General features: G+C 63.0%; 56 protein-coding genes, 4 tRNA genes and 1 pseudogene (1 of these 61 cut by a window edge). 38 read left to right on the forward strand and 23 right to left on the reverse strand.

Going from position 1 to position 54918, the window contains the following annotated elements:
• The 12 genes from SF06_RS17695 to SF06_RS03475 all read right to left on the reverse strand — a co-directional run.
• Positions 1-100, reverse strand: partial view of a lysis system i-spanin subunit Rz gene (locus tag SF06_RS17695; protein WP_052199693.1) — the beginning only. Its footprint begins 380 nt before the window's first position; the window shows 100 of its 480 coding nt (coding positions 1-100); its start codon is at positions 98-100; its stop codon lies off the left edge, out of view.
• Positions 97-564 carry a lysozyme gene (locus tag SF06_RS03425; protein WP_039559985.1) on the reverse strand — a complete coding sequence of 156 codons (468 nt, stop codon included), beginning with the start codon at positions 562-564 and terminating at the stop codon, positions 97-99. The genes SF06_RS17695 and SF06_RS03425 overlap by 4 nt, the downstream gene beginning before the upstream one ends.
• Positions 561-866, reverse strand: coding sequence for a hypothetical protein (locus SF06_RS03430; RefSeq protein WP_039559986.1), 306 nt, complete (start codon positions 864-866; stop codon positions 561-563). Before SF06_RS03430 ends, SF06_RS03425 begins: the two co-directional genes overlap by 4 nt.
• Positions 863-1078 carry a TraR/DksA C4-type zinc finger protein gene (locus SF06_RS03435; protein ID WP_039559987.1) on the reverse strand — a complete coding sequence of 72 codons (216 nt, stop codon included), beginning with the start codon at positions 1076-1078 and terminating at the stop codon, positions 863-865. Before SF06_RS03435 ends, SF06_RS03430 begins: the two co-directional genes overlap by 4 nt.
• Complete coding sequence (locus SF06_RS03440) at positions 1078-1527, reverse strand: phage protein (protein ID WP_039559988.1); 450 nt, start codon at positions 1525-1527, stop codon at positions 1078-1080. Before SF06_RS03440 ends, SF06_RS03435 begins: the two co-directional genes overlap by 1 nt.
• Before the next feature lie 3 nt (positions 1528-1530).
• Positions 1531-2640, reverse strand: coding sequence for a DUF2586 domain-containing protein (locus SF06_RS03445; protein ID WP_039559990.1), 1110 nt, complete (start codon positions 2638-2640; stop codon positions 1531-1533).
• Between the two features lie 11 nt (positions 2641-2651).
• Positions 2652-3332 carry a phage virion morphogenesis family protein gene (locus SF06_RS03450; RefSeq protein ID WP_039559991.1) on the reverse strand — a complete coding sequence of 227 codons (681 nt, stop codon included), beginning with the start codon at positions 3330-3332 and terminating at the stop codon, positions 2652-2654.
• Positions 3322-3768, reverse strand: a complete 447-nt coding sequence (locus SF06_RS03455; RefSeq protein ID WP_039559992.1) for a phage tail protein — start codon at positions 3766-3768, stop codon at positions 3322-3324. Before SF06_RS03455 ends, SF06_RS03450 begins: the two co-directional genes overlap by 11 nt.
• A complete protein-coding gene (locus tag SF06_RS03460) occupies positions 3765-4196 on the reverse strand; it encodes a head completion/stabilization protein (protein WP_039559994.1) in 432 nt (143 codons plus the stop codon). The genes SF06_RS03455 and SF06_RS03460 overlap by 4 nt, the downstream gene beginning before the upstream one ends.
• A 100-nt stretch (positions 4197-4296) precedes the next feature.
• Positions 4297-5013, reverse strand: a complete 717-nt coding sequence (gpM, locus tag SF06_RS03465) for a phage terminase small subunit (RefSeq protein WP_039559996.1) — start codon at positions 5011-5013, stop codon at positions 4297-4299.
• A complete protein-coding gene (locus SF06_RS03470) occupies positions 5013-6035 on the reverse strand; it encodes a phage major capsid protein, P2 family (protein WP_039559997.1) in 1023 nt (340 codons plus the stop codon). The genes gpM and SF06_RS03470 overlap by 1 nt, the downstream gene beginning before the upstream one ends.
• Entirely contained in the window at positions 6035-6973 is a 939-nt protein-coding gene (locus tag SF06_RS03475) for a GPO family capsid scaffolding protein (RefSeq protein WP_039559999.1), read from the reverse strand. Before SF06_RS03475 ends, SF06_RS03470 begins: the two co-directional genes overlap by 1 nt.
• Positions 6974-7134: 161 nt before the next feature.
• Here SF06_RS03475 and SF06_RS03480 point away from each other — a divergent pair, with 161 nt between their 5' ends.
• From SF06_RS03480 to SF06_RS03495, 4 genes are all read left to right on the forward strand, one after another.
• Complete coding sequence (locus SF06_RS03480) at positions 7135-9186, forward strand: terminase large subunit domain-containing protein (protein ID WP_039560000.1); 2052 nt, start codon at positions 7135-7137, stop codon at positions 9184-9186.
• Positions 9098-9961, forward strand: a complete 864-nt coding sequence (locus SF06_RS18645; protein WP_039560002.1) for a phage portal protein — start codon at positions 9098-9100, stop codon at positions 9959-9961. Before SF06_RS03480 ends, SF06_RS18645 begins: the two co-directional genes overlap by 89 nt.
• A gap of 66 nt (positions 9962-10027) precedes the next feature.
• Positions 10028-10279 carry an Ogr/Delta-like zinc finger protein gene (locus SF06_RS03490; RefSeq protein WP_039560003.1) on the forward strand — a complete coding sequence of 84 codons (252 nt, stop codon included), beginning with the start codon at positions 10028-10030 and terminating at the stop codon, positions 10277-10279.
• A gap of 143 nt (positions 10280-10422) precedes the next feature.
• Positions 10423-11226, forward strand: a complete 804-nt coding sequence (locus SF06_RS03495) for a DNA adenine methylase (RefSeq protein ID WP_039560004.1) — start codon at positions 10423-10425, stop codon at positions 11224-11226.
• A 254-nt stretch (positions 11227-11480) separates the two neighbouring features.
• Here SF06_RS03495 and SF06_RS03500 read toward each other — a convergent pair.
• From SF06_RS03500 to SF06_RS03510, 3 genes are all read right to left on the reverse strand, one after another.
• A tRNA-Met gene (locus SF06_RS03500) sits at positions 11481-11557 on the reverse strand.
• A gap of 124 nt (positions 11558-11681) precedes the next feature.
• Positions 11682-11758, reverse strand: a tRNA-Met gene (locus tag SF06_RS03505).
• A 122-nt stretch (positions 11759-11880) separates the two neighbouring features.
• Positions 11881-11957: transfer RNA gene (locus SF06_RS03510), tRNA-Met, on the reverse strand.
• A 141-nt stretch (positions 11958-12098) separates the two neighbouring features.
• Here SF06_RS03510 and dinB point away from each other — a divergent pair.
• Positions 12099-13148, forward strand: a complete 1050-nt coding sequence (gene dinB / locus SF06_RS03515) for a DNA polymerase IV (protein WP_039560006.1) — start codon at positions 12099-12101, stop codon at positions 13146-13148.
• Here dinB and SF06_RS03520 read toward each other — a convergent pair.
• The 3 genes from SF06_RS03520 to SF06_RS03530 all read right to left on the reverse strand — a co-directional run bounded on the left by SF06_RS03520 (position 13145) and on the right by SF06_RS03530 (position 17245).
• Positions 13145-14965, reverse strand: coding sequence for an acyl-CoA dehydrogenase C-terminal domain-containing protein (locus SF06_RS03520; RefSeq protein WP_039560007.1), 1821 nt, complete (start codon positions 14963-14965; stop codon positions 13145-13147). The genes dinB and SF06_RS03520 overlap by 4 nt on opposite strands.
• Before the next feature lie 194 nt (positions 14966-15159).
• Positions 15160-15894: an MlaA family lipoprotein gene (locus SF06_RS03525; protein WP_051587366.1), complete on the reverse strand. Its 735-nt coding sequence runs from the start codon at positions 15892-15894 to the stop codon at positions 15160-15162.
• A gap of 58 nt (positions 15895-15952) precedes the next feature.
• Positions 15953-17245 carry a serine/threonine protein kinase gene (locus tag SF06_RS03530; RefSeq protein ID WP_039560008.1) on the reverse strand — a complete coding sequence of 431 codons (1293 nt, stop codon included), beginning with the start codon at positions 17243-17245 and terminating at the stop codon, positions 15953-15955.
• Between the two features lie 139 nt (positions 17246-17384).
• Here SF06_RS03530 and SF06_RS03535 point away from each other — a divergent pair, with 139 nt between their 5' ends.
• Positions 17385-17798, forward strand: coding sequence for a hypothetical protein (locus tag SF06_RS03535; RefSeq protein WP_052199694.1), 414 nt, complete (start codon positions 17385-17387; stop codon positions 17796-17798).
• Here SF06_RS03535 and SF06_RS03540 read toward each other — a convergent pair.
• Positions 17773-19224 (reverse strand): TrkH family potassium uptake protein, encoded by a 1452-nt coding sequence (locus SF06_RS03540; RefSeq protein WP_039560010.1) that lies wholly within the window; start codon positions 19222-19224, stop codon positions 17773-17775. The two genes, SF06_RS03535 and SF06_RS03540, sit on opposite strands and share 26 nt — an antisense overlap.
• A gap of 172 nt (positions 19225-19396) precedes the next feature.
• Between SF06_RS03540 and SF06_RS03545 the strand changes: the two genes are divergently transcribed.
• From SF06_RS03545 to SF06_RS03555, 3 genes are all read left to right on the forward strand, one after another.
• Complete coding sequence (locus SF06_RS03545) at positions 19397-19768, forward strand: YkgJ family cysteine cluster protein (protein ID WP_039560011.1); 372 nt, start codon at positions 19397-19399, stop codon at positions 19766-19768.
• A gap of 80 nt (positions 19769-19848) precedes the next feature.
• Complete coding sequence (locus tag SF06_RS03550; RefSeq protein WP_027590880.1) at positions 19849-20403, forward strand: nitroreductase family protein; 555 nt, start codon at positions 19849-19851, stop codon at positions 20401-20403.
• 84 nt (positions 20404-20487) lie between these two features.
• A complete protein-coding gene (locus tag SF06_RS03555; protein WP_039560012.1) occupies positions 20488-20817 on the forward strand; it encodes a four-helix bundle copper-binding protein in 330 nt (109 codons plus the stop codon).
• Positions 20818-20963: 146 nt separating this feature from the next.
• On the opposite strand, the gene SF06_RS03560 is transcribed toward SF06_RS03555, so the two are convergent.
• Positions 20964-22232, reverse strand: a complete 1269-nt coding sequence (locus tag SF06_RS03560; protein WP_039560013.1) for an OmpP1/FadL family transporter — start codon at positions 22230-22232, stop codon at positions 20964-20966.
• 205 nt (positions 22233-22437) lie between these two features.
• The gene (locus SF06_RS03565; RefSeq protein ID WP_039560015.1) at positions 22438-23292 is read right to left on the reverse strand and encodes a sulfurtransferase; all 855 of its coding nucleotides are present in this window, start codon (positions 23290-23292) and stop codon (positions 22438-22440) included.
• Positions 23293-23393: 101 nt separating this feature from the next.
• Between SF06_RS03565 and SF06_RS03570 the strand changes: the two genes are divergently transcribed.
• The 23 genes and pseudogenes from SF06_RS03570 to SF06_RS18240 all read left to right on the forward strand — a co-directional run bounded on the left by SF06_RS03570 (position 23394) and on the right by SF06_RS18240 (position 42234).
• Positions 23394-24185 (forward strand): lysophospholipid acyltransferase family protein, encoded by a 792-nt coding sequence (locus tag SF06_RS03570; RefSeq protein ID WP_037009137.1) that lies wholly within the window; start codon positions 23394-23396, stop codon positions 24183-24185.
• A 153-nt stretch (positions 24186-24338) separates the two neighbouring features.
• A complete protein-coding gene (rnd, locus tag SF06_RS03575) occupies positions 24339-25472 on the forward strand; it encodes a ribonuclease D (RefSeq protein ID WP_027590876.1) in 1134 nt (377 codons plus the stop codon).
• Entirely contained in the window at positions 25469-25768 is a 300-nt protein-coding gene (locus SF06_RS03580; RefSeq protein WP_027590875.1) for a YcgL domain-containing protein, read from the forward strand. Before rnd ends, SF06_RS03580 begins: the two co-directional genes overlap by 4 nt.
• Positions 25769-26026: 258 nt before the next feature.
• Positions 26027-26359, forward strand: coding sequence for a flagellar hook-basal body complex protein FliE (fliE, locus tag SF06_RS03585; protein WP_027590874.1), 333 nt, complete (start codon positions 26027-26029; stop codon positions 26357-26359).
• Positions 26360-26372: 13 nt separating this feature from the next.
• Positions 26373-28160, forward strand: a pseudogene (gene fliF, locus SF06_RS03590) (flagellar basal-body MS-ring/collar protein FliF).
• Positions 28139-29161: a flagellar motor switch protein FliG gene (fliG, locus tag SF06_RS03595; RefSeq protein WP_039560017.1), complete on the forward strand. Its 1023-nt coding sequence runs from the start codon at positions 28139-28141 to the stop codon at positions 29159-29161. Before fliF ends, fliG begins: the two are co-directional and overlap by 22 nt.
• Before the next feature lie 51 nt (positions 29162-29212).
• Positions 29213-30007 (forward strand): flagellar assembly protein FliH, encoded by a 795-nt coding sequence (gene fliH, locus SF06_RS03600; protein WP_039560019.1) that lies wholly within the window; start codon positions 29213-29215, stop codon positions 30005-30007.
• Positions 29997-31343 (forward strand): flagellar protein export ATPase FliI, encoded by a 1347-nt coding sequence (gene fliI / locus SF06_RS03605; protein ID WP_027590870.1) that lies wholly within the window; start codon positions 29997-29999, stop codon positions 31341-31343. Before fliH ends, fliI begins: the two co-directional genes overlap by 11 nt.
• A gap of 26 nt (positions 31344-31369) precedes the next feature.
• Entirely contained in the window at positions 31370-31819 is a 450-nt protein-coding gene (gene fliJ / locus SF06_RS03610) for a flagellar export protein FliJ (RefSeq protein WP_027590869.1), read from the forward strand.
• 71 nt (positions 31820-31890) lie between these two features.
• Positions 31891-32244 carry an Hpt domain-containing protein gene (locus SF06_RS03615; protein WP_027590868.1) on the forward strand — a complete coding sequence of 118 codons (354 nt, stop codon included), beginning with the start codon at positions 31891-31893 and terminating at the stop codon, positions 32242-32244.
• A gap of 93 nt (positions 32245-32337) precedes the next feature.
• Positions 32338-33630 (forward strand): flagellar hook-length control protein FliK, encoded by a 1293-nt coding sequence (locus SF06_RS03620; protein WP_052199695.1) that lies wholly within the window; start codon positions 32338-32340, stop codon positions 33628-33630.
• 166 nt (positions 33631-33796) lie between these two features.
• A complete protein-coding gene (locus tag SF06_RS03625) occupies positions 33797-34285 on the forward strand; it encodes a flagellar basal body-associated FliL family protein (protein ID WP_027590867.1) in 489 nt (162 codons plus the stop codon).
• 9 nt (positions 34286-34294) lie between these two features.
• Positions 34295-35263: a flagellar motor switch protein FliM gene (gene fliM, locus SF06_RS03630; RefSeq protein ID WP_039560020.1), complete on the forward strand. Its 969-nt coding sequence runs from the start codon at positions 34295-34297 to the stop codon at positions 35261-35263.
• 72 nt (positions 35264-35335) lie between these two features.
• Entirely contained in the window at positions 35336-35770 is a 435-nt protein-coding gene (gene fliN, locus SF06_RS03635) for a flagellar motor switch protein FliN (RefSeq protein WP_027590865.1), read from the forward strand.
• Positions 35770-36192, forward strand: a complete 423-nt coding sequence (gene fliO / locus SF06_RS03640; RefSeq protein WP_027590864.1) for a flagellar biosynthetic protein FliO — start codon at positions 35770-35772, stop codon at positions 36190-36192. The genes fliN and fliO overlap by 1 nt, the downstream gene beginning before the upstream one ends.
• Before the next feature lie 31 nt (positions 36193-36223).
• A complete protein-coding gene (fliP, locus tag SF06_RS03645; protein ID WP_027590863.1) occupies positions 36224-36994 on the forward strand; it encodes a flagellar type III secretion system pore protein FliP in 771 nt (256 codons plus the stop codon).
• A gap of 2 nt (positions 36995-36996) precedes the next feature.
• The gene (gene fliQ / locus SF06_RS03650) at positions 36997-37266 is read left to right on the forward strand and encodes a flagellar biosynthesis protein FliQ (RefSeq protein ID WP_027590862.1); all 270 of its coding nucleotides are present in this window, start codon (positions 36997-36999) and stop codon (positions 37264-37266) included.
• A gap of 6 nt (positions 37267-37272) precedes the next feature.
• Positions 37273-38049 (forward strand): flagellar biosynthetic protein FliR, encoded by a 777-nt coding sequence (gene fliR / locus SF06_RS03655; RefSeq protein ID WP_027590861.1) that lies wholly within the window; start codon positions 37273-37275, stop codon positions 38047-38049.
• 3 nt (positions 38050-38052) lie between these two features.
• Entirely contained in the window at positions 38053-39189 is a 1137-nt protein-coding gene (gene flhB, locus SF06_RS03660; RefSeq protein ID WP_027590860.1) for a flagellar biosynthesis protein FlhB, read from the forward strand.
• Positions 39190-39254: 65 nt separating this feature from the next.
• Positions 39255-39329 (forward strand) — tRNA-Arg (locus tag SF06_RS03665).
• 165 nt (positions 39330-39494) lie between these two features.
• Positions 39495-40790: a tyrosine-type recombinase/integrase gene (locus SF06_RS03670; protein WP_039560021.1), complete on the forward strand. Its 1296-nt coding sequence runs from the start codon at positions 39495-39497 to the stop codon at positions 40788-40790.
• An 87-nt stretch (positions 40791-40877) separates the two neighbouring features.
• A complete protein-coding gene (locus SF06_RS18235) occupies positions 40878-41330 on the forward strand; it encodes a hypothetical protein (RefSeq protein ID WP_139326743.1) in 453 nt (150 codons plus the stop codon).
• 88 nt (positions 41331-41418) lie between these two features.
• Complete coding sequence (locus SF06_RS18240) at positions 41419-42234, forward strand: hypothetical protein (RefSeq protein ID WP_139326742.1); 816 nt, start codon at positions 41419-41421, stop codon at positions 42232-42234.
• A 491-nt stretch (positions 42235-42725) separates the two neighbouring features.
• Here the strand turns inward: SF06_RS18240 and SF06_RS18245 are convergent, their stop codons facing one another.
• The gene (locus SF06_RS18245; RefSeq protein WP_139326741.1) at positions 42726-46070 is read right to left on the reverse strand and encodes a VPA1262 family protein; all 3345 of its coding nucleotides are present in this window, start codon (positions 46068-46070) and stop codon (positions 42726-42728) included.
• Positions 46071-46925: 855 nt separating this feature from the next.
• Positions 46926-47924 (reverse strand): AAA family ATPase, encoded by a 999-nt coding sequence (locus SF06_RS03680; RefSeq protein ID WP_169745295.1) that lies wholly within the window; start codon positions 47922-47924, stop codon positions 46926-46928.
• Between the two features lie 830 nt (positions 47925-48754).
• Between SF06_RS03680 and SF06_RS03685 the strand changes: the two genes are divergently transcribed.
• The 6 genes from SF06_RS03685 to SF06_RS03710 all read left to right on the forward strand — a co-directional run bounded on the left by SF06_RS03685 (position 48755) and on the right by SF06_RS03710 (position 54851).
• Positions 48755-50071, forward strand: a complete 1317-nt coding sequence (locus SF06_RS03685) for a lipopolysaccharide biosynthesis protein (protein WP_037009134.1) — start codon at positions 48755-48757, stop codon at positions 50069-50071.
• Entirely contained in the window at positions 50071-51012 is a 942-nt protein-coding gene (locus SF06_RS03690) for an ATP-grasp fold amidoligase family protein (RefSeq protein ID WP_169745296.1), read from the forward strand. The genes SF06_RS03685 and SF06_RS03690 overlap by 1 nt, the downstream gene beginning before the upstream one ends.
• On the forward strand, positions 51009-51959 hold the full coding sequence (locus SF06_RS03695) for a glycosyltransferase family 2 protein (protein WP_052199698.1): 951 nt from the start codon (positions 51009-51011) through the stop codon (positions 51957-51959). The genes SF06_RS03690 and SF06_RS03695 overlap by 4 nt, the downstream gene beginning before the upstream one ends.
• A 259-nt stretch (positions 51960-52218) precedes the next feature.
• On the forward strand, positions 52219-52590 hold the full coding sequence (locus tag SF06_RS03700; protein WP_027590858.1) for a hypothetical protein: 372 nt from the start codon (positions 52219-52221) through the stop codon (positions 52588-52590).
• Positions 52591-52608: 18 nt separating this feature from the next.
• Positions 52609-53007: a GFA family protein gene (locus tag SF06_RS17915; RefSeq protein ID WP_076380917.1), complete on the forward strand. Its 399-nt coding sequence runs from the start codon at positions 52609-52611 to the stop codon at positions 53005-53007.
• Positions 53008-53240: 233 nt separating this feature from the next.
• Positions 53241-54851, forward strand: coding sequence for an ABC-F family ATP-binding cassette domain-containing protein (locus SF06_RS03710; protein ID WP_039560025.1), 1611 nt, complete (start codon positions 53241-53243; stop codon positions 54849-54851).
• Positions 54852-54918: the final 67 nt, after the last annotated feature.

The following is a 54918-nucleotide window of genomic DNA, read 5'->3' on the forward strand; positions in this document are numbered from 1 at the left end:
GGGCGGCGCCCAGCGCGGCGCTCTTCGAGCCGTAGGCGGCGTGCAAGCTGTACAGCGCCAGGGCCAGCGCAGCGCAGAGGATGGCCAGGACCCGGGTCACAACCCCACCTCGCACAGCTCCCGCTCAGCAGCTCGCCGGCGCACCAGGCCGGCCAGCTCGCGGCCACCGGCGAACACCCAGCGGCTCAGCTCGGCGCAGGCACCGGCCACGTCGCCCGCATTGAGCAGGCGCAGCAGGGTGGAGCGAGCAAACGCGCCGGCGCCGACGTTGTAGGTGAACGAGGCCAGGGCGGCCCGGCGGGTGTCCGGCTGCGGGTGCAGGGTGTGGCGGTCCACGGCGGCCAGCGCCGCACCCAGCTCACCAGCCAGCAGCGCATCGCATTCGGCGTCGGTGGCGGTCTGGCCCAGGCTCACGCCTGCGGTGATGCCGTCGCAGAGGGTGGGGATGCCCACCGGGTCCAGGTACGCAACCAGGCTGCGTCCCTCGAACCAGGTCACCAGCGCACCGGCCATGCCCATGGCACCGGCCAGGGCGCCGGCGGCGATCTTCGTGCGCAGGCTCATGGCACAAATACCCGCAGCAAAGTTGGGCCGACCATTTGCAGGATCGCCCACAGCGTACTGGCGATGGCCAGTGCCCAGGTGATCTTGCGGCCGATGCCGGTTACTACATCGGTTAACGCCTGCTGCCCTTCGTTGAGCTGAGCCAACTGGCCGGACATATGCTCGAACTGCTGCTCCAACTTTGTCACGCGCGTCGGCACTGACTCGTGACGGTGCTCGATCTGGTGCAGTCGATGCTGGACGACAGCGAGATCACGCTCGATGGACCCCAGGCGGGCTTCAGGTGCGGTTGCAGTGCTCATCGTTGAGCCTCGAACTTCTCGAAAAGGGTTTGGCACGGCACGCAGCGGATGACGCCGCCGAACGCCTGGCGCTCGGCGGGGATCGGTTCGTCGCAGGTCAGGCAGGTTTCCCGGCTCGGCAGGTCCGTGCGGGCGCGGCGCAGCGCCGCCTCCAGAGCCTGCGCGCGGTCCCGCTCCTCGTAAGCCTGGGCGCGATCGAACCAGTCGGCCATCAGCGCAGGCCCTCGATCTCGGTGGCATCCAGGTAGGGCACGCCGTTGATGCGGATGAAGTCCGGACTGGTGACGTCGAACGGCACCTTGTGCTTGGTCTTCTCGCCACCCTTGGAGTCGATGTTCAGCAAGCTGGAAACCTTCAACTTGCAGCCGAAGGCCTCGACGCGCATTTCCTCAGTGCCAGCCTTGGCGAAGAACACCACGTCGGCCGGGTCCAGCTTGCGGAAGCTGCCGGCGCGGCCGGCGGCCTCGATCAGCAGGGCAAAGTTGTTGCTGTCCAGCTCGAACTCGCCGCTGGCCGAGACGTCGCCGTCCACATGGCCATTGGGCACGCCACGGTCCTGGGCCACGGCGCTGTTGTCGGTGATGTCGAGCGTGCAGGTCTCCACATGGATCTGCAGGTCGCTCAGGGTGATGTCGAAGTTCTTACCGCCAATGCGCGACATGGCTTATTGCTCCTCGGTGGAAAGGTCCAGGGCGATGTTCGCCGTCAGGTCCTTCGGGCAGTTGTAGGGGCGCACCTTGATGTAGGCCTCGACCTTGGTCTTGCTCATCCACACCAGCTCGATGTCGCCATCCTTGGGCGGCTCGATGTCACCGGGGAACTGCAGGCCCATGAACAGCACGGAGCGGCCCATCTCGCGCAGCGGCTTCATCAGCGCGGACTTTGTGGCGGCCATGCTGTTGGGTGTGTTGTTGACGGCGCGGTTTGCCACGCGCTGGATCAGCAGCAGGCGCACGCGGCGGGCGGCCTTGTCGGCAATGCGCAGGTACTCAACCACCTGGAAGTCACTGCCCGGGGCATCCAGCATGTTGCCGTCGCCCCAGAACACGCCGGGGTAGTCCGGGTAGGTCTGCGGCACCGAAAAGCGCGCCTTGTCCAGCTCGGCCAGGGTTGCCGACGGCAGCGGTACGTCGTTGGCGTCGCTGGGTTCCGGGCCGAGGCCCATCACCGCGCCGGTGGCCACGCGCATCGGGCTGTCGGCGATGCTGACGGCGGCGTTGGCCAGGCGACCGGCCAGCACACCGAGGTTGTTGCCATGCAGTTGCGGCACCACCAGCACGCGCGGCGCGGCCAGGCCGTCAACGATGGCTTTCTGTTCGGCCAGATAGCCGGACCAATCCTGCAGCTCGGTGATGCCAGCGGTGGCGGCCATGAAGAACACACGACGGCCGTACTGGTTGCCGATGGCGATGGCCTTGTCGTGCATCGCGCTCAGCTCGGCGCCGGTGGTCACCGGGGTGGTGATCACGATGGCCTCGGGCGAGACCTTGCGCATCGCCTGGTCAACGGCTTCGTCCCAGTCGTCGATCAGGGCCAGCGGCAGCGCCGCGCAGGCCCAGCGATCACCGCCGTTCTGGCGGGCGGCGATGATCTGGGTCTTGAGCTCGCTGGTTTGGACGCCCAGCTCAACGTCCAGGTCGCTGTCGGTATTGAGGGCCAGCACCTTGCCGGTGTTCGCCGCGCCGGTGCCGATGAAAAGGAAATAGCGCTCAATCTCGCTCACGGCACCCTGGCCGAGGTTGAGGTTGTTCACGCTGACTTTGCCGAGTGCCATAGGGTGCCTCGTTAGCGGGGAGAGTTGAGGATTTGCTGCAGCACCTGGTTCACAAGGAGTCGGGTGTCGCGGTCGTGGTTAGCACCGAGGAACTGGCGTTTTGGCAGGGAGATTTCCCAGCTCTGGGCGCCGGAAGACTCGGCCTTGTCGTTCTGCAGAATGCGGATCAGTAAGCCCGCCTGCTGGTACTGGACGTGTTCCACAATCCAGGCGGTGGAAGGCCGTACCAGACTCTTCTTGCCGGCCTGCCGCACCCTAAAACCCAGCCGGCGCAGGCGTTTTGCTTGCTTTTCCGTAGCGCCTTGGCCAGGGCGCACTTTGTTCCAGCGCCGCATCTGGGCCGCTGTCCGGCGCTCGCTGAGACCGTGGTGCTGTTGCGCGGCAATCCAGCGGGTCAAGCCGTTCCGCCAACCCAGGACGGCCTCGTCGGCATTGACGCGCGTCACCTGCAGCAGCTTGCCCAGGCCGGCCTCCATCTTCTTTTTGGCCTTGTCCGGGTTCTTGCGCGGTGCGAAGGGGCTGCCGTCGAGGTTCTTCTGATCGCGGATCCGTTGCCGGCTCATGGTCCGCACGCGCTTGGACACGTTGTTCAGCAGGCGCCGGCGGAGTTGCGGAGTCAGGTTCAGAAGTGCCAGTTGCTCGGCGATTCCCAGGTAGCCGCGGGCGTCCAGCTCGAAGGTGCTACGCGCCATGGCTATCCACCTCGCCTTGCTCCGCCACCCACAGGTCGAACGGCACGAACGCCCAGCGCTGGCCGAACGCCTCGATCTCGCCGGTGGGGTCTTCGCCCAGGTGCAGCGGCTCGACGAATTCCAGCGTCAGCTCCACGTCGAACAGGTCGTTGTCCAGCGGCTCGATGTCGAAGGTGGGCGCCGGCAGGTCGTCGTCGCGGTCGGCGTCGTGGTTCTCCAGCCAGCTGCCCACCAGGGCCATCAGGCGGCCCGGATGGTCGGCGAAGCGCTCCAGGACGATCACCGCCCGGTAGCGCTGGTTGCCCATCAGCAGGCCGGAGGTGGTCGGCTTCCACAGCAGCTCCAGCGTGACCTGCTCGGTCCAGCTGTCGAGCTGCTCGGCGCGCACCAGGCGGCGCTCCAGCAGGTGTCGGGTCAGGCCGCGCAGCTTGTTCACAGCAGCACCGCCGTGATCCGGCCGCGCCCCTGCAGGGTGCGCACCGCCTGTTGGCTGAAGGCCAGAAAGGTTTCGGCGCGTTCGGGCAGTTCCTTGCCGGTGTTCTCCGCCGACTCGCGGCGGTTCACCGTTGCGAACTGGGGCAGCAGGCTGGCCTTTGCGCGGCAATACACGGCGCGCTTGTAGGTGGCCGCCTGAACGCTGTCCGGTGCGGTGACGCCCCCCGCGAGCAGAGCGGCCTTGCGCCGGTCGAGATCCTGATTGACCTCAACCATGGCGGTGGTCAGGTCGGCGACCAGCAGCTCCACCAGGTACTCCGCTGGCAGGCGGTAGCCCTTCTGGAACTCGGACACGGAGAGGTTCGGCCAGAAACCGTCATTCTCGATCGCCTGTTCCACGAAGGTGGTGGGTTTGCCGGAAAAGCTCATCTGCTCGTCGCCAGGAATAGGGCGGGGTGGCTGTCGTTGGGGTTACTGGCTGCAAGCAGCCGGAACGCCAGGACAGGCCCCGCTGGGGGTGGGAAGTCGGTTACTTGGTGTCGTTGGATTGGTCAGATTGCTGTTTGCGCAGCGCCTTCTCGCACGCGGTGCGACGGGTGCTGACGCCGATCTCGGCATACAGGTCTTCGGCGCGGTCGAAGTGCTCGATGGCGACGGCCCAGTCCTCACGGTCCATGGCGAGCAGGCCGAGCAGCTTGTGGTAGCGGGCCGGAATGCGCTCGAACAGCTCCCAGGCGTCGAGCAGCGGCAGCAGGTTGGAGACGTAAGGCTCCGGACTGCGGCCGGCCTTGTGCTCGGCCTCGGCCCACTCGATCACCTCATCGGCGACAAAGGTCTGGATATCGCGGCGCTTGAAGCGCTCCGGCATCTGCTGGCCCTGTTCGATGGCGAACAGAGCCAACGCCAGTCCGTCCTCGAACTGGGCGGTGTCGAACAGCCAGACCAGCACATGCATCAGCACCGGGTTGGGGTAGTTCAGGCCGCTCTCGCGGTAGCGGCGCACGTAGTCCTGGTACTTGGGCAGCAGCTCGTCACGCTTGAGTTGCTGACGCAGCTCGCGGCTGTTGATCGCGCTGATGCGCTCCAGATCAACGGCCAGCGCGGTTTCCATCAGCTTCAGGTGCTTATGGGCGTTGGCCGGACTGTTCAGGGCATCGGCGGCGGTATAGGCAGTCGTGGCCGGGGCCGAACGGGTGGGGGCACCACCCGCCAGCACGCGGCGCTTATGGGCCAGGGCCAGGCTCATCAGATCAGCTCCAGGTTGGCGGCTTCGATCATGGCGAACTTGCCCAGCTGCTCGATGACATAGCCCTCGTTGCGGCCGTTGTAGTCCTCGACGCGGGAACGCTTGGGGTTCTCGATCAGATGGCGGCGCCAGGAGCTGTCCTGGTAGTACAGCGACAGGTTGTCCCAGCTGGTGATCACCACGCCGGTGGCCGGGAAGAACGGCACCATGAACGCCGGCAGGCCGCCGTAGGTGGCGATCACCTGCTGTTCCTCGATGCGTTCCTTCTCGGTCGGCGTGCCGGCCTGGTTGGCGTACAGCTTGGCCTTGTCGTTGGCCAGCAGATCGCTGCCGATGATGGCCACCAGGTCGCCCGCGTCGCGGAAGACCGGATCGATCATCTGCTTCACGTCGTGCACCAGGGCGTCCAGGTTGGCGTAGTCGCCGCCAGCGCCCAGGGTGATCTTGCCGGGTGTGGCACCTTCGCTCAGCACCTGCTGCGGGATCTGCTCGCGGGCGATCTGCAACCAGCCCTTGTTCACGTCCTGGAGCATCGGGTTGGCCACGATGTCGCTCTGGATCGCGGCGCTGATGCCGTTGAAGCCGATCATGATGCGGTCCAGCGCGATCTGTTTCTGAACGGCGGCGGTGTAGCGCTGCTGGAAGTCCGGGAACTTGGCCCAGCTGTCGATGGTGGCGAACGGCAGGCCGACGTCGGACTCGGTGTGGAACAGCTCGTAGCCGAGCGCATCCAGATCGACCATGTCCTTGGCCACGCGGTCGGTGGTCTTGGTGTTGGTGCGACTGGTGACCGGACCACTGACGCCGATCATGACCTTCTGGCCCTTCAGCTCGGAGACCGGCACCACGTTGATGCGCTGCAGGAAGTCCGATTTCTCGGTGATTCGGTCGTTGAGCTCCTGGGACAGCGACGGCTCCACCGCGAACATGCGGGTGGCATCCTCGACGCCGTAAGACTCGGCCATGGCGGCCTGCAGGGCGAAGTACTGCGTTTGCGCAGCGACGGAAAGGGCTCGGCTCATTACAGCACCTTCTTCTTGGCGGGGGCTTGCGCGCCGGTGGTGCGCGGCACCTGGCGGCCCTGGGCGGTGTTTTTCATGGTGCTGAACTGTTTCTCCAGTTCGGTGATGCGCGCGGTCAACGTCGCGTTGGCCTTCTTGAGGCGGCTGAACTCGCGTTCCTCTTCGGCCTCTTCGAGGATCTCGGCCACGGCCTCTTCGACTGCGGCGACCTGCTCTTCGGTTGTGGAGGTGTCTACCTCCTCGGTAGCCGGTACCACGATGGCTTGCAGGCCAGTGGCGACAGCCAGTAACTGCTCGCTCAGCGCGGCCAGCGCCTTGGCGGTAGCTTCATCCATTTGGGGGTTGCTCTCGGTTGGGGTTTGCGTGGGGGGGGTGTCGGCCGGCTTGGTGTCGTCGGCGCCGTCGGCGAAGCGCTTGAATAGGCGGGTCAGGGCGTCGATCAAGCCCGTTTCGGAGGCGTTGCGGCGCGAGTCGTCAAGGGCGCCCAGCTCCTGGGAGGCGGCGAAGTACGCGGTCTGGCTGGACTTGCGGGAGAAATACAGCTCCTGGGTGCCCAGGCTGGCTGGCTGGTCGGTGACGGCCAGGCCGGTGAGATAGCACTTGCCGGAGTTGGCGAAGTTCGGGGTGATCTCGATGCTGGTGAACAGCTTTTCGCCCTGGTCGTTTAGGTACAGCAGGCGATCGTTCGGCTTCAGCTGGGCTTCCAGGGCCACCTGGCCGGATTCCAGCTCGGGGTCATCCTCGACCAGACGCACGGCAAACACGGTGCCGTGGGAGCCCATCCAGCGCTCATGCTCCGACCAGATCACGGCGGTGTAGCGAGAGGGCTTGTAGGTCTCGGCGATTTCCCGCAGCTCCTGCGGCGTGATCACGCGACCGTCAGCGGTGGGGCCGCTGGTGGCGACACGTTTCCAGTACGAAACGAGGGAGCGAGGCATGAGGGTGACGGGGCTCTGTACGGTGCTTGGAGCCCCATCATGGGCAGCGCCGCAACCCCGGAAAAGCGCGTCGATTGCGCGAAATTCCTAAATCTGTGAAATAGGAAATTCGCGCAATTTTCGTAGGCGTTGGCCGCGTGTTGGCTGCTTAGACTGCGCCAATGTCCTACTCTACCGAAGTCAAGGAAGCCGCCAAACGCCTTTATTTGCGCCGCTGCAAGCCGCGCGAAATTCAGGCTCAGCTCGGTTTGCCCAACATCCGTATCGTTTACTACTGGATCGCCCGGGGCGGCTGGGATGAGCTGCTGACGGACGAGGAGCCGCTGAGCGCGGTCAGCCGGCGTATCACCCTGCTGCTGGAGAAAACCGAGGCGCTGAGCAAGGGCGACCTGGACGAGCTGGAGCGGTTGACCAGTATTCGAGAGAAGTTGCTGAAACAGTCACGGCCGCCGGCGAGCGCAGCGCCCGCGGCTGACGACGGCCCGGCTCCCGCACCCGGTGCCGGCCGGGGCGAGCGGCGGCCGCGTGGGGAAGGCGGCAAGCGTAAGGAAAAGCCCCTCAAGAACGACATCAGCGCCCTGACCGAAGTGGACTTCCTGGAGAAGTTCACCAGCCGCATGTTCGCCTACCAGATGGAGCTGTTCGAGGCGAAGCGCAACCCGCTGACCGCGCGTATCCGCAACATCCTCAAGAGTCGCCAGATCGGCCTGACCTACTACTTCGCCGCCGAAGCGTTCATGGACGCGGTGCTGACCGGCGACAACCAGATGTTCCTGTCGGCCAGCCGGGCTCAGTCGGAAATCTTCCGCAGCTACATCGTCAAGTTCGCCGCAGAGTGGTTCGACATCAACCTGACCGGCAATCCCATCGTGCTGAGCAAGGACGGCAAGCCGTGGGCCGAACTGCGCTTCTTGAGCACGAACAGCAGCACCGCCCAAGGCCACCATGGCCACGTCTACATCGACGAGTATTTCTGGATCAGGGACTTCGCCAAGCTAAGCGATCTGGCCGGCGCCATGGCGTCCCATGACAAGTGGCGCAAGACGTACTTCTCTACGCCCAGCGCCGTCACCCACCAGGCCTACCCGTTCTGGACCGGCGAGGAGTTCCGCAACGACAAGCGCGGCAAGAAGGCCGGCCCATGGCCGAGCGACGCCCAGATCCACGCCGGCGTGCTGTGTCCGGACGGCCAGTGGCGCAAGGTCATTACCGTCGAGGATGCCAAGGTCGGCGGCTGTAACTTGTTCAACATCGAGCGCCTGCGTCTGGAAATCAACGAAGACACGTTCGATCAGCTCTACATGTGCAAGTTTATCGACAGCACGATGAGCGCCTTCGCCCTGGTCGACCTGGAGCGTTGCTACTCGGACCTTGCGTTGTGGACCGACTACGACCCCGAGTCCGATCGTCCGTTCGGCAATAGCCCCGTCTGGCTCGGCTACGACCCGAGCCGCACCCGCGACGACGCCACCTGTGTGGTGGTGGCCCCGCCCCTGGAGCAGGGTGGCAAGTTCCGCATCCTGGAGAAGTACTCCTGGCGGGGCACGTCGTTCACTCACCAGGCCGCGCAGGTGAAGAAGCTCTGCGAGCGCTTCAACGTCCAACACATCGGCATCGACATCACCGGCGTCGGCTATGGCGTGTTCGACCTAGTGCGCGACTTCTACCCGCGCGCCACACCCATCCACTACAGCCTGGAAGCCAAGAACACCCTGGTGCTCAAGGCGCAAGACACCATCCAGGGCAGCCGCATTGAATGGGACGCCGGCTGGAGCGAAGTGGCGGCCGCGTTCCTGTCGATCAAGCGTGGCACCACCGCCAGCGGCCAGATCACCTACAGCGCCTCGCGCACCGAGGCCACCGGCCACGCCGACGTGGCCTGGGCAATCATGCACGCCCTGGCGCACGAACCCCTCAACACCAACAAGCGGCGCCGCAGCCGCTACGCAATGAGCAGCCAGAGCAGCCATGTCCAGACGTCGCCCCGCAAGAAACCAGCCGCCAGCCAGCCGCAAGCCCGCACGGATGTTCACGTTCGGCGCGCCGGAGTCGGTGCTGACCGACAACTACGCCGCCTACCTGGGCGTGTTTGCCAGCGACGACGGCAGGCTCTACACCCCGCCGGTGTCCAAGGCGGGGCTGGCCAAGCTGCTGCGCGCCAACGCGCACCACGGCGCCATTCCCAAGTTCAAGCGCAACCTGCTGCTGCGTGAGTTCATCCCCAGTGCCGGGTTCTCGGCGCGCACCATGGCCCGCGCTGCGCTGGACTATGTGGTGTTTGGCGAAGCCTATCTCTACTGCCGCACCAGCCTGTTCGGCGAGGTGCTGGAGGTCGAGCACCTGCCCTCGATCAACATGCGGGTGAAAGTGGATGGCGGCTTCGTGATGCTGCTGCCCAACGGGCGAGAAGAGGAGTTCGAGGCGGATGAGGTTATCCACGTCATGGACTACGACGTGGAGCAGAACATCTACGGGGTACCAGACTACCTGGGCGGCATGCAGGCGCTGCTGCTCAACGAGGCCGCCACCCTGTTTCGTCGCCGCTACTACAGCAATGGCGCCCACGCGGGGTACATCTTCTACACCAACGACCCGGACCTGTCAGAGGAGGACGAAGAGGAGCTGCGCGCGCAGATCAGCGCAAGCAAGGGCGTGGGGAATTTCCGCTCGATGTTCGTGAACATCCCGGGCGGTACCGAGAAGGCCATCCAGATCATTCCGGTGGGTGACTTCCAGGCCAAGGATGAGCTGGAAAAGGTGAAGAACATCACCCGCAACGACGTCATCGCCGCCTGGCGCATGAACCCCGCCCTGGCCGGCATCATCCCCGAGAACACCGGTGGCTTCGGCGACATCGAGAAGATAGACCGCGTCTACACCGCCAACGAGATCCGGCCCATCTGCCGGGTGTTCGACGAGGTCAACGAAGTGCTGCGGGCGGATCGGCGGTTTGGGTGGCGGGAAGTGGTACAGCACAACATGGAGTAGTGAGTGCTGTATGCCTATACAGCATGTGGGTATAATGGCGACGTGGCAGTAGACGGGGAGGATGTCATGCGAATCAACTGCAAAGCGTGTGGACACAAGGCGCGGATCAGCTCACGGAACGAACTGTCGCCGACATTCATCGACCTGTACTGCCAGTGCCTGGACGTGAACTGCGGGCACACGTTCGTGATGAGTCTGACCTACTCGCGCACCCTGCGGCCCTCGGCCGGTGCGATTGATCAGTTGCTGTTCGACCGCTTGAGCCAACTGCCGGCATCGCAACAGCGTCAGCTGTTTGATCAGCTGTCCACAAACTAGAAGGAGCGGTAGGGCGGATGTTGGCGCATCCGACCTACCGTCGAACCTGCAGACCATCCCTGCAAGCCCAACCAAGGCTCCCGCCTCGTGCACGAAGCGCGGCGAGCCTAACACTGTTTATTTATCCAGTAAAAGGCTTGCTTATGAGCGCACCTATCGTTCCTTGGCTTGGCGGCAAACGCCGCCTGGCCGATCGCCTCATCCCGCTATTCCCGCAGCATGAGTGTTACGTCGAAGCATTTGCTGGCGGTGCCGCGCTTTTCTTCATGCGACCGCAGCCTGCCCCCGTTGAGGTGCTGAATGACCTCAACGGGGATCTGGTGTGCCTCTACCGGGTAGTGCAAAACCACCTGGAAGAGTTTGTCCGCCAGTTCAAGTGGGCGCTATCCAGTCGACAGATCTTCGAGTGGCAGAAGATGACCCGTCCCGAAACGCTTACCGATATTCAGCGGGCGGCGCGGTTCTTCTACCTGCAGCAGCATGCGTTCGGTGGCAAGGTCAGCGGGCAGAGTTTCGGCACCGCTACCACCGGTCCGGCAATCAACCTGCTTCGTATTGAGGAGAACCTGTCAGCGGCGTGGCAGCGGCTGGCTGGGGTGTACGTGGAAAACTTGTCCTGGCTGCAGTGTGCCGAGCGCTACGATCGGCCGCACACCTTCCACTACATGGACCCGCCCTACTGGGCGACGGAAGGCTACGGGGTGGACTTCCCGTTCGAGGAATATGTGGTGATGGCCGATTTCATGCGGCGCTGCAAAGGAAAGGTGATGGTGAGCATCAATGACCACCCGGATATTCGGCGGGCGTTCGATGGTTTTCACATCGAGCAGACCGACATCCGCTACAGCTGCACGAATCAAAGGAAGGGAAAGGCTGAGCTGACTGGCGAGCTGATCATCATGAACTGGGAGCCGGCAGCGCTAGGCGGGTTATTCGACGGGATCTAAAGCGGTATAGATATGTGATCGCTCGGGCAACCAAGGCTCACGAAGCCGACTTTGGGCGTGGAGGTGCTGGACATGCGGGTGAAACCTCTGTGGCGCTGACGGGCGCCTCTGATCAAAAAGTGCGCGATTTTAGCGGCAGGTTGGAAACCTGAACAGACGGAATCACGGTTTTTTTCCTGAGCGGCCAGGCCCATGCGGTGAATCGCGCGCAAACGAAAAAGGCCACTCGATTGAGTGGCCTTTCTTCGTGATTCTGGTTGCGGGAGCTGGATTTGAACCAACGACCTTCGGGTTATGAGCCCGACGAGCTACCAGACTGCTCCATCCCGCGCCGGCCATTCTACTTATCAATGAGGGGCTGTCAATCAATAGTTTTAAAATCAGCCACTTGCGAAGGTTTCCAGGACGCGGAAACGAGAAAGGCCACTCGATTGAGTGGCCTTTCTGCGTGAATCTGGTTGCGGGAGCAGGATTTGAACCTACGACCTTCGGGTTATGAGCCCGACGAGCTACCAGACTGCTCCATCCCGCGCCGGCCATTCTACTTATTAATAAGAGGCTGTCAATCAATAGTTTTTAAAAAGCCGCCAGCCACGTTTCCGGGCGCTGAAACGAAAAAGGCCACTCGATTTGAGTGGCCTTTCTTCGTGATTCTGGTTGCGGGAGCTGGATTTGAACCAACGACCTTCGGGTTATGAGCCCGACGAGCTACCAGACTGCTCCATCCCGCGCCGGCCATTCTACGCGCCGAAGGATGGCTGTCAACCTTTGATTGCGAAAAAGCCTTTTGCCATCAGCCTCTTGCGCGTTCACCGGGGTGGTAGACTGCCGGCTCCACGCCACACCTGGCGGCGCTTTCGGCCCTGAATACCGTGCGCAAGATCATCCATATCGACTGCGATTGCTTCTACGCCGCCATCGAGATGCGCGACGATCCGCGCCTGGCTGGGCGGCCGCTGGCGGTGGGTGGTTCGCCGGAGCAGCGCGGCGTGGTCGCCACCTGCAACTACGAGGCGCGTGCCTGGGGTATCCATTCGGCAATGCCGATGCGCACCGCGCTCAAGCTTTGCCCGGACCTCAATGTGGTGCGCCCGCGTATGGACGCGTACCGGGAAGTGTCCCGGGAGATTCACGGCATCTTCCGTGACTACACCGATCAGATCGAGCCGTTGTCGCTGGATGAGGCCTATCTGGATGTGTCCAGCGCGACCCATCACGGCGGGAGCGGCACCCTGATCGCTCGCGAAATCCGCCAGCGGGTCTGGGAACAGTTACGCATCACCGTGTCCGCCGGGGTGGCGCCCAATAAGTTCCTGGCCAAGATCGCCAGCGACTGGCGCAAGCCCAACGGCTTGTTCGTGATTACTCCGGACGAGGTGGAGGCGTTCGTGGCCGAGCTGCCGGTCGGCAAGCTGCACGGCGTTGGCAAGGTGACCGCCGAGCGCCTGACCCGCCTGGGTATCCGCACCTGCCGGGAGCTGCGCGAGTGGGACCGGCTGGCGCTACTGCGCGAGTTCGGCAGTTTTGGCGAGCGGCTGTGGCATCTGGCGCGCGGTATCGACGAACGCCCGGTGCAGGTGGACAGCCGTCGTCAGTCACTGAGCGTGGAGACTACCTTCGATCAGGATCTGCCGAATCTTGCGGCCTGCCTGGCCGAGTTGCCCGATCTATACGACGAGTTGCAGCGCCGGCTGACGCGCCTGGACCAGAGCTACCGGATCGGCAAGCCGTTCGTGAAGCTCAAGTTCCACGACTTCACCCAGACCACCCTCGAACAGGCCGGCGCTGGCTGGGACCCGGACAGCTACCGGTTGCTGCTTGGCCAGGCTTTCGCCCGAGGCGACAAGCCGGTGCGGCTGATTGGCCTGGGCGTGCGACTGGTGGATCTGCAGGGCGTGCAGGAGCAACTGCGCCTGTTCTAGTCGAAGGCGAAATGCTCTGCCGGCAGCTCCATGATCTTCTCCGCCGGGCTGAGCATGCCGGTGGCATGGGCCTTGGCGCGCGGCAGCAGGCGGCTGAAGTAGAAGTCGCTGGTGGCCAGCTTGGCCTGGTAGAAATCCAGCGATTCCAGCCCGCCGTCGCGCATGCGCTGGCGGGCGGCGCGCTCCTGCAGGGCCCAGGAATACGCCAGGGTCACGTAGCCGGCGTACATCAGAAAGTCGTGGCTGGCGGTGCCGACCAGGTCGCGCTGCTTGCGGGCGATCAGAGCGATGCGCAGGGTCAGCCAGTTCCATTGCGCGCAGAGCCTGAGCAGCGTCAGCGCCTTGCCGCGCATGCCCGGCTCCTCCTTGAGCAGCGTCCAGGCCAGCGCGGCGATGTCGCCGGTGAACTGGCGCACGGCCTTGCCCCGGGTCATCAGCAGCACCTTGCGACCCAGCAGGTCGAGGGCCTGGATCCCGGTGGTGCCCTCATAGAGCGTGGCGATGCGCGCGTCGCGGACGATCTGTTCCATGCCGTGCTCGCGGATGTAGCCGTGCCCGCCGTACACCTGCATGCCCAGGTTGGCGGCTTCCAGGCCCAGCTCGGTCAGGCAGCCCTTGAGGATCGGGGTGAGGAAGCCCAGCTTGTCGTCCCAGTGGGCCTGCTTGGCGCTGTCGCCGGCGAGGATGCCCTCGATCATGCGATCGGCGTACTGGGCGGCCAGGTAGACCAGCATCCGGCCGCCTTCGGCGACGGCCTTCTGGACCAGCAGCATGCGCCGCACGTCGCCGTGATTCAGCAGGGCGTCGGCGACCTGCTGTGGTTCCTTGGTGCCGGACAACGCGCGCATCGAGCGGCGCTCGCGAGCGTAGGCCAGCGAGCCCTGGTAGGCCAGCTCTGCGGTGGCCACGCCCTGGATGGCGGTGCCAATGCGCGCGCTGTTCATGAAGGTGAACATGCACTCCAGGCCCTGGTTGGGCGGGCCGACCAGGTAGCCGGTGGCGGCGTCGAAGTTCATCACGCAGGTCGCCGAGGCCTTGATGCCCATCTTCTTTTCCAGCGCGCCGCAGGTGACGCCGTTGCGCGCACCCAGGCTGCCGTCGGCATCGACCAGGAACTTGGGCACGATGAACAGGCTGATGCCGCGGGTGCCCTTGGGCGCGTCGGGCAGGCGCGCCAGCACGATGTGGATGATGTTCTCGGTCAGGTCGTGCTCGCCGCTGGAGATGAAGATCTTGGTGCCGGTCAGTGCATAGCTGCCGTCCGCGTTGGCTTCGGCGCGGGTCTTCACCTGGCCGAGGTCGGTGCCGCACTGCGGCTCGGTGAGGCACATGGTGCCGGCCCAGCGCCCCTCGGTGAGCGGCGGCAGGTAGGTGGCCTTCTGTTCATCGCTGCCGTGCATCATCAGCGTGTTCATGGCGCCCAGGGAAAGCCCCGGATACATGGCGAACGGCCAGTTGGCGGTGCCGAGCATCTCCTGCTTGATGGCGCCGAGGCTCATCGGCAGGCCCTGGCCACCGTACTCGACCGGGTGCGACAAGCCCTGCCAGCCGCCTTCCACAAAGGCCTGGTAGGCCTCCTTGAATCCCTGGGGAGTGCGGACTTCACCGTTCTCCCAATGGCAGCCTTCTTCGTCGCCGGAATGGTAGAGCGGGGCGATCACGTCTTCGCAGAGGCGGGCGCACTCGTCCAGGATCGCCTCGACCACATCGGGCGTCGCCTCGGCGCCGGCAGCCAGGGCGCCATAGTGGGCGGGGTAATCCAGCACTTCGTTGAGCAGGAAACGGATGTCACGCAGCGGAGCTTTGTAGGCGGGCATGTTCGGTCTCGACGGGTGGAACGACGCGGCGAGTTATACGAGCGTGGTGTCCGGCATGCCTTGGCTTGCGGTGCGCGGGTGCGTGGCAGATCGGTCAGAAGGTGGAGATCGCGGGAATGGCTGCGGCGGGAGAGGACGTGTCCGCGAAGGTGCACGCCGGACCGGAAAGCTCGCGAATGACTTCGCTCCCACGTTCACTCCGAGATCTGCAGCTCCCGTGCCTTGCTGTACACGTAGCGCACCTTTTCATATTCGAACGGTGAGTTGACCTGGCCGTAGCGGAAGCTGGTCTGGTAGCGCAGGTCCACCACGCGCAGGCCATAGATTTCCGGATGGCCATAACTGGCGGCTTCGCTGACGCCCAGGTAGTCGATTTCGCCTTCGACCCAGAAGTCGGCCGCCAGGCCGGCGGTGTCGCGCAGGTTGGAGGGGCCGAGGAACGGCAACACCAGGTACGGCCCGGACGGCACGCCGTAGGCGCCGAGGGTCTGGCCAAAATCTTCCCGGTGGCGCGGCAGACCCATTCGGCTGGCGACGTCCCACAGGCCGAACACCCCGAAGGTGCTGTTGAACAGCACGCGCGCGGTGATTTCCATGGAACGCTGGCCCTTCAGCTGCAGCAGGCTGTTGAACAGGTTGCCCACGTCGCCGATGTTGTTGAAGAAGTTGCTCACGCCGCTGCGTACGAAGCGGGGCGTCACCGCCTGGTAGGTGTTGACCACCGGCAGGAAGACCCACTCGTCGAAGCGCTGGTTGAAGTGATAGACCCGGCGATTCCAGGGCTCCAGCGGGTCGTAGACATCCAGGGCGAGCAGGGTGGAGCGCTCGAATTCGCGCTGGTCCAGGCCCGGGTTGAAGGTCAGCCGCTCCAGCGGTCGGGTGAAGCCGTCCTCGTCGGTGGCGAGGGTCTGCGCCTGGCTGATCGGCATGGCCAGTATGAGCAGGGTCAGCAGGGTGAAACGCTGTCGAAGCATGGGCAGTGATCCGTTACGGGCGCATGAAGTCGAGCATGGCCTGGGTGTTGACCCGGTAATTCATGTTGCCGCAGTGGCCGCCGCGCGGGTACAGCGTCAGCCGCGAGCCGAAGGTGCGGCGCAGGAAACCCAGATCGCCGGGGCCGAGAATGATGTCATCGGCGTTGTGCATCACGGCGACCTTGTCGCTGTTGCGCAGGTAGTCCTCCAGGGCATAGAGGCTCACCGCATTCACCAGCTGCGGCAGGCTGCCGCCGTCGAATCGCTTGCGCCACATCGGCACCAGTTGCTCGGCCATGTAGCAGTCGAAGTCGCAGAGCAGCGCGCGGCGGAAGAACGGAGTGATCTCGGTGCCCTCGTCGATCGGGTAGCCGGGCGGGGTGATCAGCCCGCGCCGGTTGATCAGGTCCGAGGTGAAGACGATGTCGGCGGCCGAGAAACGAAACGAGGCGCCGATCAGCATCGCCATCTCCTCGTCACTCAGGCGTTGCTGCGACTGCTGGAAGTCGAACAGCAGCGCCGCGCTCATGTCCAGGCTGCCCTTGTGCTGGAAGTAGTGGGTGAGCTTCTCGAACATGCGCTCGTAGAAGGAGGCGGCGTCACGAATATCGGCCACCTGCGTCTGCACCAGGCGGTCGAGGTTGGTCACCGAGGTGTAGAGGTTGACCGGCGGGTTGATCATCAGCACTCGCTGGAAGTTGAAGTGGCGCCGCTGTTCGTCCAGGTGGCTGACGAAGGCGGCATGCAGGCCGCCGAGGCTGTAGCCGGTCAGGTGGTAGCCGGTGACGTCAAGCTGTGGGTGGTTGGCCATCACCGCCTGCATGACCCGGTAGAGGTCATCGGCATCCTCGGCGGAAATACCCGGCGTGGCGAAGCGCGAGGCGGCGGCCATGAAGTCGTAGCTGGTCGGCGAGGACAGCTGCACCACATGGAAACCGCCCTGGTAGAAGACCTTCTTCAGCAGTTCCATGTTGCCGCTGGCGTAGTGGGCACCGGTGCCGGCAATGATGAAGATCAGCGGCGCCGGGCCGTCCTGGGTGGCGAGTCGATAGCGCAGCTTCTTCACCGCCCAGAAGTTGGCCGGCAGCTTGTACTCGCGCTCCGGGCGCAAGAGCAGGCTGTAGTCGCCCTGGCTGATCTCGTCATCCCCGGGCAGTTCCGGCCGCAGGTCCGGCGGCGTGCCGGCGATGGTGGCCTCGAACGGGTTGCTCAGCGGAAAGCCATAGGCGTCGGGGGAAAGGTCGGCGGCCGGTGCGGGGCCAGCAAGCAGGCCGAGCAGGAGGGCGAGCGGAATCAGGTGCGGCATGTTCAGTCCGGTGCGGCAGGGGAACGAGGCTTTGACAACGAAACGGCCCGCTGGGTGCGCAGTATGCCGGCGGCGCCGCACGGCAGACCAGTCGGTGCTGGCTATTCTTCAGGGCCAGGCACATTGCGGGGAGCCCACGATGAGTTCGACACGGCCGTTCGCCATCGGTGAAGCGTCAGCGCGCTATGGGGGGCTGGTGCTGGGCCTGCTGGTCTGGGTGCTGGCCTGTGGGGTACTGCGTTTCTTCTTCCTGGAAGACGAGCGCTGGCTCGGCTGGTGCGCCGAAGCGCCGTCCAGTCTCGCCTGTCGCGCGCGGGGCTGGCTGGGCTGGGCCATCCACCTGCGCGTGCTGGCGTGGCTGGCGCTGCCGCCGGCATTGCTCGGCTTCTGCCTGCCGGGTGTGCCCGGTCGTTGGCTGGCCGGCCTGGCCCTTGTGCCGGCACTGGGCGGCCTGGTGCTGTATGCCGTCACGCCGGCGTCCTTCGCCACGCTGCTGGCCCTGCTGCGCCTGGTGCGCGACGAGCGCCTCAGTGACGCCAGAACGCGTGGGTGAACAGCACCAGCACGGTGATGATTTCCAGACGCCCCAGCAGCATGCCCAGCGACAGCAGCCACTTGGCGGCATCCGGCAGGCTGGCGAAATTGCCGGCCGGGCCGATGATCGGACCCAACCCCGGACCGACGTTGCACACCGCGGTGGCGGCGCCGGTCAGCGCGGTCAGCGGGTCCAGGCCCAGCAGCGCCAGGCCGAGGGCGACCACGCCGATGGTGATGGTGAAGAAGAATGAGAAGGTCAGGATCGAGCGGACGATTTCCTCGTCCAGCGGATGGCCGTTGTACTTCTGCTGGATCACCGCACGGGGGTGGATCAACTGCTGGATGTTGGCGCGCAGCAGTGCGAAGGCCACCTGGAAGCGGAAGATCTTCAGCCCGCCGGTGGAGGAGCCGGAGCAGCCGCCGATGAAGGTCAGGTAGAAGAACGCCATGATGGCGAAGTCGCCCCACTGGCTGTAATCGCCCAGGGCGTAACCGGTGGTGGTGATGATGGAGACGGTGTTTACCGAGGCCAGGCGCAACGCATCGTTCCAGGCGTAATCGGAGTTCAGCCACAGCCAGCCGCTGAACAGCAGGCAGGCGGCGACCAGCAGCTTGAGAAAGCCGCGAACCTGCTGATCGCGCAGCAGCGCCTTGTAATTGCCGCGCAGGGTGGACACATACAGCATGAAGGGCAGACTGCCGAGAACCATGAGCACCACCGCGACCCAGTGCGAGGCGGGCGGGAAGGCGGCCAGCGAGGCGTCCGAGGTGGAGAAGCCGGCGGTAGCCACCGAGGTCATGGCGTGGTTCACGGCATCGAACCAGCCCATGCCGGCCAGGTGGAAGGCCAGCGTGCCGAGCAGCGTGAACAGCAGGTACACCCCGACGATGTACTTGGCCACCATGTGCGAACGCGGCAGCACCTTTTCCGACCAGTCCGAGGACTCGGTCTGGAACAGGCGCATGCCACCGACGCGCAGCAGCGGCAGGATCGCTACCGCCATGGCGATGAAGCCGATGCCGCCCAGCCATTGCAGCAGCGAGCGCCACAGCAGCAGGCCGGGCGAGGCATCGTCCAGGCCGGTGAGAACCGTGCCGCCGGTGGTGGTGATGCCCGACATGCTCTCGAAGAAGGCGTCGGTGTAGCTCAGGTCGCGGATCATCAGCATTGGCAACGCGGCGAAGAGTGCTACCACCAGCCAGCTCGCGGTGGTCAGCAGGTACATGTCGCGCGGACGCAGATGCGCCTCGGCCGGGCGGCCGGGCAGCACCAGGGCCAGGCCGGTGCCGAAAGTGATCAGACTCGACCAGAGAAACGCCTCCAGCTCATCGGTGCGCCCGTACCAGAGCTGGGCGAACAACGGCAGCAGCATGCTCGCGGCCAGGGTGATGAGGAAGATCCCGAGAATGAAACCGATGATGCGCAGTGTCGGCAGGGCCATGGGGTGGCTCGGACGGGAAAAGGAGGGGCGCATTCTAACCTTGTGAACCCGCCTGTAAACCGAGCGGTGAGGGCTGACGAAATTCTTTCGCAGCCCTCTTCACAGCCGGAATGCGATGCATAGAATAGCCGCCCAGCGCCGGCTGCTCTGCCGGTTTCCGAGTCTGCTCCCCATGTCTCAAGAGAACCCCTGCCTCACGTGCGGCGCTTGCTGCGCGTACTTTCGTGTGTCCTTCTACTGGGGCGAATGCCGTTCCGCCGGCGGCAGCGTGCCAGATGATCGGGTCGTGCAGATTTCCCCCTATCACGCCGCCATGATCGGCACCGACGCCAAGCCGGCGCGCTGCGTGGCGCTGCTCGGCGATGTCGGCTGCTCGGTGCGCTGCACCATGTACGAACAGCGCTCCAGCACCTGCCGCGAGTTCGAAGCCTCGTGGGCCAATGGTCAGCACAACCCGAACTGCGATACCGCCCGCGCCGCCCATGGCCTGCCGCCCGTGACGCCCCCGCTGCAGCCGGACCTGTCCCCCGATCGCGTCGCCTGAGCGGGCGCGGCGCGCGCGACATCCCCTTTCTGGCGCCTGGGCCACTAGAATGGCTGCCTGTATCGATCTGGAGGTGGCCCATGGAGGCTCTTGACGCTCTGCTGACCCGCGTGTCCGTGCCGCGGTTGCATGACCCGGCGCCGGACGCGGCGCAGCGCCAGCTGCTGTTCCGCGCGGCGTTGCGCGCCCCCGACCATGGCCAGTTGCGGCCCTGGCGGTTCCTGACCATCGAAGGGGCCGCCCGCGAGCGCCTGGGTGAGCTGTTCGCCCAGGCGGTGTCGGCCAGCGGCGCCAAGCCGGAGATGCTCGCCAAGGCCCGCGCCATGCCGCTGCGCGCGCCGCTGCTAGTGGTCGTCATCGCCTCGCCGAAGACACACTTCAAGGTGCCGGAGAGCGAGCAGTTGCTCTCCGCCGGCTGTGCCGCCCATGGCATCGTGATCGCCGCCCATGCGCTGGGCCTCGGGGCGATCTGGCGCAGCGGCGATCTTTCCCACGATCCCCTCGTCAAGGCCGGCCTGGGCGTCGGCGCGAAGGAACAGATCGTCGGCTTCATCTACCTGGGGCGTGCCGAAGGCGAACGCCGCACCCCGCAGGAGCTGGATCCCGGCGACTTCGTGACCGCCTGGCAGGGCTGATCGCAGGGGCAGAACCCGTCCGGGGTGGTCCGGTCTCAACAGTTCCGGCAGCGCCATGCTGTCCTGAACCGTCGGAGGGCACCCATGATCAATTCCCGCTACCAAGACTGCGTCCAGGCCTGCACCCGGTGTGCCGAGGCCTGCGAACATTGCGCCACCTCCTGCCTGCGCGAGGAGGATGTGAAGATGATGGCCCGCTGCATCCAGCTGGATCGCGATTGTGCGGACCTGTGTCGGCTGTGCGCCGTGCTGATGATGCGGGACAGCGAGCAGGCCGCAGCGCTGTGTCGGGTGTGCGCCGAAGCCTGCCGCGCCTGCGCCAGCGAATGTGCCGGTCACGAACACGACCATTGCCAGGCCTGCGCTAAGGCGTGCACGGCCTGCGCCGAGGCCTGCGAGCGCATGGCGGCATAGGGTGGCATGCGTTCGTAGGGTGGACAGCGTTTTTCTGTCCACCGCTTGTGTGCGGGCTGCTTGGTGGACAAGAAACGCGTTGTCCACCCTACAGAAAATGAAAAAGCCGGACCCAAGGGGCCGGCTTTTCGTTACGCCACAGCCGCTTAGAAGCGGTAGGTCAGCTGGGCTGCCAGGCCGTGGGCGGAGTTTTCGTACTCGGCGTTGTAGCCGGCCTGGTTCACCTCACCCTTGTCTTCCTTCAGGTAGGAGTAGGCCAGGTCGAGGGTCATGTCGCGGTTGATGTTCCAGCCGGCGCCCAGGGACAGGATGGTGCGATCCGATACCGGAATACGAGTGGTGCGGTGCTCGTCGTTGGTCGGCGACTCGTCGAGTGCCAGGCCGGCGCGCAGCACCCACTGCGGGTTCAGCTGGTAGGAGGTGCCGACGGCGAACGACCAGGTGTTGCTCCATTTCAGCGGTTCAACCTTGCGGCCAAGGACGCCTGCGGCAACCGGGTTGCTGGTCTGGTTTTCCACCACCAGGCTTTCCAGGCGACTCCAGCGGGTCCAGGTGGCGCCGCCATACAGGGTCCACTGGTCGTCGAGGCGGTAGGTCACCGAGGTGTCCACCGACTCCGGCATGGTGATGTCGACGCTGGCGTCATATTTGCCGTTCAGGGCACTGAAGGGAACGGTGCCTCCAGTGTTAGGTACCGACACCCCTGCAGGCATATCGCTGACCTTGGTATCACCTTCCAGGCTGTACTTGACCTTGGAGTGGTAGGTCAGGCCCCAGCTCAGTCGCTCGGTGAAATCCACCAGCACGCCGAGGTTATAGCCGTAGGCGATGTCGTCGCCTTCGATTTCGATCTTGGCGTCGAACGGACCAACAGCCGAGTTGCTGGTCAGCTGGCCGTAGATGCGGCTGATCACCAGGCCACCACCCACCGACACCTGGTCGTTGATCTTGTAGCTGAGGGTCGGCTGCAGGTTGACCACTTCCACTTCGCTGTTCAGGCCGTGGTAGCGGCCCATGTGGCCGTTCTCGTAGTCGCTGATGACCGCGAACGGCACGTACAGGCCGAGACCGAAGTGCAGCTTGTCGTTGATCGGGGTGACGTAGTAGCCGAACGGCACGGTGGCGAAGGGCACCATGTCGCCATCGGTGCTGCCGGTGCCGCCGGTCGCTTCGATATCGGTGAGTGCATGGATGAACGCCAGACCACCGCTGACCTCGCGACGCTCAAGCTTGGACATGCCGGCCGGGTTGCCAGCCACGATGCTGGCGTCCAGGACATTGGAGGAACGGCCGGCGAAGGCGGTTCCCATGCCGCTGGCGCTGTGCTCGTTGATGGCCAGTCCGTTTGCCAGTGCCTGGCTCGACAGGGCGCCAATCGCCAGAGCCAGTGTTGTTTTTATCCAGGCTTGTTTCATCGGTAACTCCGGTTTTTCAAGTTGAAGCGAGCGGGCGACGCTAACAGGAAGAATCCCCCCGTTCTAGGTGCAAACCGCTCTGTATCGCGGCTTTCGCAGGTTTTATGCGTGCCGTGAATGGGTTGCGATAAAGCATGCTAAAAAAACCGGGCTACCAATGTAACTATTTGTTCTCTAAGGAAATACAGGGTCCCTGAGTGACTGTTCAGTCACCTCTGGCCACCGGGCGTGCCGGATCGGTGATCCACTCGCTCCAGGAGCCGGCATACAGCGGCGCCAGCGGCAGGCCGGCGAGGCTCATGGCGAACAGGTTATGGCAGGCGGTAACGCCCGAGCCGCAATAGGCCACCAGTTGTTCGGGGTTGCGTCCCGCCAGCAGGTTTTCGAAGCGCTGGCGCAACTGTTCGGGCGGCAGAAAGCGTCCGTCGGCGCCCAGATTGTCGGTGAAGGGAGCGCAGCGGGCGCCGGGGATGTGGCCGGCGACCGGGTCCAGCGGCTCCACCTCGCCGCGAAAGCGCGGCAGGGCACGGGCATCGATCAGGGTCAGGCCAGGCTCCGCCAGACGCCGGCCCAGTTGATCGGCCTCCACGACCAGGCAGGCGTCCGGGCGAGCGGTGAAGTCCCCGCGTGCCGGTTCGGTGACCTGCGCGGTTACCGGCAGGTCGGCGGCCTGCCAGGCCTGGAAGCCGCCGTCGAGCAGGAACACGCCGTCACGCTTGCCGAGCCACGCCAGCAGCCACCAGGCCCGCGCCGCGAAGGCGCCGGGGCCGTCGTCGTAGAGCACGATGGTGCTGTCCTGATCCACGCCCCAGGCGCGCAGGGCCTCCTGCAGGCGGGCGGGATCCGGCAGCGGGTGGCGACCGGTCACCCCCTTGATGATCGGGCCGGACAGGTCCCGCTCCAGGTCGGCGAACTGGGCCCCGGGCACATGCCCCTCGGCGTAGCGGGTACGACCGTAGGCGGGGTCGTCGAGGGCGAAACGGCAGTCGAGGATGCGCAGCTCCGGCGCCGACAGGCGTTCGGCAAGTTGGGGCGCAGTCAGCAGGCGGGCAAAGGACATGGGTGGCTCCTGTGTCGCGAAGGGCAGGGCAGGCATCATAAGGTGGCTGTCATATTTCGCCAGTCGCCTGGCATAGACCCGTCAGAGAAATGGGAGCGTTCATGTCTAATCTGGCTGTCATCACCGAGAGCGCCACGCTGGCACGCCGCGTGGGGGTTGTCCTGGGCAGTGTGCTGCTGACCGCCTATCACTGCTGCGTCATCCTGATGCGTGCCGCCGTGGGCCGGCTGCGCCGCGAGCACATCGACCGTTATGCGCGCAGCTGGGCCCGGGTGCTGCTGCGCATGGCGCGCATCGACATTCGCGTGCAGGGGCAGGCGCCGGATTTCTCCGACGGCCGCCGCTACATCATTCTCTGCAACCATTCCAGCCACTACGACATCCCGGTGAGCTTCGCCCACCTGCCTGGCTCGATCCGCATGCTGGCCAAGAAGGAACTGTTCTCCATTCCGCTGTTCGGCCAGACCCTGCGCGCCGGTGAATTCCCTTCCATCAATCGCGGCAACCGCCACCAGGCCGTGCGCGACCTGCAGAACGCGCGTCGTCTGATGGAAAGCGGCATCGTGCTGTGGGCCGCTCCGGAAGGCACCCGTTCGGCCGATGGCCGGCTGCTGCCCTTCAAGAAGGGCTGCTTCCACCTGGCGCTGGACACCGATGCGGTCATCGTGCCGCTGGCGATCCGCGGCATTCACCAGGTGCTGCCGGCACGTACCTGGAGGCTGAACCTGGGCATGCCGGTGGAGGTGGAAATCGGCGAGCCCATCGACGCCAGCCAGTATTCCGTGGAGCGCCTGCCCGAGCTGATGGCCGAAACCCGCGCGCGCCTGCAGGCCATGCTCGACAAGGGCGTCGCCCCGGCCGGGACGGTCAGCGAGGAGCTGACCCTGGCCTGAGCCCGTTTCCGGGTTCTGTCGACCGGCGTGCAGCCGGCCCCGCCGGGCGTGCCGCCGTCCCGAGCGAGCCGTATTTGCGACGCCGCGCGCAAAACGCGACGCGCTGTATACTGCGCGCCCGCAATCGACGTGCCGGCAATCGAGGAGACCCGCGTGGCCATCGACATTCACTGGATCCGCGACGACGCCGAGCTGGCGCAGCAGTGCGCCGCCTGGCGCGCGCAGCCTTTCGTGGTGCTGGATACCGAGTTCATGCGGGTCGACACCTTCTATCCGATCGCCGGCCTGGTGCAGGTCGGTGATGGCCGGCAGGCCGCGCTGATCGATCCGCTGTGCATCCGCGACTGGTCACCGTTCGCCGCGCTGCTGGATGATCCCGCGGTGGTCAAGGTGCTGCATGCCTGCAGCGAGGACCTGGAAGTGTTCCAGCGCCTGACCGGCACCCTGCCGCAGCCGTTGTTCGACACCCAACTGGCGGCGGCCTATCTCAACCTGGGCTTTTCCATGGGCTACTCGCGCCTGGTGCAGGCGCTGCTGGGCGTGGAGCTGCCCAAGGGCGAAACCCGCTCCGACTGGTTGCAGCGCCCGCTGAGCGACATGCAGGTGCGCTACGCCGCCGAGGATGTGCAGCACCTGGTCGAGGTCTATCGCGCGCTGGACGAACGGCTCAGCGCGGAAAAGCGTGGCTGGCTGCTGGAGGACGGCGCCGAGCTGGTCGCCAACCTGCGCCGCGAGGTCGACCCGGACGAGATGTATCGCGACGGCAAGCTGGCCTGGAAGCTGTCCCGCCAGCAACTGGCGGTGTACCGGGCCCTGTACGCCTGGCGCGAGCGTGAGGCGCGCCGTCGCGATGTGCCGCGCAACCGCATCCTGCGCGAGGCCTCGCTGTGGCCGCTGGCGCGCTACCAGCCCGCGGAGCTGGGCGCGCTGTCGCGCATTGAAGACATGCATCCGCGCACTGTGCGCCAGGATGGCGAAACCCTCCTGCAGCTGATCCGCCAGGCGGCGGCGCTGCCGCCCGACGCCTGGCCGCAGCCGGTGGACGAACCGCTGCCGCTGGAAGTCGGTCGCCTGCTCAAGAAGCTGCGCGCGGTTGGCCAGGCCGAGGCGGCGCGCCTGGACATGGCGCCCGAGCTGATGCTGCGCAAGAAATCCCTGGAAGCCCTGCTGCGCAGTGGCTACCCCAACGGCCCCTATGAATTGCCGGACAACCTGCGCGGCTGGCGCCGTGAACGCCTCGGACAGGCGTTGCTCGAGGCGTTGTCCGCTCCCGGAGAATCGGCATGAAACGCATCTGTTCCATCTACAAGAGCCCGCGCAAGCGCGAGATGTACCTCTACGTATTGAAAAGCGACGCCTTGGCGCGAGTGCCGGAAGGTCTGCTCGCCGCCTTTGGCACGCCGCAGCTGGCCTTCGATCTGGTGCTGCACCCCGAGCGCCAGCTGGCCCGCGAGGACATCCACCAGGTGCTGGAGAACCTCGACAAGCAGGGTTACCACCTGCAGATGCCGCCGCCCGATCTGGACGATGACTACATCGAGCATCTGCCCGACGAACTGCTGCGCATGAACGATCCGCTGTAAGCGAAGGGCTCCTTTCGGAGCTGGCATGTGCAAATCAATATGCTATCGTCGCGCCACTAAGTGACGAAATCGACGTTTTTCGGGGCGGCCGGGGTGGGCCGTCTCGTCGGTGTGCGCCACCGTCCACTTTCCGACAGCCTGTAGCGCAAGCAAAACTCTCGCTCAATCAATGACTTGGCCCTTGGCACTGATGTTGCTATGTCTGGGCTCTGTGATGTGGGGCGTCAAATCTATGCCGCCAGTAAGAGGAAATGACACATGAGTCAGGGTGTGCAGTTCAATCGTTTGCTGATGGACATGCGTTCCATGCAGGCGGACGCCATGGCCCGTTTCAAGCCGGCACAGCCCGAGGCGCCGGCCAACGGCATGCCGAGCTTCGCCGATCTGCTGGGGCAGGCGGTCAACAAGGTGAGCCAGACCCAGAGCTCCGCCAACCAGCTCGCCACCGCCTTCGAAATGGGCCAGGGCGGGGTGGACCTGACTGATGTGATGATTGCCTCGCAGAAGGCCTCGGTGTCCTTCCAGGCCATGACCCAGGTGCGTAACAAGCTGGTGCAGGCCTACCAGGACATCATGCAGATGTCGATCTAAGGACGGATGATCCATGTCTGACGCTGTAGCGAAGGTTCCCGCCCATTCCAACGAGGCGGAAGCCCCGGCCAAGAAGCCGCCGCTGTTCGGGCTCGCCTTCCTGGAAAACCTTTCCGAAATGTCCATGCTGCGCCAGGTGGGCCTGCTGGTCGGGCTGGCCGCCAGCGTGGCCATCGGTTTCGCCGTGGTGCTCTGGTCCCAGCAGCCGGACTACCGCCCCCTGTACGGCAACCTCAACGGTATGGACGTCAGCCAGGTGGTCGATGTCCTCAACACCGCCGGCATCCACTACACCGTCGAACCCAATTCCGGCGCCCTGCTGGTCAAGGCCTAGGACATGGCCCAGGCGCGCCTGAAACTGGCCACCGCCGGCGTGGCGCCACGCGACAACAGCGTGGGCTTCGAGATCCTCGACCGCGAGCAGAGCCTGGGCACCAGCCAGTTCATGGAAGCGGCGCGTTACCGCCGTGGTCTGGAAGGCGAGCTGGGGCGCACCATCGCCAGCCTCAACGGCGTCAAATCGGCGCGCGTGCACCTGGCCATTCCGAAGAGCTCGGTGTTCGTGCGCGACGAGCGCAAGCCCAGCGCTTCGGTGCTGCTGGAGCTGTTTCAGGGACGCAACCTGGAGCCCGGCCAGGTCCAGGCGATCATCAACCTGGTGGCCACCAGCGTGCCGGAGCTGAACAAGTCCCAGGTCACCGTGGTGGACCAGAAGGGCAACCTGCTCTCCGATCAGCAGGAGCTGTCCGAGCTGACCGTCGCCGGCCGCCAGTTCGAGTACAGCCGCCGGGTGGAAACCCTGCTGACCCAGCGCGTGCACAACATCCTGCGTCCGGTGCTGGGCAACGAGCGCTACAAGGCGGAAGTCTCCGCCGACGTGGATTTCAACGCCGTCGAGTCCACCACCGAGACCTTCAACCCCGACCAGCCCGCGCTGCGCAGCGAGCAGGCCGTCAAGGAACAACGCCAGAGCAGCCTGCCGCCGCAAGGTGTTCCGGGCGCGCTGAGCAACCAGCCGCCGGCCCCGGGCGCCGCGCCCGAACAGCTGGGCTTCGGCGCCGCGAATGCCGGCGCGATTCCGCCCGGCCAGCCGCTGCTGGACGCCAACGGCCAGCAGATCATGGATCCGGCCACCGGCACGCCGATGCTGGCGCCGTATCCGGCCGACAAGCGCGAGCAGGCGACCCGCAACTACGAGCTGGATCGCTCCATCAGCTACACCCGCCAGCAGCAGGGCCGCGTTCGCCGTTTGTCCATCGCCGTGGTGGTGGACGACCAGCAGGTCGTCGATCCGCAGTCCGGCACCGTCACCTACCAGCCCTGGAGTGCCGAGGACCTGGCGCGCTTCACCCGCCTGGTGCAGGACGCGGTGGGCTTCGATGCCAGCCGTGGCGACAGCGTCAGCGTGGTCAACACGCCCTTCGTCGCGGACCGTGGCGAAGTGTTCGAGGAGATCCCGTTCTACGCGCAGCCCTGGTTCTGGGACATCGCCAAACAGATCATCGGCGCGCTGTTCATCCTCGCGTTGGTGTTCGGCGTGCTGCGTCCGCTGCTCAACAACATCACCGGCAACAAGAAGGGCGAAGGCAAGGATCTGGTGCCGTTCGAGCGCGACCTGCAGCCGTTGTCCTCCGAGCTGGATGAAGACCAACTGAGCCTGAGCGGTTCGGCCCAGCAGATCATGCTGGCCAACCCCAATGACGGATTCGAAGCCCAGCTGAACGCCATCAAGAACCTGGTGGCGGAAAACCCGGCCCGCGTTGCCGAAGTCGTCAAAGAATGGATCAACGGGGACGAGTGACCGTGAGCAAACTGAGCAAAGTCGACAAGGCCGGCATCCTGCTGCTCTCCCTGGGCGAGACCGACGCCGCGCAGGTACTGCGTCATCTGGGCCCCAAGGAAGTGCAGAAGGTCGGTGTGGCCATGGCCCACCTGGGCAACGTGCACCGCGAGCAGGTCGAGGAAGTCCTCAGCGAATTCATCGTCATGGTCGGCGAGCAGACCGGCCTGGGCGTGGGTACCGACGGCTACATCCGCAAGATGCTCACCCAGGCCCTGGGCGAGGACAAGGCGGGCAGCCTGATCGACCGCATCCTGCTGGGCGGCAGCACCAGCGGCCTGGACAGCCTGAAGTGGATGGAGCCGCGCGCCGTGGCCGACGTGATCCGCTACGAACACCCGCAGATCCAGGCCATCGTGGTGGCCTACCTGGACGCCGACCAGGCCAGCGAGGTGCTCAGCCACTTCCCGCACAAGGCGCGCCTGGACATCCTGCTGCGCGTGTCCTCGCTGAACACCGTGCAACCGGCGGCGCTCAAGGAGCTCAACACCATCCTCGAGAAGCAGTTCTCCGGCAACACCAACACCAGTCGCGCCACCCTGGGCGGCGTGAAGCGTGCCGCCGACATCATGAACTACCTGGACAGCACCATTGAAGGCCCGCTGATGGATGCCATCCGCGAGCTGGACGAGGAGCTGGCGCTGGAGATCGAAGACCTGATGTTCGTCTTCGAGAACCTGGCCGACATCGACGACCGCGGCATCCAGGCGCTGCTGCGCGAGATCTCCTCCGACGTGCTCACCCTGGCCCTCAAGGGCGCCGACGAGAACGTCAAGGAAAAGATCTTCAAGAACATGTCCAAGCGCGCCGGCGAGCTGCTGCGCGACGACCTGGAAAGCCTCGGCCCGGTGCGCGTCAGCGATGTCGAGACGGCGCAGAAGGAAATCCTCGGCATCGCGCGTCGCATGGCCGAAGCCGGCGAAATCGTCATCGGCCCGAAGGGCGCCGAAGAAATGATCTGATCCCGCTTGCCGGGATAGCCAGACCCCTGGCGGGGCGAGAGTCGAGTCACCATGCAGAATGGCCAAGGCGAATACGAAAGCGATCTGATCCGCGCCAGCGACCTGCCGCCGTTCGAGCGCTGGCTGCTGCCCAGCTTCGATCCGCTCAAACCGGCGCCCGCGCCGGAGCCGCTGCCCGAAGTGGAGCCGGAGCCGGAAGTCCAGGCCAGCATCGAGGAAGTTCCGGTCGAGGCGGTGCAGCCGATCACCCTCGAAGAGCTGGAGGCCATCCGTCAGGATGCCTACAACGAAGGCTTTTCCACGGGCGAGAAGGACGGCTTCCACGCCGGCCAGTTGCGCGCCCGCCAGGAGGCGGAGGCCCGCCTGAACGAGCAGCTGGCGCGCCTGGAACAGTTGATGGGTCACCTGCTGGAGCCCATTGCCGAGCAGGATCAGGCGCTGGAGCTGGCGCTGGTCGACCTGGTCGCCCATGTCAGCCGCGAGGTCATCCAGCGCGAGCTGCGCACCGATTCCAGCCAGCTGCAACTGATCCTCTCCGAAGCGCTCGGCCTGCTGCCCATGGGCGCCGGCAGCCTGCGCATCCACATCAATCCCCAGGACTTCGAGCTGGTCAAGGCGCTGCGCGAACGCCACGAGGAAAGCTGGAAGATCATCGAGGACGCCAGCCTGCAGCCGGGCGGCTGCCGCGTGGAAAGCCAGAACAGTCTGGTCGATGCCACCGTGGAAACCCGCCTCAAGCAGGCGCTGGCGCAGCTGTTCGAGCACAAGCGCGAGCAACGCCTGCATCCGCCGGCGCCCGACCTGATCGTCGAGCTGCCCGGCGGGGAGCAAGCCGATGCGCCTTGAGCGCACCACCTTGGCCCGCCGCCTGGCCGGCTACCAGCAGGCGGTCAGCCTGCCCAGTCGTCCGGTGGTCGAAGGGCGCCTGCTGCGCATGGTCGGCCTGACCCTGGAAGCCGAAGGCCTCAGTGCGGCTGTGGGCAGCCGCTGCCTGGTGATGAACGGCGACCGCCATCATCCGCTGGAGATCGAAGCCGAAGTCATGGGCTTCGCCGGCAGCAAGACCTACCTGATGCCCGTTGGCAGTCTGGCCGGTATCGCCCCGGGCGCCCGAGTGGTGCCACTGGCCGACAGCGGTCGCCTGCCCATGGGCATGAGCATGCTTGGCCGGGTGTTGGACGGCACCGGCAAGCCACTGGACGGCAAGGGCCGCATGCGCGCCGAGGACTGGGTACCGCTGGTCGCGCCGGCGATCAACCCGCTGCGCCGCCATCCCATCGACCAGCCGCTGGACGTCGGTATTCGCAGCATCAACGGCCTGCTCACCGTTGGACGCGGCCAGCGCCTGGGCCTGTTCGCCGGCACCGGCGTGGGCAAGTCAGTGCTGCTGGGCATGATGACCCGCTTCACCCAGGCCGACATCATCGTGGTTGGGTTGATCGGCGAGCGGGGCCGCGAGGTGAAGGAATTCATTGAGCACATCCTCGGCGAGGAAGGTCTCAAGCGCTCCGTGGTAGTCGCCTCGCCGGCCGACGAGGCGCCGCTGATGCGCCTGCGCGCCGCCCAGTACTGCACACGCATCGCCGAGTATTTCCGCGACCAGGGCAAGAACGTCCTGTTGCTGATGGACTCGCTGACCCGCTATGCCCAGGCCCAGCGCGAGATCGCCCTGGCCATCGGCGAGCCGCCGGCCACCAAGGGTTACCCGCCCTCGGTGTTCGCCAAGTTGCCGGCGCTGGTCGAGCGCGCCGGTAACGCGGAGCAGGGCGGCGGTTCGATCACTGCCTTCTACACCGTGCTGTCCGAAGGGGATGACCAGCAGGACCCGATCGCCGACGCGGCGCGCGGCGTGCTCGACGGCCATATCGTGCTGTCGCGCCGCCTGGCCGAGGAGGGGCACTACCCGGCCATCGACATCGAAGCGTCGATCAGCCGGGTGATGCCGCAGGTGGTCACGCCGGAGCATCTGCAGCTGGCGCAGCGCTTCAAGCGCTTCTGGTCGCGCTACCAGCAGAGCCGCGACCTGCTCAGCGTCGGCGCCTACGTGCCCGGCGGCGATCCGGAAACCGACCTGGCCATTGCCAAGCAGCAGCAGATGGCCCACTACCTGCGACAGGGCCTTAACGAAGGTGGCCAGCAGCTGGGGCAGAACGCCGCGCAACTGGCGGCCGTCTTCCAGTGACCCGGTACTGAGCGCGGCCACCGGCAATGAGTGATCGGCGCATCCAGCGGCTGGCGCCCGTGGTGGACCTGGCCACACGGGCGGAACGTGATGCCGCGCGCGTGCTGGGGCAAGCCCAGCAGAAGCTGTTGCAAAGCGAGAATCAGCTTCGCGATCTGCAGCGCTATCTCAGCGATTATCAGCAGCAGTGGCTGACCTCCGGTCGCCAGGGTGTCTCCGGCCAGTGGATGGTCAACTACCAGCGCTTTCTCGGCCAACTGGATACCGCCATCGAGCAGCAAGGGCGCAGTGTCGAGTGGAACCGCGACAACCTGCGCAAGGCGCGCGAGCGCTGGCAGCAGTGCCACATGCGACTGGAAGGGCTGCGCAAACTGGTGCAGCGCTATCAGGACGAGGCGCGGCGGGTAGCCGACGCGCGCGAGCAGAAGCAGTTCGATGAACTGGCGCAGCGGATGCTCGTTCGTCGGGAAGACTGACCTGCGTCTGGAGGCAGCGTTCGCAGGCCGCGCATAATGGCGCAGTGACACATCCGGCTAAGGACAAGCAGATGTACGGACGATCGCATATCGACAGCGCGGTGCTGCAAAGCCTGCAGGATGTCATGGCCGAGGACTACCCGGCCCTTCTCGATGCTTACCTGGCCGATTCCGAGGAACGCCTGCATTCCCTGCGCCAGGCCCTGCGCGGTGGCAACGCCGAAGCGCTGAGCAAGGCGGCGCACAGCTTCAAGGGCAGCTGCAGCAACATGGGCGCGGTGACGCTGGCCCAGCTCTGCCTGGAGCTGGAGCGTGCCGGCCGTGACGCTGCCCTGGAGCAGGCCGCCGGTCTGTTGCGTCAGGTCGAGCAGGAGCTCTCCGTGGTGCGCGTGCTGGTCCGCGCCGAACGCCGCCGCTTCGCCTGACGCCTCCCCCGCACAGCTGCCCGGACGGCTTTTCCTGGATTGGCCCGCTGCTTGCACTCTGCCTGGCACTACTAGATTTCAGCGGAGTCAGCCATGAGCCTTGGTGCCGATTTCCTTCTGCCGAAGGTGTCTTCGGTGCACGCCGACCAGAACCTGCGCAGCTCGCCAAAAGAAGCGGGCCAGAGCGGTTTCTCCGGGATTCTTGCACGAGCACGCGAAGGCGGCGAAGCGGTCGCCGGCGAAGAAGCCAGCAGCCTTGGTGGGCACACCCAGGCCGCGAACGATCAGTCGTCGCTGGCCGCCGATGAGCAAGCCGTTGCCGTCCTCGGCAACGAATTGCCGGGCAGCGAATTGCCGGGCAGCGGACTGCCGCCCGAGGAAGAGCTGACGTTGGCCGCCGAGCCCGAAGCGGTATCCCTGGAGTCGCTGATGCTGTTCGGGCGGGACAGTGCAGCGCCGGCGTCGGATACGCCTGTTGCCGCCGCCGAAGCGCAAGCCGTGGATGAGTCTGCCGCTGCGGTCCTGGGTGCCGACGCGACGGCTTCGCCCGATGCGCAGGCGGATATTGCCGAACAGACGCTGGCGGTGGCCGATCCGATGGCGCCTGCCAGCGCCGCGGCCTCGCAGACGGCCGGCGTTGCCCAGGCAGCCGCCAGCGCCCTGGGCGCACGGCAGATGCAGCCGACTCTGGCCGAGACCCGTGCGCGCCAGGCAGCCCTGCCCGAGCTGCACCTTGCCAAAACCGAGACGCTCTCCGAAGCGCTTCCCGAAGGGGGGCTCGCCGCCGACGACGAGCAGGACTTCACCGAGTTACTGCGCAGCAGCCTGAGCGCGGCGGCGGGCAGTTCCGCGCAGCACGCGGCCGAAGGCCCCGACAGTCCAGTCAATCCTTTGACTCAGGCCGTGCAGCAGGCCAGCGCGGCGCAGCGTGAGGTGGCCGCCAATGCCCTGCAGCAACCACTGTCCATGCGCCAGCCCGGCATGAGCGAGGCGGTGGTGGATCGCGTCATGTGGTTGTCCAGCCAGAACCTGCGTAGCGCGGAGATCCAGCTGGATCCCGCCGAGCTGGGTCGCCTCGAGATCCGCATCAGCCTGAACCAGGAGCAGACCCAGATCAGCTTCGCCAGTCCGCACGCCTCGGTGCGCGAGGCGCTGGAAGGGCAGATGCACCGGCTGCGAGAGATGTTCAACCAGCAGGGGCTGGGGCAGTTCGACGTCAACGTGTCCGACCAGTCCCTGGCCCGTGGCGAGCGCCAGGCCGATGAGCGCGGCGCTTATGGCCTGGCCGGTGGTGGAGCCGAGGCGGAAGAGGGCCTGGAAGCCGAAAGCCTGATTGCGACCACGCCGCTGGAGAGTGGTCGTGGCCTGGTGGATTTCTACGCCTGAGGCAAGGGAAACGTCGCGGCTGAAGCCCCTCCTGCATGAGGGCTGAAGCCGCTCCTGCCAGCAGCGCAGCGCCGCGAGGCTCGTCGGGTCAGGCAATCGACTGGCATAAGACTTGCTGAATCGCTGGCTTGACTGTTGTAGCGCCGCAAGGTGACGGATATTTGGCATGGCAAAGTCTTTTAGGCTTGAGAACAAGAAGCTCCTCCTCATCATTCTCGGGGTGCTGACCCTCCTGCTGGCGATGGTCGCCGCGGTGGGCATTACCTGGTACGTCCTTACCTCCTCCAACGCGTCTACCAGCCCGGATACCAAGCCGCTGTTCGTGAGCCGCGACCGCGGCGCGGTGTACGAAGAGCTCAAGGAACCCTTCGTCGTCAACTACAACGCCAATGGCCGCGCCCGCTACCTGCAGGTGAGCGTTTCCCTGCTCGGGCGCGACAAGAAGAGCATGGATGCGCTGCGCGAGCACCAGCCGCTGCTGCGCAACGAGCTGGTCATGCTGCTTTCCGCGCAGAGCTTCGAGGCCATGCTCACCGCGCCCGGCAAGGAAGCGGTGCGCGTCCAGGCCACCGAGCGCGTCCAGGAGATCGCTCGCAACCTGCTGGGCCAGCCGGTCGTCGAGCAGGTGCTGTTCACCAATTTCGTTTTGCAGTAGGACCCTTCCATGGCCACAGACCTGCTGTCACAGGATGAGATCGACGCGCTGCTGCACGGCGTCGATGACGGACTCGTCTCCGTCGAGGAAACCGCCAGCCCCAACGGGGTCAAGAGCTACGACCTGACCAGCCAGGACCGCATCGTCCGCGGTCGCATGCCAACCCTGGAAATGGTCAACGAGCGCTTCGCCCGCTACACCCGCGTCAGCATGTTCAACCTGCTGCGTCGCTCCGCCGACGTCGCCGTCGGTGGCGTGCAGGTGATGAAGTTCGGCGAGTACGTGCATTCGCTGTACGTGCCCACCAGCCTCAACCTGGTGAAGATGCGCCCGCTGCGCGGTGTGGCGCTGTTCATCCTCGATTCGCGACTGGTGTTCAAGCTGGTCGACAACTTCTTCGGCGGCGACGGCCGTCACGCCAAGATCGAAGGCCGCGAGTTCACCCCCACCGAGCTGCGTGTGGTGCGCATGGTGCTCGACCAGGCGTTCGTCGACCTCAAGGAAGCCTGGAACGCGCTGATGGAGGTGGACTTCGAGTACCTCAATTCCGAGGTCAACCCGGCCATCGCCAACATCGTCAGTCCCAGCGAAGTGGTGGTGGTCTCCACCTTCCACATCGAACTGGACGGCGGCGGCGGGGACCTGCACGTGACCCTGCCGTACTCGATGCTCGAGCCGATCCGCGAGATGCTCGACGCCGGCTTCAAGTCCGATGTCGGCGACCAGGACGAGCGCTGGTCCAAGGCCCTGCGCGAGGACATCCTGGACGTACAGGTGCCGCTGGACGCCATCGTGGCGCGTCGCCAGCTGCGCGTGCGCGACATCCTCTACATGCAGCCCGGGGACGTGATTCCCGTCGAGCTGCCTGAGCAGATGCTGCTCAAGGCCAACGGCGTGCCGACCTTCGAAGTGAAGCTCGGCTCCCACAAGGACATGCTGGCCCTGCAGGTAATGGGGCCGCTGGAACGCAATCGCTGAGGCAACTCTTTTCCGCTCGGACCTTCCGCCGCGTGCGGAACGTTCGGCCAGACAGTCAGCTGAGGACACGCAATGTCAAACAACACCCCGAAGTCTCCCGAGGAACAGGCCGCCGAATGGGCCGCCGCCCTGGAAGAGGGTGACAACCAGAACGCGATCGACGAGCTGCTGGCCGAAGGCCCGGCGCGTGCGCCCATGGAACAGTTCCCCACGCCGGCCAAGGGCGAGCCGGTGCACGGCCTGGAAGGCCCGAACCTGGACGTGATCCTGGATATCCCGGTGACCATTTCCATGGAAGTGGGCAACACCAGCATCAGCATTCGCAACCTGCTGCAGCTCAACCAGGGCTCGGTGATCGAGCTGGACCGCCTCGCCGGCGAGCCGCTGGACGTGCTGGTCAACGGCACCCTGATCGCCCACGGCGAAGTGGTGGTGGTCAACGAGAAGTTCGGTATCCGCCTGACCGACGTGATCAGCCCCACCGAGCGCATCCGGAAGCTGCGCTGATGCGCCGCCTGATCCTGGCGCCGCTGCTGCTGGCCGGCGAAGCCGTCGCCGCCACGCCGGGACCGTCCACCGAGGGCATGGTCGACCAGCTGGTCCAGCTGGTGCTCGGCCTGGGCCTGGTGGTCGGCCTGATCTTCGGCCTGGCCTGGCTGCTGCGGCGCATGCAGAACCAGGCCGGGCCGCGCGGCAACCAGGCCATCCAGCTGCTGGCCAGCCAGTCGCTGGGCACCCGCGAGCGGCTGCTGCTGGTGCAGGTCGGCGAGGAACAGGTGCTGCTCGGCCTCACCGCCGGCCGCATCACCCCGCTGCATGTGCTCAAGCAGCCGGTGGTGCTGCCCGCCACGAACACCGCCACCCCGGAATTTGCCCGCCGCCTGCAGGACCTGCTCGGCCGCGACAAGACCCCGCCCGCCGAGCACTGACCCGATGAACGCGACCGCCCTTGCCCCGTTGATGTCCGCCCGCGCCTGGCTGGTGCTGGCGGGCGTGCTGCTGTGGCTGCTGGCCGGCCCGGCCATGGCGCAGCAGGCGGCCGGCGATCCGTTGGGCATCAAGGCCATCACCCTGACCACCAACCCGGACGGCGAGCAGGAGTACTCGGTCAGCCTGCAGATCCTGCTGATCATGACGGCGCTGAGCTTCATCCCGGCGTTCGTCATGCTGATGACCAGCTTCACGCGGATCATCATCGTGTTCTCCATCCTGCGTCAGGCGCTGGGCCTGCAGTCCACGCCGTCCAACCAGATCCTGCTCGGCCTGGCGCTGTTCCTCACGCTGTTCATCATGGCGCCGGTGTTCGAGAAGGTGAACGAGCAGGCGCTGCAGCCGTACCTGAACGAGCAGATCGGCGCCCGTGAAGCCATCAGCCGGGCCGAGGTGCCGCTCAAGGACTTCATGCTGGCGCAGACCCGTGAGAGCGACCTGGACCTGTTCATGCGGCTGTCCAAGCGCACCGACATCGCCACCCCGGCCGACACGCCGCTGACCATCCTGGTGCCGGCGTTCGTCACCTCCGAGCTGAAGACCGCCTTCCAGATCGGCTTCATGATCTTCATCCCGTTCCTGATCATCGACCTGGTGGTGGCCAGTATCCTGATGGCCATGGGTATGATGATGCTCTCGCCGCTGATCATCTCGCTGCCGTTCAAGATCATGCTGTTCGTGCTCATCGATGGCTGGAGCCTGATCATGGGCACCCTGGCCGCCAGTTTCGGGACGTTATAGCCATGACCCCTGAAGTCGCCGTCGACCTGTTCCGCAGCGCCCTGTGGCTGACCGCCGTGACGGTGGCCATCCTGGTGGTGCCCAGCCTGATCGCCGGTCTGATCGTCGCGGTGTTCCAGGCCGCCACGCAGATCAACGAGCAGACCCTGAGCTTCCTGCCACGCCTGATGGTGATGCTGGTGACGCTGATGTGGGCCGGCCCCTGGCTGGTGCGCCAGTGGCTGGAGTACACCGAGACGCTGGTGCACAACATCCCGTTTGTCATTGGGTGATGCGCAGTGCTTGAGCTGACCGACGCACAGATCGGCGGCTGGGTCAGCGCCTTCCTGCTGCCGCTGTTCCGCATTGGCGCACTGCTGATGGTCATGCCGGTGTTCGGCGGCAACCTGGTGCCGGTGCGCGTGCGCCTGTACCTGGCGCTTGCCATCACCCTGCTGCTGTCGCCCAACCTGCCGCCGATGCCCGAGGTGGATGCGCTTAACCTGCGCATGATGCTGCTGATCGCTGAGCAGATCCTCATCGGCGCGGTGCTCGGCTTCCTCCTGCAGCTGTTCTTCCAGATCTTCGTGGTGCTCGGCCAGTTCGTCTCCATGCAGATGGGCCTGGGCTACGCCTCGATGATGGACCCGGCCATGGGCGTTTCGGTGCCGCTGCTCGGCCAGTTCCTGCTCAACATGGCGACCCTGATGTTCCTGGCCATGAACGGCCACCTGGTGGTGTTCGAGGTGCTGGCCGAGAGCTTCATCACCCTGCCGGTGGGCAGCGGCTTCCTGGTCGAACACTACCGCGAGATCGCCGGCAAGCTCACCTGGGTGCTCGGCGCCGCGGTGCTGATCGCCCTGCCGGCGGTCACCGCACTGCTGGTGATCAACATGGCCTTCGGCGTCATGGCCCGCGCCGCGCCGCAGCTGAACATCTTCGCCATCGGTTTCCCGCTCACCCTGGTGATGGGCATGATCATCTTCTGGCTCAGCCAGGCCGACATCCTGGCGCATTTCCAGGCACTCACCGTCGAGGCCCTGCAACTGCTGCGCGACTTCGCGCACGCGAGGTAATCCATGGCCGAGAACGAAAACGGCGCGGACAAGAGCGAACAGCCCACAGAGAAACGGCTCAGTGACGCCCGCAAGAAAGGTCAGATAGCCCGTTCCAAGGAACTCAACACCCTGGTGGTGATGCTGGCCGGCGCCGGCGGCCTGATGGCGTTCGGCGCCAGCCTGGGGCTGGGCATCCTGGATGTGATGAACGGCAGCTTCAGCGTCCGCCGCGACAGCCTCTACCACACCGACAGCATGGTCCTGTTGCTGCTCACCGCCGGCGAGCATGCGCTGATGTCCTTGCTGCCGCTGCTGATCCTGCTGCTGCTGGCCTCCATCGTCGGCCCGGTGATGCTCGGCGGCTTCCTGTTCTCCACCGAATCGCTGATGCCCAAGTTCAGCCGCATGAACCCCTTGTCCGGCCTCAAGCGCATGTTCTCCAAGACGTCGCTGGTGGAGCTGTTCAAGGCGATCGGCAAGTTCCTGGTGGTGCTGGCGGTGGCGCTGGTGGTGCTCAACCTCTACCAGGACGACATCCTGGCCCTGGCCCACCAGCCGCTGGAGGCCGCCATCCTCAACACCATCCTGATCGTCGGCTGGTGCGCGCTGTGGTTGTCCCTGGGGCTGATCTTCATCGCCCTGATCGACGTGCCGTACCAGATCTGGGACCACACCCAGAAGATGATGATGACCAAGCAGGAAGTGCGCGACGAATACAAGGACAGCGAAGGCAAGCCGGAAGTGAAGTCGCGCATCCGCCAGCTGCAGCGCGAGATCTCCCAGCGCCGCATGATGGCCGAAGTGCCCAAGGCCGACGTGATCATCACCAACCCGACGCACTTCGCCGTGGCCCTCAAGTACGACGAATCCCAGGCCGGCGCGCCGCTGCTGCTGGCCAAGGGCGTCGACCAGATCGCCCTGAAGATTCGCGAGATCGGTAACGAGCACAAGGTGACCGTGGTGGAATCCCCGGCCCTGGCGCGAGCGGTGTACTACTCCACCGAACTGGAACAGGAGATTCCCGCCGGACTCTACATGGCCGTGGCCCAGGTGCTGGCCTACGTCTACCAGATCCGCCAGCACCAGGCGGGGCAGGGCAAGAAGCCCGGCCCGCTGCCCGACCTGCCCATTCCGGACGAGCTGCGCCGGGACAATTGAGGCATGACAAACCGCCGGCGGCTGGGTAACATTCCGCCCGCCGCGCAACCCGGCACCCCTCCCGAGTCCCCTTAGTTCAACGGATAGAATAAGCCCCTCCTAAGGGCTAGATGCTGGTTCGATTCCAGCAGGGGACGCCATCAGCTCTTCCGCTGACTTCCACCGACTGCCGCTCAACCGCTCTAAATCGCTGCTTTCAAGCAAAAAAGCGAATTTATGGGCTTCAGTTTTCCAGTCGCTTCCAGAAATTATAGGGGTACGTTTAGGGGTATTTCGCTCGGTTCGACAAATGAGGTCGTACCCCCATGGCACGGAAAGTCGCCCCTCTGTCAGATGCGCAATGCCGCGCAGCCAAGCCCCTGAACAAGGAATACAAGCTCTTCGATGGCAATGGCCTTTACCTGTTGGTCAAGGTTAATGGCTCGCGCATCTGGCGATACAAGTACACCAAGCCCGATGGCAGGGAAGGGCTGACGTCGTTCGGTCACTACCCAGGGATCACCCTGGCCATGGCCCGCAAGCAGCGCGACGAAGCACGGCTCCTTCTGCTCCAGGGGCGTGATCCCATTCAGCAGAAGCTGGTGACGCGCAGGGACGCGGAGAATGCCCGCCGCACCTTCGAGGCGGTTGCCCTCAACTGGCACCGGGAGATGTCGCGCAAGTGGACGCCTCAGTACTCCGGTGATGTGCTAGTCCGCCTTCGGGACTACCTGTTCCCCGTGCTCGGGCACCGCGCCATTGCTGAGCTGGATACCAGCGATTTGCTGGTTCCGGTGGAGATGGCTAAGAAGCGTGGCACCTACACGGTGGCCCGCCGGCTCCAGCAGTACATGCAATGCATCATGCGGGACGCCAAGCGCGCCCGATTGATCGACTCCAATCCCGCGCTGGACTTGGTCGGCGCCGTCAAACCCCAGAAGGTTACCCACCGCCCCGCACTGTCGCCTCAGGAGCTACCGGAGCTGCTCGCGCGCATAGACGCCTACCGTGGCAACGAGATAACCCGTATCGCCGTACTCCTGAAGTTGCACATGTTCGTGCGCTCCAGCGAGCTGCGCTTCGCCCGTTGGCATGAGATCGATTTCGACCGTGCCTTGTGGGAGATCCCGGATACCCGCAAGGCCATTCCCGGTGTGCGATTCTCGACCCGAGGCACCAAGATGGTGGGTGACATTCACCTCGTACCCCTATCGCCCCAGGTACTGGCGCTGCTCAAGCGCCTGAAGGCCATCAGCGGGCGTCAGACGCTGCTGTTTCCCGGCGAGCGGGAAGCCAGCCGGCCCATGTCGGAAAACACCATCAACAAGGCCCTGCGCATCATGGGCTACGACACCCGCACCGAACTCTGCGGCCACGGCTTTCGTACCATGGCCTGCAGTGCCCTGGTTGAGTCAGGCTTGTGGTCGCCCGAAGCCATCGAGCGGCAGATGAGTCACCGTGAACGCAACAGCGTCCGCGCCGCCTACATCCACAAGGCCGAGTTCATCGAGCAACGCCGGCTGATCATGGATTGGTGGAGCAATTACCTGGATGCCAATCGTGGTGGGCAGGTGTCGCCGTATGACTTTGCAAGGCGACAAGGCGGACGGTCGTGCGGTTGAGGCGTGGGTGAGCGGGCGGCACGCATTTGTGCGACGATGGAAAGTGGTTTGAGCGTGATGGCAACGGAAAGTGCAATGGAGAGATTCATGTTCAGTATTCAAGACTTAGACAGCCTGAAGAAGTTAGCTCAAATATTGCTTTGGCCATTGGCTGCGGCGGCGGTTTATGTGGAGTTTGGAGTTGTTGATATATGGGGGTTGCCGGAAAAATCATCGTTTTTCTATCTGCCTGGTTATTATTGTGCATTTATTTTCCAAGTGGTGGCTGTGGCAGTAATAATTGAGGCAATTGATTGCGGTTTATCATATTTTGGTGAGTTTGTGTGGCAGTGGATTTTGCCAATATTTGGTGTTTGCTTATTAACGGTAGGAGTTCTTCCTCTCCATAATATTGGGCAGTCTGAGCCAGAGATCACTTTATCCCCTTTATGGTCATTTGCATGTTTGGCTTGGGGGTACAGAATTTTTCTTCCCGAAAAAGAAGGTAAGGCTGAAAATTCGAGTCGGCAAGACTCTCAAAGAAAAAGCACCTCCGCTTAATTCGACTCCAAGAATTGGAAACTGCTAGGCAATGCAAAATTATCTTCCGGCGCTGGTGCGAATGGCGCTTTCCCGGTACGGATCACGAATGGCTCGCGCTTTTGTCAGCGCGTCTACGCTTGTTGCACAGGCACGTTTCTCTAGAAAGCCACCGTTACGAGTACTCGTAGATAATACTGTCCTCTTTCATGCAATAAGTCATGAGACGGCTTGGATCTCCACTGGAAAGGCCAATTGGGGTGTGCATGAAATTGATACAGGATATAGCGCCAGAATTCCAGTGCGTGCGCCAAATGACGAATCGCGGGAGTATAGGAACATCCAGTATCTTCCGGGAATCGCTCATCTGGCCCGGATTGGTAAGTTATCTCTGATGAGCTCAGGGGAGCTCTGGATTGAAAGATTTTATCAGCCTGCTGGTCGGTTTGATGGGTACGGTTACTTTGATCTTGATCTTTTCGACGATGTCGAGATTCCGCTGATTGACGAAGTGCCTGATATGCAGATAGGACCATCTTGCTGGGGTCTCCCCAGTGTTGAGAAAATGCGTGAAGAACGGTTAAAAAAATCAACCGACCCCCTCTTTCAATCACTGGCCTCTCAGCTGGGGCCAAAAAACTCACAGGACGCTTGGCACATCAGAACAGCCGAGGTCAACGAAATGTTTTGCTTCCTAACAATGGATTTTAAGCTGCTGAAGACCCTGCAGGCACAGAGTAACACCGAGCCTGTGCAGTCTTTGAATACGAGAATCCTGACGCCAGAGCAACTGGGTAAGTACCTCGGTTTAGCGCCAGTAAATCCGGCCCTTCTCAGCTTTGACAGAGTTAGTTTCCCAACCCGCCCCGATTTGCACTGGCCAGACTCCAAGCGGCAAAAGCCCAAGCGAAGGGCAGAGAGATAATAGTTAAGAGCATTGGCCAAATTGATGTCCGCTTTGGCTCGTAGCCGCCTTGACCCTCCGTTCCGCCAATGCTTTATTCCTCCATGCGAAACCGCCGTACCCATACGGCGTTCCCAGGTAGCCCGAACCTTCAAGGCTGCGAGCGGTGGTTCTTCCAAGTGCGATTCAGCACCCGGCGGCTCGCACGCTTGCCGTAGCCATTCGGCGAAAGATGCCTGTTCAATCCACCGGCGATTGCCGGTCCTTCTCCCAGCGCTTGCTGGCGCTCTTGCACGAACCGCCGTCTCTGTGGCTCCTTACACGTTAGACCGAAAGTCCTCGTCTTTAGGCCGCATGTTTACTGACGCTTCGCCAAAAGCTTTCAAGCATGTACCCGGTTTCGTACCTGGATTGCGATCCACGGTTATGGTTGCTATCGACCCAAAGATTTTAATCTTCGCCCAGCACTGAAAAGTGCACGAACCATTGACCTGCTGTTGTCCTCCAGCCACTCAAATAGCTCCAACTTCCTCAATAAATGCCACAAGCGCTCCCCGCTCTACTCCATTGTTACGCCATTCCTTCAGGGCGCGGACCATCGCGACGTCCCTCGATAGCTTGCACAATTCAAAAAAATGGCTAGGCAATTTTTCAGAATCATCCATGTAGTGCTCGACATGCTTGCAAAATGCGTATATCCAAATTGCGACTTCCAACGAACAATCCCACTTGTTCCAATTCATCGTACTGGCTAACGGTTGCTGCACATTGACGCGTGCTTTATTCAGTATTTTCAGCAGAGCATTAATTTCTTCGTCTTGAGTCTCGAAAAAACTTCTTGCAAGGAGAAACGCTGCTACTTCGGTAATACGTCCTTCGCGCGAGCGGTTGAAATTAACGGTCTTGCAGAGTAGCTTCTCGTCGAGGTACGAGTACAACTCCTTCATCCATGTGCTGGATAGCGCTTCCGGTGTCAATCGGTTTTTTTCCAAGAGTGGCGTAATTACCTCCGAAAATAACCATGGCTCAGACCAGCCTAGCTCGCGCATGTGACCTCTCAGGCTATCCACAAGGAACTCCGCTTCGTTCTTGGCTAGCTTTGGTGGCAGCGTTTCATATAGCGCCTGCTGAATAATACCGACTGATTCGCCGCCTCCTGGCTCCCGTGCCAGACCACTTAATAGCCAGCACAACATTCGAGTGCGGGTTTGTTGATCAAACGATGCCAGATGTGCCACTGCCTGCTTCGCACTATCTTCATTCTTGCAAGTGTCTTTTAGGCTGGCCAACCCAATCCATTTAAGGAGTCCATTTGTGCTTCGCAGCAGACTCTTTTGCTGCTCATCGGTAATCCCGAAAGCAATTGTGAGAGAAACCTCCCCAACAATCTGACTCAAAAGGGATAGCTTAATGGCATCTTGGTGGTGCTCTACTTTGTCGAGTGTGCTTGAATAATGCTCCGACAGGTTTACTAATTTATCTGGTTCGGCACGCCACAAAGCCCTTATCGCGAACACATCTGCCCATGTCAGTGCTTGGTACTTAATTCGATAGCGGAAGTTTTCGTGGGAATATGGTCCACGAAGGAAAATTTCCAGATCTTGCTGAAATAAATATGGATTAATTGTTTCAAAAGAAGTATCGGGCGCTACGTCGCTAATCCGCGAGAATGCGCCGTGAAGCGAGCCTTCAAGTAAGTCAAGGAATGCACCTTTCTGCCTGTCAGCAGCACTCCACAAGGAATCCCCATAAGGTGTATGTGCGAGGATCTCTGCCACGATCTCCCAATGCTTTTGACAATAGTCTGCCCCTGTGCTCAGAGCGTTGATACATGCATCAATTCCTGGAGTTTTAGGAAGTCGTAAATAGTCGCCGTCAAGTAGGTTCAGTTGTTTAAGACGAGCACGCAGCTCCTCGCCATACAACCCCAGAAGCGAATCGTCTCCAGTCCAAGTTGCTAGGACTTTTCCTGTCCATTCCCAGTTTAAAAAGCTTAATCGGTCGCCTCGTTTTGGGGTGGGCTGTTCTTGTGTTTTAGAGTCAAAAATAGGCTCTATGTACTGGTTATCCTTGCTTGTCCCGATAGTGGCTCTTGATATCAATTTTGCAGCATACTTGAAGACTTCATGTAATACATCCATAGGAATTTTGGTTATAAGTAAGGGGTGATCTTCGTTTGCCTTCTGAATCGAATTCGAAAGGTTGAAGCCTGCGACGGGAAGGCCGCGCCGATCTGCAATGAGCATGTAGCGATCATGTAAAGCTCCCGGCTTGACTCCGAAAATTCTCAAATCAATCCGTTGCGCCAAACCTTGTAGCTGCTTGCAACTTGCTAGAAGATTGTCGATGCGGCTGGGATCAGGAATATAGCCAGGCACGGCTTTCTGATTTTGAGTTAATGGTGTTGTCGGCGGAGCTGTGGTGAAGACAACATATTCCCCCTTTTCTGACGCATTAGTGAAAAATAAACCTACTCCAGCATCTTCAAAGTAAGGGTCGAAGAAGATTATTTGATGCTCCCGATGCTTTGCGAACTGCTGTTTTATCCACTCCACAAATTGTAGTCGCTCGGTACCGTCGCCCTCGCTTAGGCGCTCGAGGAAGCGTGCCTCGGATTTCGGCGGATGTAAAACACTAAGTAACTCTGTTATTTTTTTATTGGCTACAACCCAAGGGTCTGCCTGTCTCCCTCCAACGACCGAGATAAATCCACTATCACCACGATTGACAGTTTGTGCCGCCTTTACCCGAGGCGCCCCTCTTAGCTTTTTCTTTAGTGAATAGTCCAGCCAATCCAACTTAACTTCTGGGCTCGATCCTACTAGAGAGTGTCCTGACATTGATATTTCCCGGATATAATAGCTCTTCCATTTGCAGCACAATATGGCTGCGCTGGCTCCGCTCCTCATTCCATGTATCTCGATATGTGCCGAATCGACTATTTCCCCATAATTATTCGGTATTTCAAGCATGCACTCTATGTGATCTATTGCTACTTTATCGACTGACATTATTTCTGAGAATATGCAATGCCCATCGTTCATTATTTTGGCGTGGACGAAGAACCTAACAAAATCTGGTAGTTGCGCTAGATTTAGTTCGATAAAAATTTTCCTGCGACCATCTGCCCAATATACATCCAAGAGTTCTCTTTCATGGTCGTCCAAGGTTGGGAAGACCAGTAACTCCAAATCGCCAAATCGTGTCGCGTCTTTGACGGCAAAATCCAGGCCGGTGTCAGAACCCATTCGTTTAATTAGGAAGCGCGCTATATCTTGGTCAAGGCCTCGTGCTGTTGTGAATAGACGTTCTTTATTCAGGTTAGCAATAGCGGCACTAAACGCCGAAGCGCTGGCGTGGGGACTTTGTAGGCTGGAATGCTCATGCGCATCGCGATTAAATAGTAATGCCGCTGGGCGACAGGCATAGCTATCGCTCAATTTGAAAGCCCCAATTCTCTCTTCGAGCGATTTCGAAAGCATCAGGCCAAGCGCGCTACTGATTTCCTTAATGGTCTCTCCTTTTACAAGCCGGTTAAGCAGTTCACCTGAGCGATCACTTTCGATGTAGAGATTGGCGCGAATCACCCGAGCGTGGAAATCACCAACAACCTCAAACCTATCGTCGCTGGATGCACTCCAAACTCCTGAGGAAAAGCTGTACGGAAGGAGACGGCCGTAGACAAATCTATTTTCTAGGCCATCTTCGGTTTGGATCTGCACAATCCAAATTTGTAGAGCACAGGCGCGTCCAGGCTTGGCAAATAATCGGCCAAGCCTAGTGTCTTCCATTAGATTCTTTAAGTCCGCCATTTTTATTTCAGAACGTCCTTCGATGCTGATTCTGTGGCTAGGCATATCCTCGCAAGATTGTAACCCGCGCACCTAAGTCGTCTCATGGGATCATCCCTTCGTAGACATCGACTAACGACATTGGCCTTTGCTGCCCTTGACCCATCAGCCCGCCACTGCTTTATTCCTCCATGCGAAAGCGCCGTACCCATCCGGCGTTCCCAGGCAGCCCGAACCTTCAAGGCTGCGCCGCTCGTGCGGTGGTTCACACCAAGTGCGATTCAGCGTCCGGCGGCTCGCACGCTTGCCGTACCCATTCGGCGAGGGATGCCTGTTCAATCCACCGGCGATTGCCGGTCCTTCTCCTAGCGCTTGCTGGCGCCCATGCACGAACCGCCGTCTCTGTGTTCCTTTACACAGAGACGGCGGCGAAAACTCCTCTGAACGCCACGGCTCACGCCGCTTTGCGATGCTCGATCCCGCGACAATTGACGTGACAAAGCGACATTGCCGCCTTTTGCTGGCTCGCCAGAACCGCCGATGCTCCCCGGAGCAACTGGGTGACGCCCGGTCAGGTACGCGGTCCGAAACGATCCTGCAATTTCTCCAGCGTGCATCCCCAGGCCACGGCATCGTCAGCCGGGGCGGCCTCCACCGCCGTCTCCCGTGGGAGATTCAGGAGGCTGGACAAACGCTCGCCTGTCCAGCGCATGGACACCTCACAGGGCCGCTGGGGCCTCAAACCCAGAAAACACTAACCATCCCGAGGCGGGAAATGTGAGGAAGCCGGTCATCAAGCCAGCCGGCAAACAGGCAAGGGCCGTCCGAAGTGGCCGCTCCCCGGCAGGGGAACGGTCATTTCGGACGGGCTCACAGGAGGGTGTGCAGGAAGGGAAGGGATAGCGGGTGTTGGCGGCAACGCTAAAGCGTGGGCGGGTCAACCAGGAACACGTGCGGCCAGTCGCAGCGCACCAGCCCACGGCTGATCAGCGTCTCCTTGGCCTCGTGGAAGCGATTGCGGGCGATGCCCTGGTCCTTGCAGCGCTGCTGCCAGTCCTCCAGCGGGATCAGCACCGCCTTGTCGCCGCGCCCCTGGGAGGCCAGCCGCTCGGCAATCTCCCGGTGGTACTCCGCCAGCACGGCCAGCAGTTGCTGCTGGTTCTTGCCGAGTGCCGGTAGTGCGGGCTCCGCTTCGAGAGTGGCGTCGGCACGTTGCATCACCGCACTGCTGAGCGGTCCGCCCTGGTCATCGATGATCGGCACCGCAACCAATTGGAAGCTCTGCGGAGCCGGCTCTGGAGCATCCTTCATCTTGCGAGTGCTGAGGGTAATCAGGCGGTCGACGTTGCGGGTCAGCTCGTACTCGGCATCCACCGCTCCCTTGAGCACCGAGGAACCGCGAGCCCCGCGTTCACTGTCCTTGCCGCTGTGATGGACGATCACTGTCGTGGCCTTCCAGGGGTTGCGCAGCAGGTCCGCCCGGCGCACGAACCGGCCAATGTCCGCCGCACTGTTCTCGTCGCCGCTGAAGTTGCGCGACAGGGTGTCGATCACGATCAGCGAAGGATCGTGGCCGCTCTGCTCGGATAATTCGTGAAGGATCTCCTCCACCTCGGCGGCGTGCATCGGATTGGCCATGTCAACCGGCCCGCAGGAGACATACAGGGGCTCGTCGTCCAGGCTCACGCGATGATGCATCGACCAGGCGCGCAAGCGACGGGCCAGGCCCTGATGCCCCTCGCCGGCGATATAGAACACCGCTCCCTGGCGCACCGCCTGCCCGTGGAACGGCGTGCCGGTGGCGACGCAGCAGGCGAGATCGATGGCAAAGAACGACTTACCCTTGCCGGGACCGCCGTACAACACCGCCAGGGTGTTTTGCTCAATGTAATCGGCTACCAGCCAGTCGATGGGGTTCACGGGTAACTTGCTGGCGGCCACGAAGCGGATCGATCGTGCACCGTTCGCTGGTCCCGCTCCCACCTGGTTAACCCGCTTTGCCTGCTTGATGGTCGAATCCCCAGGAGGGGACGGATTCATGCCGTGAACGTGGTTGGTCATGGCGGAACGCTCCTTGTTGCCGAAAGTGGCCGCAAGGTAGCGAGCAAGTGTGTGCTTTGGCGCGGGTTAAATCGAAATGGAAGTTCGCGCTTTTTTGCTGGCGTCCATGCTGTTCCACAGCGAAGTACGACGGTAAAAACCAGTCAGCATGGCCGAGCGTTTCGAGTAGCCAGAAAAATGGCCGATCCGTCCGGCCCCTCTAAAGAGGGGCCGGACGGATCGGCCATTTACTCGTTGTGGAAAATTGTCTGCTGTGACGGGAAAGGTCCGCTTGTCGCCCATTCCACCGAGCGCTTGCGAAGGCCAGTCAGGCGGCCAACACTTTGGGTTCGATCAACCTCCGAGTGTTGAGGATATGGTTAGGGGTACGGTGAGTCCCCGGCCGAAGCCTCAAATGCCCGTTCTAGACAGCCCCGAACGACTTGGTTCGATTAGAGCAGGGGACGCCATCAGCTCTTCCGCTGACTTCCACCGACTTCCGCTCAACCGCTCTAAATCGCTGCTTTCAAGCAAAAAAGCGAACTTATGGGCTTCAGTTTTCCAGTCGCTTCCAGAAATTGATCACCGGGGCTCATAGACCAGGCGGTTCGGCTTCCTCAGAACAAACCCCCGCGTGCCGCAGTCCGATGGAAGGCTTTCGAATCAGAAGTGCAGCAGTCTCTGGCAAAACCCTGAACCTGGACTGACGCATGCGCACTGTGTCTAACACCCTTATCGAGCTGAGCCGGCGCCCCTTCGTGCGCAATGTGTTGGCTGTGGTCACCGGGACCGCAACTGCCCAGGCGATCACCATCGCCTTTGCGCCGGTGATCACCCGCCTGTACGGGCCCGAGTCATTTGGGCAGCTGGGGGCGTTCATGGCTCTCCTGAATGTTCTGGCCCCGATAGCCGCACTCACCTATCCCATTGCGATTGTGCTCCCCAAGAAGGATGAGGACGCGCTGGCGATTGCCAAGTTGTCGGTATTGCTGGCCTTGAGCGTCACGGTGCTGGTTGCGCTCGCCTTGTTTTTCTCGGCGGAGCAACTGGCCGGGTCACTCGGCTTGCAGGCCATCGCCGATTTCCTGATGTTGATTCCCGTGGCCATGTTCTTCGCCGCCTGCATGCAGGTGGCTGAGCAATGGCTTATTCGCAAGGGCAAGTTCTCGGTCACGGCGCGTGTGGCGATCATTCAGTCACTACTGCTGAATGTGGGTAAGGCGGGCCTCGGCGTTTTCTACGCAGGGGCCGGTGTGCTGGTGGGCCTGGCCGTCGCGGGGCGCGTGCTGCATGCCGCGATGCTCGCAGCCGGGGCGGGGCTGTTCTCGGGCCGTTCAGGCGGCAGAACAACACTGACGGAGCTGTTGGGCTGCGCTCGTATCCATGCCGACTTTCCATTGTTCCGAGCGCCGCAAGTCCTGCTGAACGCGCTGTCGCAAAGTTTGCCCATCGTGCTGCTGGCCAGCCTGTTCGGACCGGCGTCGGCGGGTTTCTACACCTTGGCCAGAACCGTCATGGCGGTACCTTCCATGCTGATTGGCAAATCGGTCAGCGATGTCTTCTATCCGAAGTTCACCGAGGCCGCCCATGCGGGCAAGCCGCTTGCGGGGCTGATATACAAGGCAACCGCAGCGCTGGCTGTGGTCGGGGTCTGTCCTTTCCTGCTGGTGGTGTTGCTGGGTCCCTGGTTGTTCGCACTGGTGTTTGGCAGCGAATGGCGGGTTGCTGGGGAGTACGGCCAATGGCTGGCTTGCTGGCTGTTCTTTGGATTCATCAATCGGCCCAGTGTCGCGGCCATCGCGGCGTTGTCGTTGCAGAAATCTTTCCTGCTCTATGAGATCGCGCTCGTGGTCATTCGGGTCGTGGCGATCTATGTCGGCTTCTTCGTGTTTGAGAGCGACCGGGTTGCTGTGGCTGCCTTCAGCCTGGCAGGGGCGATCATGAACGTGCTGCTGATCAGCGCCACGATCATGGCCTGCTCCAGGAAATCCGCAGCCGGCGGACTCGTGCAAGGTGCAACGGGATGATGGGTCGACTGCTGAACAGGCTTATCGAGCATTCGCCGGATTGCATTTTCTATCGCGCCCGCTATTGGCAGCACCACGGGCGCTTGTGTGATTTTCAAAATCCTCGATATTTCTCCGAAAAGATATTCCACAGGATGCGCTATCCGCACCCTGCCTATTCTTATCTGGCGGACAAGTTTGCGGTGAGGAATTATCTCGCTGCGACGGTGGGCGAGCAGTATCTGGTGCCGGTATATCTCGTTTGCGAAGACGTTTGCGCCGAAACGTTCGAAGGATTGCCAACGGCATTTGTCATGAAGGCCAATCACAGTGCTGGCCAGGTGAAAATCGTTCATTGCAAGGACCAGGAAAATCCGGAGACGCTGGCCCGTCTGGCCAGGCATTGGCTCGCCTCGGACTTTTCGACGCGCTACCGAGAAAAGCATTACAGAGACATCAAGCCAGCGATTCTCTTTGAACAGCCGCTGCTCACCGACGGCCAACCGCCGGACGACTACAAATTCAATGTTTTCAATCCGGGTGACGGGGCTGAGCCTTTTGTTTTCATACAGCATATACACGGGCGTTTGGCAAATCCCACGCAAGGCCTCTATCTGGAGGACTGGAGCGTGGCCTCGTTTCTGCGCAGGGGTAAAAATGCCAGCGCCGAACCCGTTGCCAGGCCTCCATGGCTCGAGGAAATGTTGCGTATTGCAAAGCACCTCGCGGCTCCCTTTGGCTATCTGCGGGTCGATTTCTATATTCATCAAGGGAGGGTTTACATCGGCGAGCTCACTTTCACCCCAGCCGCGGGCTCGTATCGCTTTGAACCGGCGGAATGGGATGAGTGGCTGGGTAGGCAGTTTGGATGGCCGGAAAAACCCAGGCTGCCGCCTTTGCATCAAGGGACCGCGCTCCGGGACGAGTGTTCATGTGAATGTCGAATAAAAATAAGCCCATGAAAGATCCTCTGGTTTCGATTTTGATCCCGGCATTCAATGCGGAGCGATATGTTTCCCCCTGTGTGGAAAGTGTGCTCTCGCAGGAATATGGAAAACTCGAAGTCATCGTGGTGGACGATGGATCCAGCGACGGAACTCTGGAAGCGCTTTCCAAATATAAGAATATAAAAGTTATCACGCAGTCTAACCAGGGCGCTTGCGCTGCACGCAACCAGGCACTGGGCGCGGCAAGGGGGACGTATATAAAGTTTCTGGATGCAGACGATTTTCTGCATCCAGGCGCTATACGCTCACAAGTGGATGCGATCCAGCGGCTGAATTCAATTTCCATCGTGTATGGTGACTACAGCATCCTGCGAGAAGGCGCAGTAAAAACTGTCAGCAATGTTGTCATACAGCAAGACAGCGAGCAGTTGGCGCAGTTGGTCATGGCCAATCTCATGACGTCTACACCGCTGCATAGAAAAAACCTGCTGGATAAGGTTGGCGGATTCGATGTCAGGTTCAAGAGTGGCCAGGAATGGAATCTGCACGTCCGTCTTGCTGCCTTGGGCACCCAGTTCGTCTATCACCCCCAGGAAATATATATGCACCGTGTGCATTTCTCGGAAGATCGCATCAGTATCAAAAGGAGAAAGTCCCCCAGTCGCCTGGAATATGAAAAGCAGAAGATGCTGATGACGCTGCATTCGGTAGAGCAACATGCCTCGGCAAAAAGCCGTGCGGCGTTTGCTGCACGCCTGTGGGATATAGGCCGTGAGGCCCTGCGGGAAGGGCGGGAAGACTTGGCGAGCGAGTGTTTCGATCTGGCCAGGCAACTGTCGATAAGCGACCTGAAACTGTTCTGGCCGACCTTGTATAAAATCAATCACCGCCTGTTTGGTGTCAGGGGCGCCGAGAAACTCAGCCAGCTCACCCTGCGCTTCAAAAAAAGCCTGTTCTATTGAGTCAGGGGGAATGCCGGACAACTGATATTAGGCGCCCGACATTTGGCCGGGGCTGGGAACATGCTGGGCGAGCTGGTTCCTTCGGAAGAACCTGCTCATTTCGCTAAGAGCGCTGCTCCCCCACTGAAACGGACGACCGGCCTGTCGCGGCGCTGCCTCGCGGCGCGACCTCCGCCATTCGTCGCGCTAGGCGCTGGGAAGTGCCCAAGGCACACTGGATGGCAGCTTTTTCCCATCCGTTGTCGTTATTGGAGCACGCATGAAATCCGCACCCAAGGTCACCGCCGTCCGCTTCACCAGTGCCGCTTATAAAGGGTCACTGATGGCCTTTCTGGGCGTGCTGTTTCTGCTCAACTCCCTGGCGTTGCTGGTTGGCGTGATGAGTTCTCTGGTGCCGGTGATCGTTCAGGGCGCATTGCTGTGGCTGATCGTCGGCAACCACCGCAAGGTTCGTCTGTTGGTGCAGGTATGGTGCGCCGTGCTGGTGATCTCCGGGCTTTACGGTGTGGTGTCCCGGCTGCTGGCGCCCGAGTTCAACGGCGTCGCGATGGGCAAGGATTTCCTGGTGGGAGTGTTTGCCGCCTACTTCCTGGTTTATGCGAGCCGGTACATCGAGGATGTCGCGCAGTAGCGCGACCAGGAGGACCGAATGAGGGGCGGTTGTCTATGCGGTGCAATCGAGTACGAAGTCGATCAGTTGGACAAGCCGATCATGCACTGCCACTGCCGAACGTGTCGCAAGGCGCATGCGGCACGGTTTGTATCGACCGCAGGAGTGAATCGTGAGCACTTTCGCTGGACGAAGGGCGAGGACGCGTTGAAGGCCTATGAGTCATCGCCTGGCAAGCTCCGGCATTTCTGCTCGAACTGTGGGACCCATCTGGTGGCCGAGCGCCCAGGTCAGGCACAGGTGATTCTCCGGGTGGCCACCCTGGATGAAGATCCCGGTCTGCGTCCGCTGGCGCATATCTGGTGCTCGCATGGCGTGCCCTGGTTGCAGGATGTCGATGAGGTAGCTGTCCATGAAGCTTGGCAACCCGGCCGTTAGCGGCGGCACCACCTGACGCCAGCGAGTTCCGCGCCGGTACCAGCGCCGGCGGTCCCGGCAGCGCCTGAACGGCTGCGGTGCTGCGCCTCGCCGGGCTGTCTTGGCATGTGTGATACGGGCTCCTAGAATCTCGCCACATTCACTCTTCGAGGTATTGCTCCCATGCGCCATTGATGCCGCCGTCGACAGGACGGCCGTTGAACCGCCCCGTTCCTGGCATCTCCGGAGGTCGCATGACGAGTCCCTTTCTTGCGCTGGAAAGCGTTTCCCACGTTCTGCCGGACGGCAGAACGCTCTTCTCCAATCTGTGCGAACAGTTCGACGCCCGCCCGACGGGGTTGGTCGGACGCAATGGCGTGGGCAAGACGGTCCTGGCGCGCATCCTGGCCGGCCAGTTGCAGCCCAGCGCCGGGCGCTGTGTGGCTTCCGGTCGCGTGCATTATCTGGCTCAGCAGGTGGCGGCACCGGAGGCCACGGTGGCCGATCTGGTCGGTATGCGGGAAACACTGGAGGCCCTGGCGCGCATCGAGACGGGCAGTTGCGCGGCCGAGGATTTCGAGGCGGTGGGCGAGCGCTGGGATGTGCGTGAGCGATTGCGGCACGAGCTGGAGCGCAATGGCCTCGGCTATCTGGACGCTGCGACGCCCGCCACCGCGCTCAGCGGCGGCGAGGCCATGCGCGTCGCGCTGATCGGTGCGCTGCTCTCGGAGGCGGACTTCCTGATCCTCGACGAGCCCAGCAACCACCTGGATCGGCCAAACCGGCAGGCGCTGATCGGGCAGTTGCAGCGCTGGTCGCGCGGTTTGCTGGTGGTCAGCCATGACCGGGAGCTGCTGAACGCGATGCAGCACATCGTGGAGCTGTCAGCGCTAGGCCTGCGCAGCTACGGCGGCAACTACGACTTCTACGCCCAGGCCAAGGCCCGGGAGCGCCAGAGCGCAATTGAAAGCCTTGAGCAGGCCAAGACGCAGCGCCGCCGTGAGGAACAGACCTTGCGCGAACAGCGCGAACGCCAGGAACGCCGTCAGGCTCGCGGCAACCGGCAGGGCAGGGAAGCCAACCAGGCGAAGATCCTGCTGGATCGCCAGAAGGAACGCAGCGAAGCGTCGGCGGGCAAGCTGCGCCAGCAGCAGGCGGCCGCCCGAGAACAGCTTGCCCAGCGTGTGCGCGAGGCCGCGCGGCAGGTGGAGGACGAGACGGTCGTCGTGCTGCATGCCGTGCCGGTCCCCCAGGCGGCGCAACGGCGGGTGGCGGAGTTGGATACGGTAACGCTGCCGTTCGTTGCGGCCGCCACCCGTCACATCAGCCTGACGATCACCGGACTGCAGCGGATCGGTGTGTTGGGGCCCAACGGTTGTGGCAAGTCCACGCTGCTCAAGGTACTCGCCGGGCAGCTCGAACCCCTGGCAGGAAGCTGCAAGATCGCGGCGCAGAGGGTTTATCTGGATCAGCGGCTGGCCACCCTCGACCCGCAACGCCCGGTGCTCGATCAGCTGCGTTCGGCCAACCGCGTGGCCAGCGAAAGCGCACTGCGCATGTGGCTGGCGCAGCTTGGCCTGGATGCGCAGCGGGTGACGATGCCCAGCGGGACGCTCAGCGGCGGGGAACGCCTGAAGGCGGCGTTGGCCTGCGCGTTGTACGCCGAACCGGCGGCGCAGCTGCTGCTGCTCGATGAGCCGAGCAACCATCTGGACCTGGCCTCGACGCAGGCGCTGGAAGCCATGCTGCGCGGCTACGCCGGTGCGCTGCTGGTCGTTTCCCACGATGAGGTTTTCCTGGAAGGGCTGGCGCTGACCCATCGCCTGGAAGCCACCGAGCAGGGCTGGGTGCTGGGGTTCTGGTGAAGCGGAGCCGGGGAGGTTACCGCTGCGTAAACCGCATAAGCTAGCTGCCTCCCTTTGCATCAGCGCA

It is taken from the genome of Pseudomonas flexibilis, assembly GCF_000802425.1.
Taxonomy (GTDB): domain Bacteria; phylum Pseudomonadota; class Gammaproteobacteria; order Pseudomonadales; family Pseudomonadaceae; genus Serpens; species Serpens flexibilis.

Excerpts from the sequence above, each read along its gene's own strand:
- SF06_RS03425 (WP_039559985.1), bottom strand. The coding sequence starts at position 564 with ATGAGCCTGCGCACGAAGATCGCCGCCGGCGCCCTGGCCGGTGCCATG.
- SF06_RS03450 (WP_039559991.1), bottom strand. The coding sequence starts at position 3,332 with ATGGCGCGTAGCACCTTCGAGCTGGACGCCCGCGGCTACCTGGGAATC.
- SF06_RS03440 (WP_039559988.1), bottom strand. The coding sequence starts at position 1,527 with ATGTCGCGCATTGGCGGTAAGAACTTCGACATCACCCTGAGCGACCTG.
- SF06_RS03530 (WP_039560008.1), bottom strand. The coding sequence starts at position 17,245 with ATGCCGCACCTGATTCCGCTCGCCCTCCTGCTCGGCCTGCTTGCTGGC.
- fliH (WP_039560019.1), top strand. The coding sequence starts at position 29,213 with ATGCAGAATGGCCAAGGCGAATACGAAAGCGATCTGATCCGCGCCAGC.
- fliO (WP_027590864.1), top strand. The coding sequence starts at position 35,770 with ATGCGCCGCCTGATCCTGGCGCCGCTGCTGCTGGCCGGCGAAGCCGTC.
- SF06_RS03580 (WP_027590875.1), top strand. The coding sequence starts at position 25,469 with ATGAAACGCATCTGTTCCATCTACAAGAGCCCGCGCAAGCGCGAGATG.
- SF06_RS03435 (WP_039559987.1), bottom strand. The coding sequence starts at position 1,078 with ATGGCCGACTGGTTCGATCGCGCCCAGGCTTACGAGGAGCGGGACCGC.
- SF06_RS03570 (WP_037009137.1), top strand. The coding sequence starts at position 23,394 with ATGTCTAATCTGGCTGTCATCACCGAGAGCGCCACGCTGGCACGCCGC.
- fliE (WP_027590874.1), top strand. The coding sequence starts at position 26,027 with ATGAGTCAGGGTGTGCAGTTCAATCGTTTGCTGATGGACATGCGTTCC.
- SF06_RS03460 (WP_039559994.1), bottom strand. The coding sequence starts at position 4,196 with ATGAGCTTTTCCGGCAAACCCACCACCTTCGTGGAACAGGCGATCGAG.
- flhB (WP_027590860.1), top strand. The coding sequence starts at position 38,053 with ATGGCCGAGAACGAAAACGGCGCGGACAAGAGCGAACAGCCCACAGAG.
- SF06_RS03670 (WP_039560021.1), top strand. The coding sequence starts at position 39,495 with ATGGCACGGAAAGTCGCCCCTCTGTCAGATGCGCAATGCCGCGCAGCC.
- SF06_RS03495 (WP_039560004.1), top strand. The coding sequence starts at position 10,423 with ATGAGCGCACCTATCGTTCCTTGGCTTGGCGGCAAACGCCGCCTGGCC.
- SF06_RS03690 (WP_169745296.1), top strand. The coding sequence starts at position 50,071 with ATGGGTCGACTGCTGAACAGGCTTATCGAGCATTCGCCGGATTGCATT.
- SF06_RS18245 (WP_139326741.1), bottom strand. The coding sequence starts at position 46,070 with ATGCCTAGCCACAGAATCAGCATCGAAGGACGTTCTGAAATAAAAATG.
- fliP (WP_027590863.1), top strand. The coding sequence starts at position 36,224 with ATGTCCGCCCGCGCCTGGCTGGTGCTGGCGGGCGTGCTGCTGTGGCTG.
- SF06_RS03615 (WP_027590868.1), top strand. The coding sequence starts at position 31,891 with ATGTACGGACGATCGCATATCGACAGCGCGGTGCTGCAAAGCCTGCAG.
- SF06_RS03475 (WP_039559999.1), bottom strand. The coding sequence starts at position 6,973 with ATGCCTCGCTCCCTCGTTTCGTACTGGAAACGTGTCGCCACCAGCGGC.
- fliN (WP_027590865.1), top strand. The coding sequence starts at position 35,336 with ATGTCAAACAACACCCCGAAGTCTCCCGAGGAACAGGCCGCCGAATGG.
- SF06_RS03490 (WP_039560003.1), top strand. The coding sequence starts at position 10,028 with ATGCGAATCAACTGCAAAGCGTGTGGACACAAGGCGCGGATCAGCTCA.
- SF06_RS03555 (WP_039560012.1), top strand. The coding sequence starts at position 20,488 with ATGATCAATTCCCGCTACCAAGACTGCGTCCAGGCCTGCACCCGGTGT.
- SF06_RS03540 (WP_039560010.1), bottom strand. The coding sequence starts at position 19,224 with ATGGCCCTGCCGACACTGCGCATCATCGGTTTCATTCTCGGGATCTTC.
- fliM (WP_039560020.1), top strand. The coding sequence starts at position 34,295 with ATGGCCACAGACCTGCTGTCACAGGATGAGATCGACGCGCTGCTGCAC.
- SF06_RS18235 (WP_139326743.1), top strand. The coding sequence starts at position 40,878 with ATGTTCAGTATTCAAGACTTAGACAGCCTGAAGAAGTTAGCTCAAATA.
- SF06_RS03470 (WP_039559997.1), bottom strand. The coding sequence starts at position 6,035 with ATGAGCCGAGCCCTTTCCGTCGCTGCGCAAACGCAGTACTTCGCCCTG.
- SF06_RS03710 (WP_039560025.1), top strand. The coding sequence starts at position 53,241 with ATGACGAGTCCCTTTCTTGCGCTGGAAAGCGTTTCCCACGTTCTGCCG.
- SF06_RS03545 (WP_039560011.1), top strand. The coding sequence starts at position 19,397 with ATGTCTCAAGAGAACCCCTGCCTCACGTGCGGCGCTTGCTGCGCGTAC.
- SF06_RS03565 (WP_039560015.1), bottom strand. The coding sequence starts at position 23,292 with ATGTCCTTTGCCCGCCTGCTGACTGCGCCCCAACTTGCCGAACGCCTG.
- SF06_RS03620 (WP_052199695.1), top strand. The coding sequence starts at position 32,338 with ATGAGCCTTGGTGCCGATTTCCTTCTGCCGAAGGTGTCTTCGGTGCAC.
- SF06_RS03430 (WP_039559986.1), bottom strand. The coding sequence starts at position 866 with ATGAGCACTGCAACCGCACCTGAAGCCCGCCTGGGGTCCATCGAGCGT.
- fliI (WP_027590870.1), top strand. The coding sequence starts at position 29,997 with ATGCGCCTTGAGCGCACCACCTTGGCCCGCCGCCTGGCCGGCTACCAG.
- SF06_RS03480 (WP_039560000.1), top strand. The coding sequence starts at position 7,135 with ATGTCCTACTCTACCGAAGTCAAGGAAGCCGCCAAACGCCTTTATTTG.
- gpM (WP_039559996.1), bottom strand. The coding sequence starts at position 5,013 with ATGAGCCTGGCCCTGGCCCATAAGCGCCGCGTGCTGGCGGGTGGTGCC.
- SF06_RS03520 (WP_039560007.1), bottom strand. The coding sequence starts at position 14,965 with ATGCCCGCCTACAAAGCTCCGCTGCGTGACATCCGTTTCCTGCTCAAC.
- SF06_RS03445 (WP_039559990.1), bottom strand. The coding sequence starts at position 2,640 with ATGGCACTCGGCAAAGTCAGCGTGAACAACCTCAACCTCGGCCAGGGT.
- fliQ (WP_027590862.1), top strand. The coding sequence starts at position 36,997 with ATGACCCCTGAAGTCGCCGTCGACCTGTTCCGCAGCGCCCTGTGGCTG.
- SF06_RS03695 (WP_052199698.1), top strand. The coding sequence starts at position 51,009 with ATGAAAGATCCTCTGGTTTCGATTTTGATCCCGGCATTCAATGCGGAG.
- SF06_RS03560 (WP_039560013.1), bottom strand. The coding sequence starts at position 22,232 with ATGAAACAAGCCTGGATAAAAACAACACTGGCTCTGGCGATTGGCGCC.
- SF06_RS03550 (WP_027590880.1), top strand. The coding sequence starts at position 19,849 with ATGGAGGCTCTTGACGCTCTGCTGACCCGCGTGTCCGTGCCGCGGTTG.
- SF06_RS03535 (WP_052199694.1), top strand. The coding sequence starts at position 17,385 with ATGAGTTCGACACGGCCGTTCGCCATCGGTGAAGCGTCAGCGCGCTAT.
- SF06_RS17915 (WP_076380917.1), top strand. The coding sequence starts at position 52,609 with ATGAGGGGCGGTTGTCTATGCGGTGCAATCGAGTACGAAGTCGATCAG.
- SF06_RS03685 (WP_037009134.1), top strand. The coding sequence starts at position 48,755 with ATGCGCACTGTGTCTAACACCCTTATCGAGCTGAGCCGGCGCCCCTTC.
- SF06_RS03700 (WP_027590858.1), top strand. The coding sequence starts at position 52,219 with ATGAAATCCGCACCCAAGGTCACCGCCGTCCGCTTCACCAGTGCCGCT.
- SF06_RS18240 (WP_139326742.1), top strand. The coding sequence starts at position 41,419 with ATGGCTCGCGCTTTTGTCAGCGCGTCTACGCTTGTTGCACAGGCACGT.
- SF06_RS03525 (WP_051587366.1), bottom strand. The coding sequence starts at position 15,894 with ATGCCGATCAGCCAGGCGCAGACCCTCGCCACCGACGAGGACGGCTTC.
- fliG (WP_039560017.1), top strand. The coding sequence starts at position 28,139 with ATGGATCAACGGGGACGAGTGACCGTGAGCAAACTGAGCAAAGTCGAC.
- fliJ (WP_027590869.1), top strand. The coding sequence starts at position 31,370 with ATGAGTGATCGGCGCATCCAGCGGCTGGCGCCCGTGGTGGACCTGGCC.
- SF06_RS03625 (WP_027590867.1), top strand. The coding sequence starts at position 33,797 with ATGGCAAAGTCTTTTAGGCTTGAGAACAAGAAGCTCCTCCTCATCATT.